This window comes from Cupriavidus phytohabitans, from assembly GCF_000426345.1.
Lineage (GTDB): Bacteria > Pseudomonadota > Gammaproteobacteria > Burkholderiales > Burkholderiaceae > Cupriavidus.
Window position 1 is genome coordinate 112,928 of the sequence record NZ_AUFE01000008.1, and the last position, 57,671, is coordinate 170,598.

Here is a 57,671-nt window from a genome sequence, read left to right on the forward strand (position 1 = left end):
CGTGATCGTCATCACCACCGGTAACGGCAAGGGCAAGTCCAGCTCCGGCTTCGGCATGGTGGTGCGCGCGCTCGGCCACGGCATGCGTGCCGGCGTGGTGCAGTTCATCAAGGGCGCACAGCCGACCGGCGAAGAGATGTTCCTGCGCCGCTTCCCCGACGAATGTGCATTCCACGTGATGGGCGAGGGCTATACCTGGGACACCCAGGACCGCGCGCGCGACGTGGCCAAGGCCGAAGCCGCGTGGGAAGTGGCGCGTGGCATGCTGCGCGACCCGGCCATCGGGCTGGTGCTGCTCGACGAACTCAACATCGCGCTCAAGCTGCACTATCTTGATGTGGACCAGGTCATCGCCGACCTGCGCGCGCGACCGCCGATGCAGCACGTGGTCATCACCGGACGCGGCGCGCCGCCGGCACTGGTCGAGGCGGCCGATACCGTCACCGACATGACGCCGGTCAAGCACGCCTTCCAGCAGGGCATCAAGGCGCAGCGCGGCGTGGAAATGTAGCCCCGGTAGCCCCCGATACAGACTTCCAGAACCACAGCACCATGCAGTTTCCCGAAATCACTCCCCTCGACAACACGCTGCGGCCCGCGCTGCAGGCCGCCATCGACGACAAGACCAAGCCGCTCGGCGCGCTCGGCCGACTCGAATCGCTGGCCCTGCAGCTTGGCCTGATCCTTGGCACGCAGCGGCCGGTGCTGCAGCGGCCGACGGTGATCGTCTTTGCCGCCGATCACGGCGTCGCCGACACGGGCGTCAGCGCCTATCCGGCCGAGGTCACCGCGCAGATGGTCCGGAATTTCCTCGCCGGCGGCGCGGCGATCAATGTGTTCTCGCGCCAGCACGGCATTGCGCTGGAGATCGTCGACGCGGGCGTGCGCGTGCCGCTGCCGGCGGCACCCGGGCTGGTCAACTGCCGCATCGCCGACGGCACCCGCAACTTCGCGCAGGAACCGGCAATGACGCCGGAACAGGCCGCGGCGGCGATGACCGCCGGCATGGCGCGCGTGCTGCGCCATGCCCAGCAAGGCTGCAATGTGATCGGCTTCGGCGAGATGGGCATTGCCAATACCTCCGCCGCCGCTTGCCTGATGCAGCGGCTGACCGGGCTGCCGCTGGCCGACTGCATCGGCCGCGGCACGGGGCTCGACGATGCGGGCCTTGCACGCAAGCGCGAGGTGCTGGAGGGCGCGCTCGCGCTGCACGCCGAGGCGCAGGCACCGCTCGATGTGCTGGCGACGTTCGGCGGCTTCGAGATCGCGATGATGGCAGGCGCCTTCCTCGCCGCCGCGGCCAGCCGCATGGTGATCCTGGTCGACGGCTTTATCGCCTCGGCCGCGCTGCTGGTGGCGCAGCGCATCGACCCCAACGTGCTGCAGTACTGCGTGTTCACGCATTGCTCGCACGAGCGCGGCCACCGCGCGCTGCTGGACCACTTCGGCGCGGAACCGCTGCTGGCGCTGGACCTGCGCCTGGGCGAGGGCACCGGCGCGGCGCTGGCGTGGCCGCTGCTCGCGTCCGCGGTCGCGTTCCTCAACGAGATGGCGACCTTCAGCGGCGCCGGCGTCAGCACGGCCTCGGCATGAGCGTGCCGTCCGACCCCGCGCCCACGCCTGCCGGTCCCGGTGGCATGGGCGGTGAATTGCGCTACTTTTTTACTGCGCTGGGCTATTTCACGCGTGTGCCGCTGCCGGGCCGGCTGGCACGATGGGTCGGATTCGAGCCACATTACCTGCATGCCGCAGCGCGTTATTTCCCGCTGGTAGGCCTGCTGGTCGGCGGCGCCGGGGCGCTGGTCACGTGGGGCGCGCTGCAGTGGTGGCCGATCGGCGTGGCGGTGCTGCTGGGGATGGCAGCCACGCTGCTGCTGACCGGCGCCTTTCATGAGGACGGCCTGGCCGACTGCGTCGATGCCTTCGGCGGCGCATGGCAGCGCGAAGACGTGCTGCGCATCATGCACGACTCGCGCATCGGCGCGTTCGGTGCCATCGCGCTGGCGGTGGCGCTGCTGCTCAAGTGGCAACTGCTGGTGGCGATCGGCACGCAGGGCGGGCCGGCGATATTGCTGGCGGTGCTGGTGGGCGCGCACGCCGCCAGCCGCGCGATGGCGGTCAGCTACCTCGCCACGCTGCAGTACGTGCGTGCGGAAGGCAAGGCCAAGCCGGTGGCGCAGCGGCTCGCCGGCGTGGGGTTGGGGTTCGCGCTGCTGTGCGGAGCGGCGCCACTGTGGCTGGTATCGCCATCCTTCTTCGCGGCGGCCTTGGTGGCACTGCTCGTGTTGCGCGTGCTGCTCGGCCGCTACTTCGTGCGCCGCATCGGCGGCTATACCGGCGATTGCCTCGGCATGGCCCAGCAGTGCGCGGAGATCCTGATCTACCTGGTGGCATCGGCATGGACCTGGTCCTGATCCGCCATGCGCAGCCGGAGGTGGCTGCGGGCACCTGCTACGGCTGCCTCGATCTGCCGCTGGTGTCGCCGCTGACGCCGGTTGCCGCGCAGATCGCGACGGGCCTGCCGGCGCCGGCGCGCATCGTCAGCAGCCCGCTGGCGCGAGCGCTCGGGACAGCGCAGGCGCTGGCACAGACCTTGCCGGCCGGCGTGCCGGCCATCGCCATCGAACCGCTGTTGCGCGAGCTGGACTTCGGCAATTGGGAAGGTGTTGCGTGGGACGCGATCGACCGCGCTGCGCTGGACCAGTGGGCCGCCGACCTGCTGCATGCGCGCCCGCATGGCGGCGAGTCGCCGGCGCAGGCGATGGCGCGCGTTGCCGGCTGGGCCGATGCGCTCGACGTGCGGGACGATCGCTGCCTGTGGGTGGTCGGCCATGCCGGGCCGATGCGCATGCTCGCCGCGCACTGGCTTGGCGTGCCGCTGTCGGTGACGGTCAACTGGACGCTGGGCTTCGGCGCGAGCTGCCGCTTCCGGCTGGGCCCGGATGGAGCGCGGCTCGAATGGTGGAACCGCGGCGGCTGATCAGCGTGCCGGGCGCCGGCTGCGCGCCACGTCGAGGTCCTTGCAGATCTGCTCGATGCCTTGCACCACGCGCGGGCCGGCGCGGTTGACCAGGTCGCCGTCGATCACGAACAGGTTGTTGCGCGCCACCGCGGTGATTTGCTTCCAGCGCTGCCACATCGCATAGTCGGGCAGCGGCTGGTCCGAGCGCGTGGCGCCCATGCCCGCGGTCAGCATGGCTTCCGGATTGCCCGCCACCACCGCCTCGACCGACACCGTCGGCACCAGCGGCGTCTCGGCCCCGAACAGGTTGCGCCCGCCGCACAGCGCCAGCATGTCGCTGACCAGGTGCTGGCCGTTGAGCGTCATCAGCGGCTGCTGCCAGACCTGGTAGAACACAGTCACCGGGGGCCGCGTGGCGTAGGTCTTGCGCAATGTCTCCACCTGCTGGCGGAAATTGTCGGCGGCGCGGCGCGCGGTTGTTGCCGTGCCGAGCAGCGTGCCCAGCTTCTCCAGGTTTTCCGGGATCGATGCCAGCTTGCGCGGCTCGCTGTAGAACAGCGGCAGGCCGAGCGCGCGCAGGCGGTCGGTCTGCTTCTGCGCGTTGCCATGGCGCCAGACCACGATCAGGTCCGGCTTGAGCGCGGCGATGCGCTCAAGGTCCAGCGCCTTGTTGTCGCCGACACGCGGGATGTCGCGCGCCTGCGGCGGGTAGTCGCTGTAGTGGACCGTGCCGACGATGCGGTCGCCGCCGCCGGCGGCAAAGATCATCTCGGTCACGTGCGGTGCCAGCGAGACCACGCGGCGCGCCGGCTGGGCCAGCGTAATGGTCTGGCCGGCATCGTCGACCACCGATACGGCCGCTTGCGCAGAGGGTGCGGCAAGCAGGGCGGTAGCGACCACCGTCATGGCAATGGCGGATTTCAGTGCGTGCATGGTGAGGGTCAGGCGATTACAGCGGCCAGGGCGGCCAGCGCGGCATCGAGCCGTTGCCAGCTTTCGGGCCGGTCAGGCGGCAGGCCCAGGCGCAGGCCTGGCAGGCAACCGCCGGCGGCTTCGAAGTATCGGGTCCAGATGCCATCGCGCGCCAGCGCTTCGTGCAGCGCCAGCGCCTCGGCATGCGGTACCCAGCAAAACAACGGGTGCACCACGGCGCTCAGCCCGTGGCGCGCCAGCAGCGTGCCGAGCCGCGCGCCGGACAGGCGCAGCTGCGCCCGCGTGGCTTCCTGCCACTGGCGGTCCGCCAGCGCATGGCGGGCGACGGCGCGCGCCGGCCCCGAGACGGTCCAGTGGCCCAGCCGCTCATGCAGCGCATCGAGCAACGGCTGGTGCGCCAGCACGAAGCCGCAGCGGATACCGGCAAGACCATAGAACTTGCCGATCGAGCGCAGCACTACCAGTCCTTCGGCGCCGCTGTGCGCGGCGACCGATGCCGCGGGCAGGCAATCGATAAAGGCTTCATCGACCAGCAGCGTGCCGCCGCGACCTGCCAGCGCGGCATGCCAGCGCAGCAACGTCGCCGGCGGCAGCAGCCGCGCGGTCGGGTTGTTGGGATTGACGACTACCAGATGGTCGAGCGCATCCGCAAGGTCCGCGCGGGTGAAGTCCGCTTCGTCCAGCGGCACCACCGTGTGCCCGGGCGCGGCGAAGGCCGGTGCGTACTCGCTGTAGCCGAGCGCGGCAATCCCGACGCGCCCCGGCCGCAGCAGGCCTGGCAGCGTGCGGATCGCGGCCTGCGAGCCGGCTACCGGCAACGCCTGCGGCGCGCCGAAGGCCTGCGCGGCCAGCTCTGCGAGCCCATCCCCGTCCTGCGGCAGCCGCTGCCACGCGGAAGCGGGCAGCGCCGGCACGGGATAGCCGTCGGGATGGATGCCGGTGGACAAGTCGAGCCAGTCGGCTTCGGCGCGGCCGTAGCGGTGCACCGCGGCCAGCAGGTTGCCGCCATGGCGGATCGGGGGGAGGGCAGGGCTCACGTCGATGCGGACATGGCAAGTACGGCCAGCGCGCTGGCGCCCGCAAGCGCCAGCCACAGCCACAAGGTGCGATGGACCAGCCGCAGGCACGCCAGCACGTGCCCCGCCTGGGGTGCGCTGCCCGCGCCCAGCGGCGGGCGTTGTTCCAGCTCGCCGTGATAGCGCGCCGGACCGCCAAGCAGCACGCCGACCGCGCCGGCGCCCGCCGCCATTACCGGGCCGGCATTGGGGCTGGACCATGCCGGCCCCTGCGTGCGCCAGCAGCGCAGCGCCTGCGCGGTGGCGCCCAGCAGCGCGTACGACAGCGCGGTCAGCCGCGCGGGGACGAGGTTGAGCGCATCGTCGATGCGCGCCGCCGCCCAGCCGAAATATTGCAGCCGCGGCGTGCGGTAGCCCCACATCGCATCGAGCGTATTGGCCAGCCGGAACACGATTACCGCCGGTGCGCCGCCGAGCAGGAACCAGAACAGCGCGCCGAAGACGGCATCGTTGCCGTTCTCCAGCGCCGATTCGCAGGCGGCGCGCGCCAGCGCTTCGGCATCGGCATTGGCGGTATCGCGCGAGACGATGCGCGCGGTCAGCGTGCGCGCGGTGGACAAGTCAGCAGCCGCAAGGGCGCCGGCGATCGGGGCGATGTGCTGGTGCAGGCTGCGTGCGCCGAGCGCGGCGTACAGCGCGATGGCATGCAGCACCAGTGCCGCGAGCGGATGCCAGCGCGCCGCCGCATCGACCAGCCACCATGCCAGCGCCGCCGGTACCAGCACCAGTACGCACCAGCAGGCAAGGCCAGCCACGCGCTGCCGCCACGGCGCGCCGCGGCGGCCGGGATCGTTGCCACGTCGTTCGAGGGCCGAAGCGACGCGGCCAAAGCCCACCAGCGGGTGGAAGCGGCGCGGCTCGCCCAGCCACTGGTCAAGCAGAACGCCGGCCAGCGCCGCGGCCACGCACGCGGGCCAGGCCGGCCAGGCCTGCGTCAGCATGCGGGATCGGCGCCCTTTACCGGGACCGGGATGCCCGCCACCAGCAGCCGCACGCGGTCCGCGGCGGCAGCCAGTTTCTGGTTCAGGCGTCCCAGTTCATCGACGTAGAAGCGGGTGATCGCGCCCATCGGCACTACGCCGAAGCCGATCTCGTTGGAGACCAGGATCACGTGGCCGGGCAGCGTGGGCAGCGCGGTCAGCAGCGACTCGATTTCTTCGGTGAAGGCATCGGGTGGTGTGATTACCCCATGATCGGGATAGCTGCGGCCGTCGGGGAAGAGCAGGTTGTTCATCCACAGCGTCATGCAGTCCACCAGGATGCAGCCGTCGTGGCGCGCGTTGGCATAGAGCGCATCGGCCAGCCGCACCGGCTCTTCCACCAGGCGCCAGTCCGCGGGGCGGCGGGCGCGGTGCAGCGCGATGCGGACTTCGAGTTCCTGGTCGGCCAGCGCGGGATCCTGGCGCGCGGTGGCGATATACGTGACCGGCCCGCCGGTGATGCCGGCGTGGTCGCTTGCCAGCTGTTCGGCGTAGTGGCTCTTGCCGGAGCGCGCGCCGCCCAGCACCAGCGTCAGCTGCCGCGCGCCGGACGTGCCGGCCGCAAGCGGCTTCGCCGCGCTGGCGGTGGCGGATTCAGGGGCGATGGCCGGGGTTTCCATCCGCGTATTGTAGCCGCCGCATCCCACCCTCGCATCCCGCCCTCGCATGGAGGCCGGTGAGATAATCCGCCGATGCATACCGATTCCCCGCTTTCCTTGCCGCCGGGTGCCCTGCGCGGCACGCTGATGGTCCAGGGCACCACCTCCGATGCCGGCAAGAGCACCGTGGTCGCGGGGCTGTGCCGCGTGCTGGCGCGCGCCGGCACGCGCGTGGCGCCGTTCAAGCCGCAGAACATGGCGCTGAACAGCGCGGTGACCGCCGACGGCGGCGAGATCGGCCGCGCGCAGGCGCTGCAGGCGCAGGCCGCGCGGCTGGCGCCGCATACCGACATGAATCCGGTGCTGCTCAAGCCCAGCAGCGACACCGGCGCGCAGGTGATCATCCACGGCCGCGCGCGGCTTGACCTCGATGCCCGCGCCTACCACGCCTACAAGCCCGAGGCGATGAAGGCGGTGCTGGCCTCGCATGCGCGGCTGGAGCAGGCCTATGACGTGGTGCTGGTGGAAGGCGCAGGGAGCCCCGCCGAGATCAACCTGCGCGAGCGCGATATCGCCAACATGGGCTTTGCCGAGCGGGTCGACTGCCCGGTGGTGCTGGTCGCCGATATCGATCGCGGCGGCGTGTTCGCGCACCTGGTCGGCACGCTCGATTGCCTGTCGGACAGCGAACGCGCGCGCGTGACCGGCTTCATCATCAACCGCTTTCGCGGCGACATCGGCCTGCTCGAACCGGGGCTGGACTGGCTCACCGCGCGTACCGGCAAGCCGGTGTTCGGCGTGCTGCCATACCTGCACGGCCTGCACCTCGATGCGGAGGACGCCATCGTCGGCACGCAGGCTGCGAAGGCCGGAGCGCAGCGGCTGCGCGTGATCGTGCCGGTGCTGCCGCGCATCGCCAACCATACCGATTTCGACGCGTTGCGCGCCCATCCGCAGGTAGACCTGCGGTTCATTGGCCCCGGCATGCCGGTCCCGCCCGCCGACCTGGTGGTGCTGCCCGGCAGCAAGAGCGTGCGCGCCGACCTGGCCTTCCTGCGCGCCAACGGCTGGGAGGCGGCGCTGCAGCGGCACCTGCGCTACGGCGGCAAGCTGGTCGGCATCTGCGGCGGCATGCAGATGCTGGGCCGGCAGGTGCATGATCCCGACGGCCGCGAAGGCCCTGCCGGCAGCAGCGCGGGCCTGGGATGGCTCGACTACGAGACCACGCTCGCCGCCGAGAAGCAGCTGCGCCAGGTCAGCGGGCGGCTGGCGGATGCAGACGCGCCGGTGCGGGGCTACGAGATCCATCTCGGCGTCACCACGGGCGCCGGGCTGGAACGGCCCGCCGTGTGGCTCGACCGCGGCGACGGCACCATGCGTCCCGACGGCGCCTGCTCGGCCGATGGCCAGGTGCTGGCGACCTACGTCCATGGCCTGTTCGACGACCCGGCCGGCTGCCAGGCGCTGCTGCGCTGGGCAGGACTGGATGGGGCGCAGGCAGTGGACCTCGATGCGCTGCGCGAAGCGTCGATCGAGCGGCTTGCCGATACCCTCGCGGCACATCTCGACCTGGGAGCAATGTTCGCTCCACTGCAACGCTGACCACACGTTGGCGATCCGCCATTGCGTGGATCGTGCCGGCTCCCCGCAACATCTCCCTGTTAGAATTGCGAATCTTTCGCATTTGCATTCTGTTGCGATATGACTTTCGGGTCATATCGCCGCACGCTGCAGCGCTCCACATTCACAAACACAAGCCATGGTCACCGGCCGCCTGCGCGTCGTCTTCGTCAAGCTGCATCTCTATATCGGGCTGACTCTCGGCCTGCTTTTTGTCCTGCTGGGCCTGACGGGCATGGCCATTGCGTGGCGCGATGAGCTCGATGCCTGGCTCAACCCGGATCTGCTGGTCGCCTCGGCGCCCGCTACCGGCCCCGTTACGCCGGCGACCGTCAAGGCGGTGACCGAGCGCCTGGCCGCGCCGCCGTACGGCAGGCCCAACCTGCTGATGCTGCCGACCCACGACGACGGCGTCTTCACCGCCTGGTATCCCGTCAAGGGGCCGGAGGGCGTGGTGCAGGGCCGCTCGCGGCAGGTGATGGTCGATCCGGTGACGCTGGCAGTGAAGGGCGAGCGCGTGTGGGGCGAGCCCGGCGTCTCGCGCCGGCTGCTGCTGCCGACGCTGTTCCACCTGCACCGCTACCTGCTCAGCGGCGAGACCGGCAAGACGATCATCGGGGTGGCGGGCATGCTGCTGCTGCTGACCACGCTGGTGGGCGTGGTGGTGTGGTGGCCCAAGACGAAACTGCGCGCGTGGGCGCAGGCGTTCCGGATCAGCCATGGCGGCTCGTGGTCGCGCTTCAACTTTTCGCTGCACCGGGCCGGCGGCATCCTGGCGGCTCCTGTGCTGGCCATCATTGCCTTTTCGGGCTGGTATCTGAACCTGCCGAAGTGGGTGACGCCGATCGTTGCGGGGGTAATGACAGTGACCCCGCCGGCGAAGCATGTTTCGGCGCCGCCCGCGCCCGACGCGCGCCCGCTCGACGCCGGCCAGATCATGGCGGCGGCGCAGTCCCAGTATCCCGACGCTCGGGTCACCCGCATCAGCTTCCCGCGCAAGCCGGGCGACGCCTTTGAAGTGCGGCTGCGCCAGCCGGACGAGGTGCGCAAGGACAGCGGCGCGACCCGGCTCTGGCTCGACGCCTGGACCGGCACGCGGCTGGGCGCGAAGGACCCGCACGATGCGCCCGCCGGCGACGCGCTGCTGAACTGGCTGTTCCCGCTGCATACCGGCGAGGCGTTCGGCCTGCCGGGACGGATCTTCATCACGCTGTTCGGCCTGGCGCCGCTGGCCTTTGCGCTGACCGGCGTGCTGATCTGGTGGAAGCGGCGGCGCGGGCACCGCCGCCACGTCGTGAAGACGGCGCAGCGCGCGGCCATGCGCCGGGCATGAAAAAAGCAGGCCGGCGGCCTGCTTTTTTTTTTGCGAACCCGCGAACCCCCGCCCGGGCTCAGATTTCCAGGTTGTCGATCAGGCGGGTCGCGCCCAGCTTGGCGGCGGTCAGCACCACCAGCGGCTCGCCGGCGACAAACTCGTCGTGCGTCGGCGCCTGCAGGTTAGCTTGCTTGCGGATCGACACGTAGTCCGGCTTCCAGCCGCGCTTGGCCAGCGCTGCCACGGCATTGGCCTCCACCGCCAGCAGGTCGGCGCCGGCGCGGTCGCTGCCCAGCACGGTGTCGCGCACCTGATGCAGCGTGCGGTACAGCACCGGCGCCTCGGCGCGTTCGTCCGGGCTCAGGTAGCGGTTGCGCGACGACAGCGCCAGGCCGTCTTCATCGCGTATGGTCTCGGCCGGGATGATGTCGATCGGCAGCGCGAACTGCTGCACCATGCGGCGCACGATCATCAGTTGCTGGTAGTCCTTCTTGCCGAACACGGCCACGCGCGGCTGCGCGCACGAGAACAGCTTCATCACCACGGTGCATACGCCCTTGAAGAAGCCGGGGCGGAATTCGCCTTCCAGGATGTCGCCCAGGTCGTGCGGCGGCTCGACGCGGTATTCCTGCGGCACCGGGTACATATCGCGCTCGGAGGGCGCGAACAGCACATAGACGCCTTCCTTCTGCAGCTTCTCGATATCGTCCTGCAGCGTGCGCGGGTACTTGTCGAAATCCTCGTTGGGGCCGAACTGCAGGCGGTTCACGAAGATCGACGCCACTACCGGGTCGCCGTGCTGGCGCGCCAGGCGCATCAGCGACAGGTGGCCTTCGTGCAGGTTGCCCATGGTGGGGACGAAGGCAGCGCGGTTCTGGCCGCGCAGCTGGTCCCGCAGCTCTTGGATGGAGGAAATGACTTTCATCTGGCTAGGTGTGCTGTCGTGAGGGTGTGACCCGTGGCGCCGGTCTCCGGGGGGCGGCGCCGTGACTTGCCGGGCCTCGGGGCGTTCTGCCTTCCGGGCGTATCGTTTCGGCTGTCGGCGGATTGTAGATCAAGTGGGGCGGGGGCGGACCCTGCCCGTCGGGTGGGTCAGGAAGGGCTGTACGCCAATCGCACATAAATTGGCGCGAACGGCTCGGCCTGGGTGATCTCGACCAGCGACTCGCGCGACAGCTCCAGCATGGCGATAAAGTTGACCACCACCACCGGCACGCCCTTGCCCGAGCGGACCGCGTCCTCGAACAGTTCCGAGAACTCCATGAAGCGCGCGTGCTGCAGCCGGCGCAGGATCTGGCTCATGTGTTCGCGCACCGACAGTTCTTCGCGCGAGATTTTGTGGTGCTGGTTCAGCTTGGCGCGCTTGAGCACATCGGCCCAGGCGGCCTGCAGGTCGATGGTCTCGACTTCCGGGAAGCGCGGCGCCAGGCTCTGCTCGATATAGACCTGCGAGCGCAGGAAGTCGCGGCCGAGCTGCGGCACCGTGTCCAGCCGCTGCGCGGCCAGCTTCATCTGCTCGTATTCCAGCAGGCGGCGCACCAGCTCGGCGCGCGGGTCCTCGGCGTCTTCATCGCTATCGGCCTTCTTGACCGGCAGCAGCATGCGCGACTTGATCTCGATCAGCATGGCCGCCATCAGCAGATACTCCGCCGCCAGCTCCAGGTTGGTCTTGCGGATCTGCTCGATGTACGACAGGTACTGCCGCGTGACCTGCGACATCGGGATGTCGAGGACGTTGAAGTTCTGCTTGCGGATCAGGTACAGCAGCAGGTCCAGCGGGCCTTCGAACGCTTCCAGGAAGATTTCGAGCGCATCGGGCGGGATGTACAGGTCCTGCGGCAGCTTGAACAGCGGCTCGCCGTACAGGCGCGCGAAGGCCATCCCGTCGACCATGTCGGCGGGCTCCCCGGGTCCGCCAAGGTTGTCGGCAGCGCCGGCAACCGCGACGGGCAGCGGCAGCTTGTCCTGGTCGGCTGTGCTCATCGCCGGTGACCGGGCGTGCTGGCGGGGATCAGTTGTCCTGCGAGTAGACGTACGGCTTCTGGGCTACGCGCGAGGCCTGGGCGCGGGCGCGCTCTTCCAGGTCGATCGGCGCCTTGTCCCACAGCAGGGCGCGGCCGTCGCGCTGCTCGGCCTCGAGCGTCGGGCGCTCTTGCTTGAGCTGCTTCAGGAACTGGGTGATCTCGGATTCGTACATTGCCATGGTGAAACCGTATGCGCCGCTTGGGGCGCGTAATGGATACAGTGGGGCAGGATTTTACAGTATCGGCCCGTCGCGGGGACGTATTTGGGCCCGCCGGCGGCTTCCTGGGGTAGGAAGATTCCGGCCGCAGGCCTGTGTGTGGTCAAATACCGACTTCGCATGTGTGGACAAAGAGCGATGCCGAAAGACACCGCTATCTCTGCTGACCGTGTGCCCGAGGCGCCCGGCGACAACAACGGATGAGGATCGACCTGGCCAGGACGACAGCCCGCCGGGGCCGCCCAGACATGCCGGATGCGGCGCATCCGGCCCCGATCGCCCCGCTCCCGGTGCGGGCGCGCGCGGCCGCGTATGCGATCGCTGCGATGCTGCTGCTGCCGGCCGCGGCCCATGGCGCCTACAAGGTAGAGGTCGAAGCCCCCAAGCCGATCAAGGAGATGCTCGAAGAGCACCTCGACCTGTCGCGCTACAAGGACCGCGCCGACCTGTCGCAGGACCAGTTCAACTACATGGTCGAGACCGTGGGCGAGCAGGTGCGCCAGTTCACCTCGACCGAAGGCTATTTCGACCCGGCCACCACCACGCGCGTGGAGGGCGAGGGCGACGGGCGCGTGGTCCATGTCGCGGTGGACCCGGGCGCGCGCACGCTGATCCGCAATGTCGATGTCCAGGTGACCGGGCCGGCGGCGACGCGCTCGCCCGAGCAGGTGGCCGAGATGAAGGCCAAGTGGGGCCTGCCGGTGGGCGACCCGTTCCGCCAGGCGGACTGGGACAAGGCCAAGGAAGACGCGCTGGTGACGCTGCAAAGCCACAACTACTACGGCGCGCGGCTGGCCGCGTCGCAGGCGCGGGTGGAGCCGGACGAGCTGCGTGCCGACCTGTCCGCGCACTACGCCAGCGGTCCGTCCTACCTGCTGGGGCCGCTCAAGGTCACCGGCACGCGCCGCTACCCCGAGCAGATCATCTACAACGTCAACCCGCTCAACGAGGGCGAGCCCTACCGCGTGGAACGGCTGCTGGAATTGCAGCGCGCCGTCCAGAACCAGCCGTATTTCTCCAACGTGCAGGTCGACCTGGAACCGCCGCCGGATGCCGACAAGGCGCCGGACGGCGTGGTCACCGCGCCGGTCTCGGTGCGCGTGCGCGAATACCCGGTGCACCGGCTCAACGGCGGCGTCGGCTTTACCACCGACACCGGCGCCCAGGTGGAAGGACGCTATTCCTACTACAACCTGTTCAACCGCGCCTGGACCTTCGACTCGCAGGCGCGGATCGAACAGAAGCGTACCTACATGTTCGCCGAGGCCGCGATGCCGCCGTCCCGCGGCGCCTACCGCAACAGCGTGTACAGCAGCTACGAGCGCACCATCGATATCGAGAACACCGACACCACCAGCCTGCGCGCGGGCCTGAAGCGCTCGCGCTCGCGCGAGAAGATCGATGTCACCACGTCGCTCGATTTCTACTACGACAAGCTGGTGCCCGAGGGCCAGGCCGCCCAGATCAGCAAGGCATTGGTGCCCGCCTTCGCCTGGACCCGGCGCGATGTCGACAACCCGGTCTTCCCGCGCCGCGGCAACGTGATCAATACCCAGATCGGCGTGGCCGCCCGCGGCTTCCTCAGCGATGCCACCTTCCTGCGCCTCTATGGCCGCATCCGCCAGTACATCCCGGTGGGCACGCGTGACCTGGTGGTGGCGCGGCTGGAACTGGGCGCTGACCTGACCGGCGACAGTTCCGGCCAGATCCCCGCAACGCTGCGTTTCCGCGCCGGCGGCACCGATTCGATCCGCGGCTACACCTACCAGTCGATCGGCACGCCCAGCGGCTCCAGCATCCTGCCGGCCAAGTACCTTGGCACCGGCAGCCTGGAGTACCAGTACTGGTTCAAGCCGGACTGGGGCGTGGCGGTGTTCTGGGACCTGGGCACGGCCGCCGACAACCTGCGCGGCGTGACGATCTACAACGGCGTGGGCGTCGGCGTGCGCTGGCGCACGCCGGTGGGGCCGCTGCAGCTGGACGTCGGCTACGGCATCCAGGAACAGCAGTTCCGGCCGCATATCTCGCTGGGGGTCGCGTTCTGATGGCCGCCCTCGCGCCCGGGATGCCGGCATGAGCGCCCACGACCTGCCCGACGTGCCCGGCGAAGGCACGCCCGAGGAGCCGAACCCGCCCGCGCCGCGCAAGCGCCGGCGCGTATGGCGCGCGCTCGCCTGGTTCCTTGGCGTGCTGCTGGTCCTGGTGATCGCACTGATCGGCGCCGGCGTGGCGGCACTGAGCACCGAGGCCGGCACGCGCCACCTGTGGACCCTGGCCACGCGGCTGTCGGCCGGCATGCTCAGCGGCCGGCTCGAAGGCGGCACGGTCGCGCACGGCTTGCGCTTGCGCGACGTGGTCTTTGCCAGCGGCCAGACCCGCGTGACGGTGGACCGCGTCGATGGCAGCTGGGCCATGACCTGGCAACCGCGCCGCCTGCACGTCGACTACCTGCGCATCGGCAAGGCCGAGGTCCGGCTGGGCCCGTCGGCGCCGAGCACCGAGCCGGCGCAGATGCCGAAGTCGCTGGAACTGCCGCTGGCGATCGACGTCGACGCGCTGACGCTGGAGCGGCTGGCGCTGCTGCAGGGCACGGCGCCTGCCGCCCAGCCGATGGTGTTCGCCAATCTGTCCGGCGCGCTGCACAGCGACGGCCAGCACCACCGCGTCAGCGTCGACAAGCTGGAGACGCCGTACGGCAAGCTTGCCACCAACGCCCAGATCGGCGCGCGCGCGCCCTTCCCGCTCAGCGCCGAAGCGCTGCTGGAGGCGAGCTGGCAAAAGGAGTCCTTTGTCGTCAACGCCACCGCCAGGGGCACGCTCGAAGCCTTGCGCGCCGAGCTGCAGGCCAACGGCGACCGCATCCATGCGCGCGCCGGCGCTGACCTGACGCCGTTCGGCAAGGTGCCGTTCACGCAGTTGCTGGTCGATGGCGAGGGCATCAACCCGCGGCTGTTCAGCCCCACCGCGCCGCAGGCCAACCTGACGGTGCATGCCGAGCTGCGGCCGGTGGATGGCGCGGCGGCGGCTGCGGCACCGCCAGCCGCTTCCGCACCCGCGGCATCGGCAGCCGCGGCATCGGCACCTGCAGCATCTGCCCCTGCCGCGGCGCCGCCGCCCGCGCTGCCCGCGCCGCTGGCCGTCGCTGGCGACATCGATATCCGCAACCTCGAAGCCGGCCCGCTCGACAAGGAGCGCCTGCCGGTGCGGTCGGTGCGCGCCCATGTCGAACTGAGCGAAATGGCGCAGGCCGTCAGCGACCTGCGCGTGGCCCTGACCGGCAAGGCCGAGATCACCGGCGGCGGCACGCTGCGCGACGGCCGCGGCGGCTTCGACCTGGACGTGCACCGGCTCGACCCGGCCGCGCTGCATGGCTCGCTGACCAGCGCCAGCCTGTCCGGGCCCGTGGTGCTGCGCATGGAGCCGGGCCGGCAGAGCGTGGCGCTGGACCTGTCCGGCGCGGCGCTCAAGCTGTTCGCCGATGCCAGCATGGACGCCGACACCGTGACGCTGGCCACGCTGCGCGCGACCGTGGGCCCCGGCGTGCTGACCGCCGAAGGCAAGCTGGGCCTGAAGGACAAGCAGCCGTTCAGCTTCAAGGGCAAGCTGGCGTCGTTCGATCCGTCGCGGCTCGCCAAGGTGGCCGCGGGCCGCATCAACGCCGACTTCAGCGCCAGCGGCGAGATTGCCCCGGTGCTTGGCGTGGCGCTCGATTTTGCCGTGCACGAGAGCGAATACGCGGGCCTGCCGATGACCGGTGGCGGCAAGGTGCGGCTCGTCGGCGAGCGGCTGCTGCCGAGCGAGGCCGCGCTCAACATGGCCGGCAACCAGGCCAACCTGCGCGGCAGCTTCGGCGCGCGCGGCGACCAGCTCAGGCTGGCGGTCGACGCGCCGCAACTGGAGCGCCTGAAGTTCGGCGTGGCCGGCAAGCTCAAGCTCGACGCCACCATCACCGGCACGCTGAAGAAGCCCGAGGTGGTGGCCGACTACAACGCGCAGGCGCTGGAGGTCGGACCGCACAAGGTGGCCACTGCCAGCGGCCGCGCCGAAGTGCGCGGCGGGCTGGACGGCCCGCTGTCGGTGCAACTGGCCGCGCGCGACTACCGAGGGCCGCAGGCCAGCCTCAGCACGCTCGATGCCACCCTCAACGGCACCCAGGCCAGCCACGTCTTCGACATCAAGGCGGCCGGCAGCCTGAACCGCCGGCCATTGCAGCTCGCGCTGGCGGGGCAGGGCGCATGGAAGGGGCCGGATGGCTGGAACGGCACCATCCGCACGCTGGAAGAACGCAGCACGGTCAGCCTGCGGCTGGCCGCGCCGACGCAGCTGCTGGTCGCGGACCAGCGCGTGCGCCTGGGCGCCACGCGGCTGCTGCTGGACAACGCCACGCTCGCCATCGACAGCTTCGACTGGGACCATGGCCGCATCCGCAGCCAGGGCACGCTGATTGGCCTGCAGGTCGGCCACGTGCTCGAACTGATGGAAACCATTACCGGCGAAAAGCCGCCGGTGCGCTCCGACCTGGTCATCGACGGCCGCTGGAACCTGGCGCTGGCCGAGACCGCGAGCGGATTTGCCGAAGTGCGGCGGCGCAGCGGCGACCTGTCGGTCAATGCGGGCCGCGGCTTCACCACGATGGGCCTGGGCGAGACCAGCCTGCGCGCCGAGGCGGGCGGCAACCGCATCGCGCTGCGCGGGGGCATGGTGTCGGGGCGCATCGGCAAGGTGGTGGTCGATGCCTCGGCGGGGCTGGTGCAGGAGCAAGGCCTGCAGACGGTGGGGCCGGCGTCGACGCTGGCGGGCACCGTCACGATCGACGTGCCACGACTGAAATCGCTCGAGGCGCTGACCGGGCCGCAGTATGCCTTCGACGGGCGCCTGGCCGCCGCGCTGCGGCTGGGCGGCACGGTCGGCGCGCCGCTGCTGGCCGGCACCGTCGATGGCGACAACCTCGCCGTCACGCTGTACGACCTGGGGCTGCGCCTGACCGATGGCACCGTGCGCGTGGCGCTGGACCAGAACACGGTGGAGCTGAAGCACGTCGAATTCCACGGCGGCGATGGCAAGATCACCGCCACCGGCAACGTCAAGCTCGGCGAAGCCGATCCCAACCTGACCGGCAAGATCGTCGCCGACAAGCTGCAACTGTTTGCCAGCCCGGAACGCACGCTGGTGGTGTCGGGCGACGCCAGCATCGCCAACGAGAACAAGCAGATCGTGATCCGCGGCAAGTTCCGCGTCGACCGCGGCCTGTTCGATCTGCCCAAGGCCGGCGCGCCGGTGCTGGGCGACGACGTGGTGGTAATCCGCCGCAAGGACCAGCGCGCGGTCAAGACCGCCGCGACGCCGGTCGTGCCCGAGACCAAGCCGGCGAGCAAGTTCAGCCCGGTGATCGACCTGACCGTCGACCTGGGCAACGACTTCCGCTTCCGCGGCGCGGGCGCCGACCTGCTGCTGGCCGGCCAGCTCGGGGTCAGGAGCGAACCGCTGGTGCCGCTCAAGGCCGTCGGCACGGTGCGCGTGACGGATGGCACCTACGAGGCGTTCGGCCGCAAGCTGAACATCGAGCGCGGTATCATCAATTTCAACGGGCCCATCGACAACCCGAACATGAACATCCGCGCCATGCGCCGCAACCAGGAAGTGGAGGCGGGCGTCGAGGTCACGGGCACGGTGCGGCTGCCGCGCGTGCGGCTGGTGTCGGAGCCGAACGTTCCCGACGAAGACAAGCTGTCCTGGCTGATGTTCGGCTACGGCGCCGAAAGCGCCGCCGCGGGCCAGCAGCGCCAGCTGGGCGGTGCCGCGATGGGCGGCGCGGCGCTCGGCCTGATCGGCGGCAAGGCGGGCAAGGGCATCGTCTCGCATTTCGGCATCGACGAGTTCTCGATCGGGCCCAGCACCGCGGGCCTGAACGACCAGCAGGTGGTCAGCATGGGCAAGGCCATCACCGACCAGATCGCGGTAGGCTATGAGCAGAGCCTGACCTCGGCCTCCAACGTGGTGAAGCTGACCTGGCAGTTCTCGCGGCGCTGGTCGCTGATTGCCAAGGGCGGCTCCATCAACGGATTGTCGGTCTTGTTCAACCGCCGCTTCGACAGCTGGGCGATCCTGTTCTCGGGCGCCTCGAACCGCAGCGGCACCAGGAGGAGCCAGGATGACGGCCAGACACTCGATCCCGAAAGCGCCGCGCAGGCCGCCTCGTCAGTCATTGCCGAGCCCGTGCGCCGCTGAAGCAAGCCCCGCCCACCTACGCCCCGCCAACCACGCGTCGCCGCGACGCCTTGCCGCCATGGGACTGATTGCCTCTGTGCTTGCGCTGTTCGGCTGCGACCAGCGCAAGGTCGATGAAGCGATGAAGAAGGCGGGCGAAACCGCGCGCAATACCTGGAACGCGATCAAGCCTGACAGCGAGCTGTTCAAGGGCATCGTGCCCGGCCAGTCCACCGAGGAAGACCTGCGGCGCCAGGCCGGCAAGCCGGAGATCGTCTGGGAAGAGGCCGACGGCGGCCGCCGGCTGGAATATCCGCGCGGACCCGAGGGCACGACCACGTGGATGGTCATCATCGGTGCCGACGGCAAGGTCGCGCGCATCGAGCAGGTGCTGACGCCGGAGAACTTCGCGCGCGTGCGCGCCGGCATGAGCAAGGACGATATCCGCCGCCTGCTGGGCAAGCCAACCAAGGTCGAGGCCTTCGCGCTGAAAAAGGAAGAGGTGTGGGGCTACCGCTGGATGGAGACATCGACCGACAAGGCCTTCTTCAACGTGCATTTCAGCACCGATGGCACGGTGACGACGACTTCGCGCAGCGACGATCCGTCGAGGATGCAGGGCGGCTGAGGCCGGCGCGGCGGCCCTGAGCCGTCGCCCGTTGCGATTGCGGCTACCGAACCGTGGCGATCACACCAGCAGGTGGCAGGCCGCCACATGCACCGGCTTGCCATCGCCATGCGGGGCCAGCTGCCGCAGGCGCGGCAGGTCCTTGCCGCATGCCGGCGCCGCGCGCGGGCAGCGCGGATGGAACTTGCAGCCCGGCGGCGGGTTCAGTGCCGAACCGATCTCGCCCAGGATCAGCCCCTCGGCCGGCTGGTGGTCCGGATCCGGCCGCGGCGCAGACCCGAGCAGCGCCTGCGTGTACGGATGGCGCGGCGCGCCGAACACCGCCGGGCTCGGCCCGCTCTCGGCCATGCTGCCCAGGTACATCACGCCCACCGCCGAACTGAAGTGCTCCACCAGCGCCAGGTCGTGCGCGATCATCACATAGGCGATACCGAAACTGCGCTGGATGTCCGCCAGCAGGTTGACGATCTGCGCGCGGATCGACACATCCAGCGCCGAGGTCGGCTCGTCCAGCACGATCAGCCGCGGCTGCAGCGCCAGCGCGCGCGCCACCGCGATGCGCTGGCGCTGCCCGCCGCTGAACTCGTGCGGATACAGGTCGAGCGCGCCGGGCGGCAGGCCGACGATCTCCAGCAGCTCGAGCAGGCGCCGGCGCAGCGCCGCACGGTTGCCGCCGAGGCCGTGCGCGAGGAGCGGCTCGGCCAGCAGCATGCCGACCTTCAGGCGCGGATTGAGCGACGAGGACGGATCCTGGAACACCGCCTGCACCTGGCGCCGGTAGGCCAGCACGCCCTTGCGGCCGAGCGTGAGCACGTCCTGGCCGTCGAAGCGGATGGTGCCGGCGCTGGGGCGCTCGAGCAGCAGCAACTGCCTGGCGATGGTGGTCTTGCCGCAGCCGGACTCGCCCACCAGCGCGTAGGTCTGGCCGGCATCGACGGCAAAGCTGACGCCGTCGACGGCGCGCACCGTGCCGCCGCCGTGTACGGGAAAGTGCTTCTTCAGGTCTTGGACTTCGAGCAGCATGGGGCCTCCTGAGCGCGTGGGGCTTAACCGGCCGAAGCCAGCCAGCAACTGACCTTGTGGCCGGATTCCAGCTCGATCTCGGGCGGATAGGCGTCGTCGCACAGCGGCTTGCGGTGCGGGCAGCGCGCGGCGAAGCGGCAGCCGTGCGGCGGATCGATCAGGCTGGGCGGGCTGCCGGGGATTGCATACAGCCGCTCGCGCTTTTCGCCGAAGTGCGGGATGGACTTGAGCAGCGCCTGCGTATAGGGATGGGCGGGCCGCTTGTACAGCGTGCGCACGTCGCCGGTCTCGACGATGCGCCCCGCGTACATCACCGCCACGCGATGGCAGATGCTGGCGGCCACACCGAGGTCATGCGTGATCAGGATGATGCCGACGCCGGTCTGAGCCTGGATCTTGCGGAACAGCGCCATGATCTGCACCTGGATGGTCACGTCCAGCGCGGAGGTGGGCTCGTCGGCCACCAGCAGCCGCGGCGCGCTGGCGATCGCCATGCCGGTCACCACGCGCTGGCGCATGCCGCCGCTGAACTGGTGCGGGTAGTCGTCGAGCCGCGTCTGTGGGGAGGGGATGCGCACGCTTTCCAGCACCTGCACCACCTGGCGGCGGCGCGCCTCGCGGCTGTCCGCGCGGCCGTGGTAGTGCAAAGGCGCGCCAACCTGGTCGCCGACGGTGAAGACCGGGTTCAGCGAGGTCAGCGGGTCCTGCGAGATCATCGCGATCTTGCGGCCGCGGTACTCGCGGCTCATGGCATTCTCGGGGAGCTGCAGCAGGTCGGTGCCGTCGAGCAGGACCTTGCCGCCCAGTTGCGCGCCGCGCGGCAGCAGGCGCAGGATCGACAGGATCGTCATCGACTTGCCCGAGCCGGACTCGCCCACCACGCCCAGCGTCTCGCCCTCGTGCACGTGCAGGTCCACGCCGTCCACCGCGCGCACCAGTCCGCGGCGCAGGTCGAGATGCGTGGTCAGGCCCTGCACCGACAGCATCGGCGCGGCGACGTCGCGGACACCCGGCGCGACGGGGACAGCTTGTTGTTGCGTCATGTCCTGGCTGGTGCCGTTCATAGCTGTCTCCTTTTCGGGTCGAAGTGGTCGCGCAGCCAGTCGCCCAGCAGGTTGGACGCCAGGCAGGTCGCCATGATGGCCAGCCCCGGCATGGTGATGGCCCACCATGCATTGGTGATGTAGTTGCGCGCGTCGGCCAGCATCAGGCCCCAGGACACGTCGGGTTGCTGGATGCCCAGGCCGAGGAAGCTCAGCGAGGCCTCGAAGATGATCACCTGGCCGACCTGCAGCGTGGCCAGTACCAGCAGCGTATTGAGCAGGTTGGGCAGCAGGTGGCGGCGGAAGATGGTGACAGTGCCGCAGCCGGCCACGCGCGCCAGCGCCACGTAGTCGCGCTGCTTCAGCGACATCACCTCGCCGCGCACGATGCGCGCGTACCAGGTCCAGTAGGTGATCACGATGACCAGCACCACGGTCTCGAAGCCCGGGCCCAGCACCGCGGCCAGCACCAGTGCCAGCGCCAGCGCCGGGATCGACATCTGGATATCGACCAGCCGCATGATCAGCGCGTCGAGGCGCCCGCCGAAGTAGCCGGCCAGCATGCCTGCCACGGTGCCGATGCCGCCCGAGATCAGGATGGCGTACAGCGCCACCACCAGCGAAATGCGCGTGCCGGCCATGATGCGGCTGAGCAGGTCGCGGCCCATGTTGTCTGTGCCGAGCGGATAAGCCCAGCTGCCGCCTTGCAGCCATGCCGGCGGCTGGAATGCGAGGCCGAGGTCGAGGCCGTTGGGGTCGTGCGGCAGCAGCGCTTCGCCGCCGATGGCGCAGGCCAGCAGCAGCGGGAACACGGCCAGCGCGAACCAGGGCAGGGTGCCCAGCTCGCGCCGGCGCCGCTTGCGGGCCAGCGGCGCCGCCGTGGATGCGGGAGGGATGGCGATCTCAGGCATGGCGGATCCTCGGGTCGATCAGTCCGTAGCTCAGGTCGACCAGCAGGTTGGACAGCACGAACAGCACGGAGGTGAGCATCACGCCCGCCTGCACCACGGGGAAATCGCGCGCGAACACCGCTTCGACCACGGTGCGGCCGACGCCCGGCCAGGCGAAGATGACTTCCACCACGAAAGCGCCGCCCAGCATCGCCGCGAAATACACGCCGAGGATGGTGACCAGCGGGATCGCCGCATTGCGCAGCGCGTACTTCCACACCAGCACGCCTTCCGGCAGGCCCATGGCGCGGCCCATGCGGATGTAGTCGCTGTCGAGCACGTCGAGCATGGCCGAGCGCACCACCCGCGTCTGCGCCGCCACCGGATACCAGCCCAGCGCGATCGCTGGCAGCACCAGGCTGTTCCACGAATCGCGCCCGAATGCCGGCAGCCAGTTCAACTGCACCGCGAAGAACAGGATCAGCAGCAGCCCGACCCAGAAGTTGGGCATGGCCTGCCCGAGCATGGCGAAGACCTTGGCGAAGCGGTCGAACCATGAGCCGCGGTACACCGCCGACAGCACGCCGAACGGCACCGCCATCGCGATCGAGAAGCCCAGCGCGGCCAGCGCCAGTTCCACCGTGGCCGGCAGACGTTCCAGGATCAGGCCAAGTGCCGGCTCCTGCCAGCGGTAGGAGTTGCCGAAGTCGCCGGTGACGGCATGGCTGAGGAAGACCAGGTACTGCGCCACCAGCGGCTGGTCCAGGCCGAGGTGCTGCCGGGTCTGCTCGATCACCTGGGGCGGCGCATCGGCCGGCAACAGCAGGGCAAGCGGGTCGCCGGACAGGCGCGAGATCAGGAAGATGATCACGCTCGCGCCCAGTATGCTGATCAGTCCGTGCAGCAGGCGTTTCGCGATGGGCATGACAGGCTCCGTGGGGATGGCGTCAGCGGGGATGCCGCGTCCGGCGCGCACGCGGCGCGTGGCGGACGCGGCGGCGGGTCAGCGCTGCTTCCAGCTCACTTCCTGGAACGAGCGCCAGTAGTCGCGGATGGGCCAGGGCACGTAATCGATCTTGTTGTCGCGCCAGGCAAAGGTCACCAGCGGCCGGTACGTCGGCAGCCCACCCAGCACGCGCTCCTGCTTGAGCCGCGCGATCTGCTTCAGCAACGCGGTGCGCGCGGCGGGATCCATGGTGTGGCGCTGTTTCTCGACCAGGGCATCGACCTCGGGGTCGTTGGTGTAGGAGTAAGTGCCCCAGCCGCCGCCGCCCTGGTAGCTGTGCAGGTGGCCGGACCACGCCAGGCCGGGGTCGCCGGGCAGGCCCTGCGACCACATCCAGCTCAGCACGCCATCCATTTCGGGCGGGCCGGAGCGGCCGCGCTTGCCAAGGCTGATCCACGCTCCGTATTCCAGGTTGCGCACCTGGCAGCGGATGCCGACCGAGCTCAGGTAGGCGTACATGGCTTCGCCGACTTCCTTCACGCCCGGCTCGCGCGGCGTGGTGAGGTTGTAGCAGGGCGTGTCGAAACCGTTGGGATAGCCCGCCTGCTTCAGCAGCTCGCGCGCACGCTTCTGGTCGAACGGGTAGGGCTTGAGCGCGGGATCGTAGCCGTTCGATTCCCTGCCCACCTGCGCGTAGCGCTCGCCCTGGCCGAACAGCACGCGCTTGATGATGGCGTCGACGTCGATCGCATGCGCCGCCGCCTGCCGCACGCGCACGTCGTTGAACGGCGACTTCGGCATCTGCGTGTTGAAGTTGAGGAAGAGGTTGTTGCCGCTCACCAGCGTGACGGTTTTCACGCCCGGCATCTTCTTGAACTCATCGACCATCGAGGGCGGCACATTGTCGATGAAATCGACCTTGCCGGTCTTGAACGCCGCCACCCGGGTCAGATCCTCGGGGATCACCTTGATGGTCAGTTCCTTGACGCCCGGGCGCTTTTCCTTGTTCCAGTAGCCGTCGAAGGCTTCCAGCTTGAGCTCGTCCTTGACGGTGCGCGAGACGAACTTCCACGGGCCGGTGCCGACGGGCTTGCGCGCGAATTCTTCCTCGCCGACCTTCTGGATGTACTTCTTGGGCATCGCCCACAGCTGCATGTTGCCGACGATGAACTGCGCATCGGGCTCCTTGAAATGCAGCTTGAAGTGGTGTGGGTCGACGATCTCGAAGCGTTCGATCGACGAGACGTAGTGCGAGAAGAAGCTGCCCTTCGGGTCGCGCTGGCGCTGCCAGGAAAACTCGAAGTCTTCGGCCGTGAGCGGGTCGCCGTTGTGGAAACGCACGCCTTTGCGCAGTTGCACGTCCAGCACCGGCTTGCCATCCTTGCCGGTCTCCAGCTTCCAGCTTTCAGCCAGCCAGTTCTCGTCCTTGAGCGCGGCATTGCGGCGCACCAGCATCTCGAAGATCTGGCCAACAAAATAGTGGTCGACGCCGGCAGAGATCTTGACCGGATCGAGCGTGGTGGATTCCGCGCCGAAAGCGACGGTGAGGCTGCCGGGGTGGCCGCCGAGGGAGGCGCTGCATTCGCAGCGCCCGTCACCGGCACGGTGGCTGCGGCCAGCATGCCGGCCAGCAGGCGGCGCCGGGCGGCGTCGGTCAATTTCGGTTGCATGGTGTCTCCTCCTGTGGCGCCGTCGGATGCGGCGTGGTTGGTATGAAGAACGGGCCCGCTCAACGCGGGAAACTGTTCTCGAGCTGACGCACCACGTCCAGCAGGCGCGGGCGCACCTCGTCGAGCAGGAACGACGGGGACAGGCGGAACGCCGGCCCGCCCACGTTGATCGCCATCGGCGCCATGCCATGGCCCGGCGCGAAGCCGCGCGCAATGCCGTGGACGTCTTTCTGCCAGTCGCCCATCGAGCAGGCCACGCCAAGCGCGCGGTGGTCGGCGAGCGCCTGCTCGATGCCCCGAAGCAGCCGCGGCCACGCCACGTCGTCGATCTCTCGCACCTGCTCCAGGAAGTCCTGCCGCTGCTCCGGCGGCACCACCGCCAGCCAGGCCCGGCCGATGGCCGACGTGGCCACCGGGATGCGCGAGCCGGTATCGAGCGTGAGTGCGATGGCCTCGGCGCTGCGGCAATGCTCCACATAGATCATCGAGAAGCGGTCGCGCGTGCCCAGCGAGACCGTGCCGCCGGAGAAATCCGCCAGTTCCTGCATCAGCGGACGGGCCACCTTGCGGATATCCAGCCGCGACAGCATGGCGCTGCCCAGCCGCAGGCAGGCCGTGCCCAGGCTGTACTTGCTGCTGCCGTGTTCGTGCGCCAGGTAGCCCAGCCGCGTCAGCGTCGAGGTCAGGCGCGACACCGTGGACTTGGGCAGCCGGCAGCGCTCGGCGATCTCCTGGTTGCCCAGCGCGCGGTCGCTGGTGCGGAAGCAGGCCAGCACTTCCAGCCCGCGCGCCAGCGCGGTGACGAAGTGGCGGTCCGCCTTGGCGGCGCCGCCCGGTGTGGATCGGTCATGCATGGCCGTTGGCTCCTCGGTTTGCCGTTGACCGCCAGCCGCCTGCGTGGCGCGCCCCGTCGGGGCACGCCAGCGCGGCGCGGATTGCCGCGCGGTCAGCGGCTGGCTTCCGCGTCCAGCAATGCCTGCAGCTCGACCTTGCGCACCTTGCCGGTGGCGGTCAGCGGCAACTCGGGCAGGATGCGGATCTCGGGCACCTTGTAGACCGCCATCTGCTCGCGGCACCAGGCGTGCAGCGTGTCCGCGGAGGTGCCGTCGGCATGTTCCGGGCGCAGGCGGATAAAGGCCACCGGCACCTGGCCCTTGTCCGCGTCGGCGCGGCCCACCACGGCCGAGCCCAGCACCGCCGGGTGGCGCGACAGCAGCACTTCCAGCTCGGAGGGGAACACGCTCATGCCGCGCACCTTCAGCATCTCCTTGCGCCGGCCGAGGAAGTGCAGGTAGCCGGCCTCGTCATAGGCGCCGATATCGCCGGTGCGGAACCAGCCGTCGCGGAACACTTCGGCGTCGACGTCCGGGCGCCCCCAATAGCCCTTGAGCAGCGACGGGGTGCTCACCACGATTTCGCCTTCCGCGCCGATGGGCAACACCGCGCCGGTGTCGAAGTCGCAGATCTTGATGCGCGTGCCCGGCACGGGCAGGCCGACGAAGACCGGGCGGCCGCGCAGGTCCATGTCGTCGGCCTGCATGCCGGTGGTGAAGGTGTCGCTGGTATGGGTCTCGGTCATGCCCCACGCGCCCTCGGCAATGATGCTGCCGGTGAGCGCGTGCCAGCGCTGGCGTATGTCGGGCGTGATCTTGCGGATGAACGAGGCGGCGCGCGTGTGCTGCAGCGAACTCAGGTCGTAGCCGCCGGCGTCGGGGTGGTTCATCAGCTCGACGGCGTTGTCCACCACCAGGAAGGTGCGGTTGACGCGATAGCGCGCGATCGCGGCCATCACCGCCACCGGATCCCAGCGCGCCAGCAGCACGAGGGTGGCACCGCTGAAGACCGGGCTGATCAGCCCGAGGTTCTCGCCGGCGATCCAGAACATCGGCAGGAAGTTGAGCATCACCTCGTCGGAGCCTTCTGCCAGGCTGCCGGCGTCGGCGCTGCCGGACATCGCGTACGAGGCCGCCGCGGTGTAGACCATGTCGCGCTGCGTGTGCATGCAGCCCTTGGGCAGGCCGGTGGTGCCGCCGGTGTAGTTGAGCGCGGCCAGCGCGTCCAGGTCCACCGGCGGCAGCGCGCCGGCCGGCCCGGTCTGGCGCAGCGCGTGCAGCAGGTCGGTGGCACCCTTCACCTCCAGCGGCGGCGCATCCAGGCCGGCGGGCAGCGGCAGCGTGGGCTGGTCCGGCAGCATCGCGCCCGCACTGGTGGTGTAGATGGTGCGCAACCGTGTCTGCGCGCGCACCGACATCAGCAGCGGCGCCAATTGGTCCTGCACGATGATGGTGGTGGCGCCGGCATCGTTCAGCTCGTAGACCAGTTCGTGTTCCTTGAAGAGCGGGTTGACCGGCACATAGACCGCGCCCAGTTTCAGGATGCCGTAGAAGGCCACGTGGAACTGCGGGCAATTGCCCATCATCACCGCGACCCGGTCGCCTGCGCCGATGCCGTCGGCCCTGAGCCGCGCGGCGCAGCGCTCGGACAGGTCGTCGAGTTCGGCATAGGTGACGGTGGCGCCGTACCACTCCAGCGCGGGATGGCGGGGCCGCTTGCGCGCCCACGCGCGCAGGTAGTCGCCCAGCGGCGCTTCGCCGTGCGGATAGGCCGGGGCGGTGGGCAGGCCGGCGGGCCAGATCTTGCGATGCCGGGCTTCCAGGTCTTCGAAGAACGCTTGTTCGTTCATTCCTGCTGTCTCCTGTCGCTATTGTCCTGACTGTCCGTGCCGTGCCGTGCCGGCCGTTGCCGCTACCAGGCGTCGACGTAGCTTCGCACCGGCCGGTCCGGATTCGCCGCGCCGGCGTCCAGGCCGCTGACCAGCCACTGGCGCGTGGCCGCGGGGTCGATCACGGCGTCGATCTCCAGCGCCGCCGCCGCGTTGATGGCGTGGCCGCGTTCGTACATCTGAGCTACCAGCTGCTGGTACAGCGCGTCGCGCTGCGGGCCCGCCGGCAGCGCTTCCAGCTCCTTGCGGAAGCCCAGCCGCACCGCGCCTTCCAGGCCCATGCCGCCGAACTCGCCGGTCGGCCACGACACCGTGAACGACGGCGCGCGGAAGCCGCCCGCCGCCATCGCCATCGCGCCCAGGCCATAGCCCTTGCGCAGCACCACCGCCAGGAACGGCACGCGCAGCTTGGCGCCGATCACGAACATGCGCGACACGTGCCGCACCTGCGCGCGCGCCTCGACCTCCGGGCCGACCATGAAGCCCGGTGTGTCGATCAGCGAGACGATGGGCAGCCCGTGCGCGTTGCACAGCTGCATGAAGCGCGCGGCCTTGTCCGCGGCGTCGGCGTCGATGGCGCCGCCGAGGTGGCGCGGATTGCTGGCGAGGATGCCCACCGGCCGCCCCTCGATGCGCGCCAGCGCGGTGTGGATGCCGGTGCCGAAGCCGGCGCGCAGTTCCAGCACACTGCCGGCGTCGGCCAGGCCGGCGATGGCGGCACGGGTGTCGTACACGCGCAGGCGGTTCTCCGGCACCACTTGGCGCAACGCCATCGGATCCGGCGCCTGCCAGTCGGCGACGCGGCCCTGGAACATCGACAGGTAGTGCCTCGCCGCGGCCACGGCGGCAGCTTCGTCGTCGACCAGCAGGTCGGCCACGCCGTTGTGGTACTGCACCGCGGCCGGGCCGATATCCTCGGGGCGGAACACCCCCAGGCCGCCGCCTTCGATCATGGCGGGACCGGCCATGCCGATATTGGCGTTGCGTGTCGTGATGATCAGGTCGCAGCAGCCCAGCAGCGCGGCGTTGCCGGCGAAGCAGCGCCCGGAGGCGATGCCCACCACCGGCACTTCGCCGCTCAGTTCGGCGAATGCGGCGAACGACGGCTGGTACAGGCCGGCCACCGTGGGAAAATCGACATCACCCGGACGCCCGCCGCCGCCCTCGGCGAAGATCACCGTCGGCAGCCGGTCCCGCAGCGCGACCGCCAGGATGCGGTCGGTCTTCATGTGGTTGCGCTTGCCCTGGGTGCCGGCCAGCACGGTGGCGTCGTAGGCCAGCACCGCGCAGCGCGCGCGCTCCGGCGCGAACACGCTGCCGTTGACCGCGCCAGTGCCGGTGATCAGGCCGTCGGCTGGCGTGTTGGCAATCAGGTCGGCCTCGCTGCGCCGGCTGGCCTGCGCGGCCACCGCGAGGCCGCCGTATTCGCGGAAGCTGCCGGCATCGCACAGGTCGTCGATGTTCTCGCGCGCGGTGCGCTGCCCGCGCGCGCGGCGCCGGGCCACCGCATCGGGGCGGGCGGCGTCGTAGAGGAAGGCATGGCGGTCGAGCACCCGCTGCAGGTCGGCGCGGATCGCCGACGGGTCGGTGCGCTCGGCCTCGGTGCCGGCCTCGGCGCCGGCATCGGCCGGTTCCAGCACCAGCATGACCTGGCCTTCGCCAACCTGCGCGCCGGCTTCGGTGCGCAGGTCGATCACGCGCCCGGCGCGTTCGGCCACGATGGCGTGCTCCATCTTCATGGCATCGAGCACGGCGACGGTCTGGCCAGCCTTGACCAGCGCGTTGTCGGCCGCCAGCTCGATCACGCGGCCGCCCATGGGCGCGCGCACCGCGCACAGGCCTTCGCCCAATTGCTCGTCGAAGCTCGCCGTGCTGGCCGCAGCGGCCACGCTGGCCGGGCTGCCTGTCGCAAGCGCCTGCCGTGCCTCGCACTGTGCGCCGATCTGCGCGGCACGCTCCAGCAGCTGGGGCAGCGCGGCCTCCATATAGCGCGTGTGCACCTGCTGGCTGGCAAAGTCGTCGCGCTCGGCCAGCGCGCGCAGCAGGTCGAGATTGGTGTCGATGCCGCCGATATTGAATTCGGCCAGCGCGCGCTGCAGGCGCCGCACCGCGTCCGCGAACTGCCCGCTGGCCGAGGTGACGATCAGCTTGGCGAGCAGCGTGTCGTAGTGCGCCGACAGTGCGTAGCCGGTATAGCCGTGGGTGTCGACGCGCACGTCCGGGCCGCTGGGCGGGTCGAAGCGTTCCAGCCGGCCCTGCGCCGGCCGCGCCAGCCCTTGCGCGTCGGTGGACTCGGCATTGACTCGCACCTGGATGGCATAGCCGCGCGCGCGCGGCGGCTGCTGCGGGTCCAGGCCGAGCTCGGCGAGGCGCCGGCCCTGTGCCAGCCCCAGCTGCACCGCCACCAGGTCGATCCCGGTCACCTGTTCGGTGACCGTGTGCTCCACCTGCAGGCGCGGATTGGCTTCGATAAAGACAAAGGGCAGGGCGGCGCCGTCGCGCCGCGCGCCGGGCTCGGGCTCCTCGACCAGGAACTCGAAGGTGCCCAGGCTGCGGTAGCGCGCTTCGCGTGCCAGCGTGCAGGCGGCATCGACGATGCGCCGGCGCAGCGCCGGATCCAGTGCCGGGCTGGGCGCGATCTCGACCACCTTCTGGAAGCGGCGCTGCAGCGTGCAGTCGCGCTCGCCCAGCGCGATCACGCTGTGACCGTCGCCGGCGATCTGCACTTCGATATGGCGCGCACGCGCGACCAGCCGCTCGGCATAAACGGCGTCGACACCGAAGGCCGAGCGCGCCTCCGAGCGGCAGCGCGCGTAGGCTTCGGGCAGCGCCTCGCGCTCGCGCACCACGCGCATGCCGCGCCCGCCGCCGCCGCCGACCGCCTTGAGCACGATGCCGGCACCGTCCTGTTCGTTGAAGAAGGCCGTGACCGCCTCCAGCGTGGCGGCGCCGGCGGTGGCCGGCATCACCGGCACGCCGCAGCGCGCCGCCAGCGCCAGCGCGTGGCCCTTGTCGCCGAACAGGCTCAGCTGCTCAGGCTCGGGCCCGACGAAGACGAGCTCGGCAGCGGCGCAGGCGCTGGCAAAGTCCGCGCGCTCGCTAAGGAAGCCGTAGCCAGGGTGGACAGCGTCGCAGCCGGTGGCGCGCGCCGCGTCGATGATGGCGGGAATGTCGAGGTAGGCAGCGGCGCCCTGGCCCTGCAGGGCGACGGCTTCGTCAGCCAGGAGCCGGTGCCGGCTGGCGTGGTCGTCAGTGGCATAGACGGCCACGGTGGCGATGCCAAGGTCTCGCGCGGCGCGCTGCACGCGCAACGCGATCTCGCCGCGGTTGGCGATCAAGAGCTTCTTCACAAGTGTCCCCTTCCGTGCGAAGCGGCTTCACGCAGCCAGTGGGTGCGCGGCACGCTTCTGTCTGTTGGTTTGTGATTCTGCGCAGTGGAATCTACGCGGCAGCTCAACCGAACGCCAAGCGCGATGCGCGGGAACCATGTATGGCATGCCGCGCGTGCATGACCACGCCGCGCACGGAGGCCGCGCGCGGCTTATCTTGTTCTGCTATGCGGAATTCTTGACGCGCAGGCTGCGCGCAAACTGGAGGGGAGCGAAGCGGAGGGGGAGCGAAATGCCGGAGAGCGCGGCACACGCCGCCGGCTTGCGCCGCTCCCCGAGTGCGGAGGCGCGGCGCGGTCCTGCAATCAGCGGATGCGCATCCCCGGCACGGCGCCGCTGTGCGGCTCCAGGATGTACAGGCCCGGCGCGGCCTTCTCGTCAGCCGCGGAGGCCGCCAGGACCATGCCCTCGGACATGCCGAACTTCATCTTGCGCGGTGCCAGGTTGGCCACCACCACGGTCAGCTTGCCGACCAGCTGCTCCGGCGTGTAGGCCGACTGGATGCCCGAGAAAACATTGCGGGTCTTGCCCTCGCCCAGGTCCAGCGTCAGCTGCAGCAGCTTGTTGGAGCCTTCGACCTTCTGGCACTCGACGATCCTGGCCACGCGCAGGTCCACCTTGGCGAAATCGTCGATGGTGATGGTCTCGGCCACCGGCTCGATCGACGGTGCGGCGGCGGGCGCCGCCGCGGCCTGCAGCGAATCGCGGTTGGCGGCCAGCAGTGCATCGACCTGCTTGGCATCGACGCGCGTCATCAGGTGCTGGTACGCCTGCACCGGCCTGGCGGCGGACAGCTGCTTGTCGATCGCGCGCCAGTCGAGCGGTTCGACGTTCAGGAAGCGCTCGACGCCGGCGGCCACGTTCGGCACCACCGGCTTCAGGTACACCGTCAGCAGGCGGAAGGCTTCCAGCGATACCGAGCAGGCGGCGTGCAGCGCGGCACGCTTGCTTTCGTCCTTGGCCAGTTCCCACGGCTTCTCGGTGTCGACGAAGGCGTTGACCGCGTCGGTCAGCTCCATCACCTGGCGCAGCGCCTTGCTGTACTCGCGCGCTTCATACAGCTGCGCGATCTGCGGCGCGGCCTGGCGCAGCTGCTCCAGCAGCGGATGCGCCAGCGCGGCCTCGTCGACCTTGCCTTCGAAGCGCTTGACCAGGAAGCCCGCCGCGCGGCTGGCGATATTGACATACTTGCCGATCAGGTCGCTGTTGACGCGGGCGATGAAGTCGTCCAGGTTCAGGTCCAGGTCTTCCATGCTCGCATTGAGCTTGGCGGCGAAGTAGTAGCGCAGCCATTCGGGGTTCATGCCGGTGTCGATGTAGCTCTGCGCGGTGATGAAGGTGCCGCGCGACTTGCTCATCTTGGCGCCGTCCACGGTCAGGAAGCCGTGCGCGAACACGTTGGTCGGGGTGCGGTAGCCCGAGAAGCGCAGCATCGCCGGCCAGAACAGCGTATGGAAGTACAGGATGTCCTTGCCGATGAAGTGGTATTGCTCGGCGGTCGAGTGCGGGCCGACCCAGGCGTCGAAGTCGATGCCGCGCTGCTGCGCCAGGTTCCTGAAGCTGGCGTAGTAGCCGATCGGGGCGTCCAGCCACACGTAGAAATACTTGCCGGGCGCGCCGGGGATCTCGAAGCCGAAGTAGGGTGCGTCGCGCGAGATGTCCCAGTCGGACAGCGTCGAGGCCTCGCCCTCGGCGCCCAGCCACTCCTGCATCTTGTTGGCGGCCTCGGGCTGCGCCAGGTCGGCCACCCATTCGCGCAGGAAGGTCTCGCAGCGCTGGTCGGACAGCTTGAAGAAGAAATGCGTCGACGACTTGCGCACCGGCGTGGCGCCGGACACCACCGAGTACGGGTTCTTCAGGTCGGTCGGCACGTAAGTCGTGCCGCAGACTTCACACGAGTCGCCGTACTGGTCCTTGGCGCCGCACTTCGGGCATTCGCCCTTGATGAAGCGGTCCGGCAGGAACATGTTCTTGACCGGGTCGAAGAACTGCTCGACATCGCGCTCGGCGATCAGGTCCTCGGCCTTGAGGGCGAGGTAGATCTTCTCGCAAAGCTCGCGGTTCTCTTCGGCGTCGGTGCTGTAGTAGTTGTCGAATGACACCAGGAAGCTGTCGAAGTCGCGCTTGTGCTCGGTCCAGACGCGGTCGATCAGCTGTTTCGGGGTGATGCCTTCCTTCTCGGCGCGCAGCATCACCGGGGTGCCGTGCGTGTCGTCGGCGCCGACGTAGTAGACCTCGTTGCCCATCATGCGCTGGAAACGCACCCAGATATCGGTCTGGATGTATTCCACCAGGTGGCCGATATGGATCTGGCCATTGGCATAAGGCAGGGCGGATGTGACGAGGATGCGACGTGCGGTCATAGACGGAGGGCCGGTCAGGAGCGGGGAATATCAGTGGCGACGGCGCTGCGCGCTGCGCAGGCGCGTGCCGGGGAGGGGTATTTTAGCAACGTCGTGCCGCAGGTGCGCCGGTTCCGCATCGCGGAATCTTCCGAAGCGGCGCGGGCAATTTGCCGCAAGCGGCCAAAAAAAAGCGCCGGTCAGAGCCGGCGCAGCTTTCCACAACGGAAAAGGAGGAGAAATCAGGTACCGCCCGGGAGGTCAGCCACCCATCGCGAGCCAGCAACGGTGGCAAGCGGTACCTGTTTCTATGACTAGGTCATCCCTGAATTGGTTTCAAAAAAATTTCGACGCGGCGATTTTGTTGCCGGCCGGCCTCGGTGGCGTTGTCTGCAACGGGCTGGGCCTGGCCCCGGCCCTCGGCCGTCAGGCGGTTCCGTGCGACGCCGCGGTCACCCAGGTAGCTCGCCACGCTCTGCGCCCGGCGCTGCGACAGCTGCATGTTGTAGCTGGGATTGCCGGTGCTGTCGGTATGGCCCACGACATTGGCGCTGACTTCCTGGTGCTGGCCCAGCGTCTGGGCGACCTGGTCGAGCACGGAGCGGAACGACGGCTTGATGCTGGCGCTGTCGGTATCGAAGGTCACCTGGCTGGGGATATTCACCTTCAGCGAGCCGTCCGGCTGCTCGGTGATCTGGGTGCCAGTGCCGGCGGTGTCCTTGTTCAGCTTGCCGCGGATGGCATTCCAGTTGTAGCCGGTCGCACCGCCAACGGCACCGCCCACGGCCGCGCCGACCAGCGTGCCGGTGGTATTGCCGCCGATCAGGTTGCCAAGCCCGGCGCCCACGGCGGCGCCTACGCCGGTACCGACCGCAGTATGGGTCTGCTGTTCGGTGGCGCAACCCGCGGCCAGCAGGGTGGCGGCGGCGAGCGAGACAGTGACGAGCTTGATCTTCATGCTTTCTCCTTCTGATGTTCCCGTAAATGTTCCTGGTACCGCATGCGGATGGTAACTCCAAGGCGATACCGCAGATAACCCTTTGTACGCGTTGGCGGCGGCGCGGCCGGCGCGGTGGCCAATGCCGAGTGCCTGTCCGCCCAACCGCACTACAATATGGATATGGCGGCGCGCGCACAAGTGCAAGGTTGTGAGATTTGTAAATGTCTGTAATTCCACACCTGGCGCAGGGGTTTCCACGCGCTTCTCCGGCTATCCATGGCCGGTGCTTCATACTTTGATACATTGGGTGCTAGTCCAGCCGGTGGCGCCGACCGTACGGGCCATCCCCCACATCCAGAAAAACCAAGCGGAGTTTGTCTTGAGCGTCAGCACTGAGCAGGTCACCGAAGCCCTGCGCACCGTCATCGATCCCAACACGGGCAAGGACCTGGTGTCCACGCGCTCGGCCCGGAACATCCGGGTCGACGGCGGCGAGGTTTCGCTGGAAATCGAACTCGGCTATCCCGCCAGGAGCCAGCTGGATCCGATCCGCAAGCTGGTGGTTGCCGCGGTGCGGGAAGTGCCGGGCGTCACCAACGTCAGCGTGGCCGTGACCATGAAGATCGTCGCGCACGCGGTGCAGCGGGGCGTCAAGTTGCTGCCGGGCGTGAAGAACGTGATTGCCGTCGCCTCGGGCAAGGGCGGGGTGGGCAAGTCGACCACCGCCGTCAACCTGGCGCTGGCGCTGGCCGCCGAGGGCGCGCGCGTGGGCATGCTCGATGCCGATATCTACGGCCCCAGCCTGCCGATGATGCTCGGCATCGACGGCCGCCCGGAATCCGCCGACGGCCAGACCATGGAGCCGCTGGAGGGCCATGGCGTGCAGGCCAACTCGATCGGCTTCCTGATCGAGCAGGACAACCCGATGGTGTGGCGCGGGCCGATGGTCACCTCGGCGCTGGAGCAGCTGCTGCGCCAGACCAACTGGCACGACCTCGACTACCTGATCGTCGACATGCCGCCGGGTACCGGCGATATCCAGCTGACGCTGTCGCAGAAGGTGCCGGTCACCGGCGCGGTGATCGTGACCACGCCGCAGGACATCGCGCTGCTCGATGCCAAGAAAGGCCTGAAGATGTTCGAGAAGGTCGGCATCCCCATCCTCGGCATCGTCGAGAACATGGCGGTGTACTGCTGCCCGAACTGCGGCCACGTCGAGCATATCTTCGGCCAGGGCGGCGGCGAGAAGATGTGCGCCGACTATGGCGTGGAGCTGCTGGGCAGCCTGCCGCTGAACCTGCAGATCCGCGAGCAGGCCGATTCGGGACGCCCCACCGTGGTGGCCGAGCCCGACAGTCCCGTGGCCGAGCTGTACCGCGGCATCGCGCGCAAGGTGGCGATCAAGGTTGCCGACAAGGCGCGCGACATGACCAGCAAGTTCCCAAGCATCGTCGTGCAGAACACCTGAGCGCGCGGCTTGCCGCGCCAGAGAGCCATGGAAGCCGAAACCACGTCCGTGCCACAGCCGCCGCCACCCGGCGCCCGTCCCGCCGTCACCATGGCGGTGGTGATGCGCAAGGTTGCGCTGGCCAGCCGCTGGCAGCCCTGGAAGTGGCAACTGGATGCGGTGCTGCCGGACCTGGGCGAGTTCGGCACGCAGGCGGTCTGCCTGAAGCACGACGACCACGGCGCGCGCTGGCTGTATCCCGGCTACGAGGTCGAGCTGTTCCGCGACCAGGGCGAGGGCTACTACCTGAACCTGACCTCGACCACGCCATGCTGGTTCGTGCTGTGGCGCATGCCCGAGGACGAGGACGGCGGCGGCACCGGTGAAGACGCCCACCCGGTGCCGATGACGGTCACGCTGTCATACAACGAAGCCGGCCGCTGGCTCGACGCCGGCGAGATCGTCGAGAACGTGCCGCTGGCGCCGGAGCAGCGCGACTGGCTGCAGGCCTACGTCAGCGAGCATTACCGGCCCGAGCCCAAGCAGCGGCGCCGGCCCGAATCCTTCAAGGCGCCGCAGGACCGCGCGCGCTACTGACCCTACTGTTCGAACAGGCCGATGAGCGATTCGTCCTTCCTGTCACGCTGGTCGCGCCGCAAGGCCGCGGTGCGGGAGGGCGTGGCCGTGCCGGCGGAGCCGGCGCAGCCTGCCGAGGCGTCATCGTTGCCCGTGCCACCGGAAGGTGCGGCCGCGGTGCCGGAGGCCGAGCCAGAAGTTCCGCCGCCGACGCTGGCGGACGTGGCCGCGCTGCGCCCTGGCGACAACATCGCCCGCTTCGTCGCGCGCGGCGTCGATGAATCGGTCAAGCGCGCCGCGCTCAAGACGTTGTTTGCCGATCCGCACTTCAATGTGATGGATGGCCTCGATACCTACATCGACGACTACAGCAAGCCCGACCCGATCCCGCCCGAGATCCTGCGCCAGCTGCGCCAGGCCGAGTCGCTGGCGCTGTTCGAGCCGACCGACGAGGAGCGCGCGGCAGCCCAGGCGGCCGCCGCCGCACAGCCGGACGCACCGGCGGATGCACAAGTGGATGCACAAGTGGACGCTAAACCGGACGCCCAAGCGTACGATGTACCGCCGGCGGCGCCTGCCTTGGTAAGCGACCCGGCCGGTGCTACGGACATACCCTCATCCTCCGAAACGCCGCCGCCGGTGGCCAGTCAAAGCGCAAAACAGGGCCCGCAAGACCCGCAAGATCTGGATAAGTGCGCGTAGCCCGACCGGGCAGCGCAGCCTACAATAGGCATCCCACAATCCGCCGGGCCGCAGATCCTCGCAAGAAGGACGTCCGGACCGCTCAGCCGCATTCGCCATGCCGACGCTGATCTGCAATTGCAACGACACCATGCCGCTTGACGGGGCGGCGCTGTCGGAAGCCTGTCAGGGCCCGCAACAAGGCCCGCAACACGGTCCGCAACACGGTCCGCTTAAGGTCCACCATCTGCTGTGCCGGCGCGAAATTGGCGCCTTCACCGCGGCGCTGGACGGCACCGACGATGTCATCGTGGCCTGCACGCAGGAGCGCGCGCTGTTTACCGAAGTCGCCGCGCAGACCGCGCAAGGCCAGGATGGGCGGCCGGTGGTGACCGCGCCCGTCCGCTTCGTCAATATCCGAGAAACCGGCGGCTGGTCGCAGGGCGCGCGGCGCGATCCGCGGACGGCCAATGCCAAGATTGCCGCGCTGCTGGCGGTGGCCGCGTTGCCCGAGCCGGAGCCGGTGCCCGTGGTCGACTACCGCTCCGACGGTACGGTGCTGGTGCTGGGCCCCGCGCAGCGCGCGCTGCCCTGGGCCGAGCGTCTCGCTGCCATGCAGTTCGAGGTCACGGTGCTGCTGACGGGCAGCGCACCGGGCGAGGGCGCTGCCGCGCAGCCGGCCGCGCGCGCCTGGCCGGTCCACAGCGGCCGGCTGGCAGTGCTCAGCGGCTGGCTCGGCGCCTTCGAGGCCAGCTGGGAAACCGGCGCGGGACGCAGCAACCCGATCGACCTCGACCTGTGCACCCGCTGCAACGCCTGCATCGACGCCTGCCCCGAAAATGCGATCGATTTCAGCTATCAGATCGACCTGTCGCGCTGCCGCTCGCATCGCGACTGCGTGCGCGCCTGCGGCGCGGCCGCGGCCATCGACTTCGACCGGCCGCAGGGCACCATGCAAGGCCGCTTCGACCTGGTCTTCGACCTGTGCGACCAGCCTGCCTTCACCATGCACCAGCCGCCGCAAGGCTACCTGCACGCCGGCGCGGATCCGGCGCGACAGCAAGCACTGGCATTGACGCTGGTGGGCCTGGTAGGCGAGTTCGAGAAGCCAAAGTTCTTCCGCTACAAGGACAGCCTGTGCGCGCATGGCCGCAACCAGACCACCGGCTGCACGGCTTGTATCGACATTTGCTCGACCCGGGCGATCCAGTCGCGCTGGCATGACGGCAAGGGCCGCATCGAAGTCACGCCCAACCTGTGCATGGGCTGCGGGGCCTGCACCACGGTGTGCCCCAGCGGCGCCATCAGCTACGGCTATCCCGGTCCCGAGACCACTGGCGCGCGGCTGCGCACGCTGCTGGCGGCCTACCGGCAGGCCGGCGCGCGCGACCCGATCGTGCTGCTGCACGGCGAGGAATATGGCACGCCCGCCTTGCTGGCGCTGGGCCGCGCCGCGCGCGCGGGCCGTGCCGCAGGCGTGCCCGCCAATGTGATGCCGCTGTCGCTGTTCCACCCGGCCGCGGCCGGGCTGGAGCTGTGGCTGGCCGCGCTGTGCTGGGGCGCCAGCGGCGTGGCGGTGCTGCTGACCGGCGACGAGGCGCCGCAATACCGCACCGCGCTGCGCGAGCAGATGGAAGTCGGCCGCGCATTGCTGGCGGGGCTGGGTTATGACGCCGAAGTGCTGTCGCTGGTCGATGCGACCGGCACGCCGTCACTGGATGCCGGCCTGTCTGCGTTGCGTCCGGGCCGCAATGCGTTGCCGCCGGCGCCGTTCGGCGCCGTTGCGGCCAAGCGCGAGATGCTGGACTTCGTGCTTGAGCATCTGGTGCGCCACGCGCCGGTGCCCGCCGACATCGTGCCGCTGCCGGCGGCCGCGCCGATCGGCGCGATTGCCGTCGATACCGGCAAGTGCACCTTGTGCATGGCGTGCGTCGGCGCCTGCCCGTCGCAGGCCCTGCGCGACAACCCCGAGCGCCCCGTGCTCAGCCTGATCGAACGAAACTGCGTGCAGTGCGGCCTGTGCGAGAAAACCTGCCCGGAAGATGCGATTACACTGGTGCCGCGCCTGCTGGCCGGTGATGCCGCGCGCCGTCCGGTCACGCTCAACGAGACCCAGCCGTTCCATTGCGTGCGCTGCGCCAAGCCGTTCGGCACGGCACAGATGGTGGAGTCAATGCTGGTCCGGCTTGCTGGCCACCCGGCGTTTGCCGGCGCAGCCGCCGAACGGCTGAAGATGTGTCCGGATTGCCGCGTGATCGACATGATGGAGCACGATACTGGCACCGGCAGCGGCATTGTGGGCGGCGCCACGCTGCGCTGAGGCGCCATCAACACAATTCATCACGACATGACAGATTTCCAGCCGATCCAGCTCACTGCCGCGTCGCCCGCCGAAGATGCCGAGGACACCGCCCGCGCCGACTTGTACGGCCTGCTGGCCACGCTGTTCTATCGCGCCCCCGATGCCGCGCTGCTGCACCACATCGCGGCCAACCGCGCTGTCGGCGAAGACGCCGATACGGTACTGGGCAAGGCCTGGAATGCGTTGTGCGACGCAGCATCGGAGACCACTGCGGCGGAGTCTGAAGAGGAATACCGGCAACTATTCGTCGGCGTGGGCAAGCAGGACGTGTTCCTGTATGGCTCGTTCTACCTGACCGGCTTCCTCAACGAGCGCCCGCTGGTGGCGCTGCGCGAAGACCTGGCCCGCTATGGCCTGGAGCGCCATGAGGAAGTGAGCGAGACCGAAGACCACATCGCCACATTGTGCGAGGTGATGCGCTTCCTGGTGGCAGGCGAGGACCTGTCGGTGTCCAACCTCGGCGAGCAGCAGCGCTTCTACGCGAAGCACATGCAGCCGTGGGTCGGGAAATTGTGCGATGCAGTGATCGCGCACCCGCAGGCGCGCTTCTATCGCAGTGTCGCCGGATTGCTTGCCGCCTTTGCCAATGTCGAGGCGCTGGCGCTGGAGATGAGCTGAGGCCGCTAAGTCAGGAAAAACCCTTGCAAATCATGGTCTTTCCTGCGAGATGCTCCTAGAATATGCATAACAACGCATAACGGCGAAACCATCGGGCTTTGACAGCCGAGGAGCCCCCCACATGAGAGAGAAGCCAACCCGGGTCGCGCGCCGCTCGTTTCTCGCGGGCGCTGGAGTTGTGGCTGCCGCAACGGGTGCGGCAGCGCTGACAGCGCGTGGACCATCGCTACCGGACCAGGCCGCCGCTCTGCCGGATCCCGCCGACACCCCGTCGGACAGCAAGGGCTACCGGGTCTCGGAACACATTCGCAAGTACTACCGGACCACACTGGTGTAAATGCCAGGGCGGCGTGGTTCGCCGCGCCGCCAGCAAACGGACGGCTCTCGTCCGCATCTGAGGTGAGACATGATCTTGACCCGCAAACGCGCGGCGCAGGGCGCATCCGCCCGCCTCGCTGACGGCCTCGCCAACCGGCACGAACCTGCCGGCGCGCAAGCCGGAACCGGACGCCTCTCACAGCGGCTCGCCGCAGGCCTGGCCGGCGCCATGCCGACCATGGACCGGCGCGGCTTCCTCAAACGCTCGGGCATCGGCGTCGGTGCCGGCCTGGCGGCGTCGCAGCTGACGCTGCTGCGCAAGGCCGATGCCGCCGACGACAAGAAAGGCGCCGCCGAGGGCAAGAGCGGCATCGTCGTGCGACGCACCGTATGCGGCCACTGCTCGGTCGGCTGCGCGGTCGACGCGGTGGTGCAGAACGGCGTGTGGATCCGCCAGGAACCGGTGTTCGATTCGCCCCTTAACCTGGGCGCGCACTGCGCCAAGGGCGCCGCGCTGCGCGAACACGGCCATGGCGAATACCGGTTGAAGTACCCGATGAAGCTGGTCAACGGCAAGTACCAGCGCATCGGCTGGGACCAGGCGCTCGACGAGATCACCGCGAAGATGAAGGAGATCCGCCAGCAGACCGGCCCGGACTCGCTGTTCTTCATCGGCTCGTCCAAGCACAGCAACGAGCAGTCCTACCTGCTGCGCAAGTGGGTTTCGTTCTTCGGCACCAACAATACCGACCACCAGGCGCGCATCTGCCACTCGACCACCGTCGCGGGCGTGGCCAATACCTGGGGCTACGGTGCGATGACGAACTCGTACAACGATATGCAGAACTCGAAGGCTGCGTTGTACATCGGTTCGAACGCGGCCGAGGCGCACCCGGTATCGATGCTGCACATGCTGCATGCCAAGGAAAATGGCTGCAAGATGATCGTGGTCGATCCGCGCTTCACCCGCACCGCGGCCAAGGCGCATCACTATGTGCGCATCCGCTCAGGCACCGACATCGCCTTCCTGTTCGGCATGCTGTACCACATCTTCAAGAACGGCTGGGAAGACCAGAAGTATCTGAGCGACCGCGTCTATGGCATGGACAAGGTCAAGGAAGAGGTGCTGGCCAAGTGGACGCCCGACAAGGTCGAGGAAGTGACCGGCGTGCCCGAGGCACAGGTCTACCTCGTTGCCGAGACCATGGCCAAGAACCGCCCCAGCACGCTGGTGTGGTGCATGGGCCAGACCCAGCACACCATCGGCAACGCGATCGTGCGCGCGTCGTGCATCGTGCAACTGGCGCTGGGCAATATCGGCGTGAGCGGCGGCGGTGCCAATATCTTCCGTGGTCATGACAACGTGCAGGGTGCCACCGACGTCGGCCCCAACCCCGACTCGCTGCCCGGCTACTACGGCCTGGCCACCGGCGCGTGGAAGCACTACGCGGCGGTGTGGGGCGTGGACTACGAATGGATCAAGAAGCAGTTCGCCTCGCAGACGATGATGGAGAAGTCCGGCACCACGGTGTCGCGCTGGATCGATATCGTCACCGAGAAGAACGAGTTGATCGACCAGGACAACAACGTGCGCGGCGTGTTTTTCTGGGGCCATGCGCCCAACTCGCAGACGCGCGGGCTGGAGATGAAGAAGGCGCTGGACAAGCTCGATCTGCTGGTGGTGATCGATCCGTATCCGTCAGCGACCGCGGCCATGGCCAACATGCCGCCGGCGGAGGGCGACAAGGTCAATCCGAACCGCGCCGTGTACCTGCTGCCGGCGTGCACGCAGTTCGAGACCTCGGGTACGTGCACGGCATCGAACCGCTCGCTGCAATGGCGCGAGAAGGTCATCGAGCCGCTGTTCGAGTCGATGCCCGACCATACGCTGATGCAGGCGTTCGCTGACAAGCTAGGCTTCGGCAAGGAACTGTCGAAGAACTACAAGATGATCGAGGTCAAGCGCGCCGGCCGCACCTGGATGGAGCCGGAGCCGGAGTCGATCCTGCGCGAGATCAACGCCAGCAACTGGACCATCGGCTACACCGGCCAGTCGCCGGAGCGTCTGAAGTCGCATATGCGCAATATGCAGATGTTCGACGTCAAGACGCTGCGCTGCAAGCAAGGCAAGGACCCCGTCACGGGCTACGACCTGACCGGCGACTACTTCGGCCTGCCGTGGCCGTGCTACGGCACGCCGGAGCTGAAGCACCCGGGCTCGCCCAACCTTTATGACACCAGCAAGCACGTGATGGATGGCGGCGGCAACTTCCGCGCCAACTTCGGTGTGGAGCGCGACGGCGTCAACCTGCTGGCCGAGGACGGCTCATATTCATTGGGCGCGGAGATCACCACCGGCTATCCGGAATTCGACCACGTGCTGCTGAAGAAGCTGGGCTGGTGGGACGACCTGACCGACGCCGAGAAGGCCAAGGCCGAAGGCAAGAACTGGAAGACCGACCTTTCCGGAGGCATCCAGCGCGTGGTGCTGAAGAACCATGGTTGCCATCCGTTCGGCAACGCCAAGGCGCGCGCGGTGGTGTGGAACTTCCCCGACCCGATCCCGCAGCACCGCGAGCCGCTGTACTCCACGCGGGCCGACATGGTCGCCAAGTACCCGACCCACGACGACAAGATGGCGTTCTGGCGGCTGCCGACGCTGTACAAGTCGGTGCAGCAGCGCAATATCGAGAACAAGGTCTACGAGAAGTTCCCGATCATCCTGACCTCCGGGCGGCTGGTCGAGTACGAGGGCGGTGGCGAGGAAACCCGTTCCAACCCGTGGCTGGCCGAGCTGCAGCAGGAGAACTTCGTCGAGATCAACCCGCGCGCGGCCTCCGATCGCGGCATCCGCAATGGCGACTTCTGCTGGGTCAGGACGCCGACCGGCGCCGCGCTGAAAGTGCGCGCGCTGGTGACCGAGCGGGTCGGGCCGGATACCGCCTTCATCCCGTTCCACTTCTCGGGCTGGTGGCAGGGCAAGGACCTGAAGGACTACTACCCCGAAGGCGCGATGCCGGTGGTGCGGGGCGAAGCCGTCAACACCGCCACCACGTATGGCTATGACTCGGTGACGATGATGCAGGAGACCAAGACCACCGTTTGCCAGATCGAGCGGTTTGCATAAGTCACAGGACAGGGCAGAGGAACATCATGGCACGCATGAAATTCATCTGTGACGCCGAGCGCTGCATCGAGTGCAACAGCTGCGTCACGGCCTGCAAGAACGAGCACGAGGTGCCGTGGGGTGTGAACCGGCGCCGCGTGGTCACCGTCAACGATGGCATGGTTGGCGCCGAGAAATCGATCTCGGTGGCCTGCATGCACTGCTCCGACGCACCGTGCATGGCGGTGTGCCCGGTCGACTGCTTCTACCGCACCGACGACGGCGTGGTGCTGCACGACAAGGACGTCTGCATCGGCTGCGGCTACTGCTCGTACGCCTGCCCGTTCGGCGCGCCGCAGTTCCCGTCAACCGGCACCTTCGGCGTGCGCGGCAAGATGGACAAGTGCACGTTCTGCGCCGGCGGTCCGGAGAAGAACGGCAGCGAGGCCGAGTTCGAGAAGTACGGGCGCAACCGGCTGGCCGAAGGCAAGCTGCCCCTGTGCGCGGAGATGTGCTCGACCAAGGCGCTGCTGGGCGGCGACGGCGATGTGATCGCAGACATCCTGCGCAACCGCGTGATCAAGCGCGGCACCGGCGGCGACGTGTTCGGCTGGGGCACGGCCTATGGCGTGCCCAAGGCCGCGCCAGGGGCGCCGGCAGCGCCGGCTGGCCCCGCCGGGCCGGACGCGCCCGGGGCCCGCACCACACCAGCCGCGCCAACCCCGGCTGCCGCGCCGGCTGCACCGACTACCCCAGCCGCAACCGGCGCTCCGGGAGGCCAGTCATCATGAACCGCACCAGCGCCATCCTCCTGTTGACACTGTGCGGCGCGCTGCTGGCCGCGTGCGGCGAAAAGCCGCAGACCATCAACCAGTCGCACCGCAAGGCCGACGCCCAGGCCTACCAGGGCGCGCCCGACGACCCCTTCGTCGCCAAGGGCTGGACCGCGGGCGACAAGACCAGCTGGCATAACCAGATCCGCCAGCGCAACCAGTACCAGAACGAGTACAACCGCGTGCAATGAATGCGCCGCAGTGGGGAGACGGTGCCATCCGCGCGCCTGCTCCCGATAACCTGAAGGAGGGCGTATGACGCCGTCGCACAATGCATGCCGCAGCGGGCAGGGCGCCGGATGGCGCCGCTGGCTGGCGGCCGGCGCGCTGGCACTGATGGCCGTGGCCGGCAGCGCCGCGGCCCAGGCTCCCGCACCGGGGCCGTCGACCGGCCCCGCCACCGCGTCGGGCAGCGCCGATGCCAACAACCCGGCCACGCATCCGGCCCAGCCGCTGGCCGACATCGCATCGCAAAACATCTTCGACGTGCCGCCCCGTGACATCGCCGCCGAGGCCCGCTCGCAGCAGGAGCGCACTGTCACGCAGCCCGGCAACAACGCGCCGGTATGGCGCGAGGTCAATTCCGACCAGCGCCACTACAGCAGCCTGCCCGACAAGGAAGCCGGCGTGCTGATCCAGCGCGCCGGACAGCAATGGCGCCTGTTCCGCAACGGCGTGATCACCGTCTGGGGCGGCTGGCTGCTGCTGGTGGTGCCGCTGGCCATCCTCGGCTTCTACCTGTGGCGCGGCACCATCCCGCTGCGCGAGCCGCGCACCGGCCGCATGATCGAACGCTTCACGCCGTTGGAGCGCATTATCCACTGGACCATGGCGATCTCGTTCGTGGTGCTGGCGGTATCGGGCATCGTCATGCTGCTCGGCAAGCATTTCCTGCTGCCGCTGATGGGGCACATGCTGTTCGGCTGGCTCAGCTACATTCTGAAGAACCTGCACAACGTGGTCGGGCCGATCTTCACGCTGTCGGTGATCGTCGCCTTCGTGGTGTTCGTGCGCGATAACCTGCCCAGCCGCGACGACGTGCGCTGGGTCACCCGCCTTGGCGGGCTGACGTCCGGCAAGCACGTGCCGAGCGGGCGCTTCAACGCCGGCGAGAAGATGTGGTTCTGGGTCGGCGTGTTTATCTTCGGCATTGTGCTGTCGGCCTCGGGCTGGGTGCTCGACATGATCGTGCCGGGCATGGACTACTACCGCGCGACCATGCAGATCGCCAACGTGATCCATGGCATTTCCGCCGTGCTGATGATCGCGATGGCGTGCGGCCATATCTACATGGGCACGGTCGGCATGGAAGGCGCCTACCGCGCCATGCGCGACGGCTGGGTCGACGAGGCGTGGGCAAAGGAGCATCACGAGCTCTGGTACGACGACATCCAGTCCGGCAAGATCCCGGCGCAGCGTTCGCCCGGTCCGGCCAGTCCGGATGCGGCGTCCGGCCGGGCCGCACGGCAAACCCCGGGCGAAGCTTGATCAGGCAGGACACCCAACACTTCGGGAAGCATCGACCATGACACGCACCCTGACGTTGATCGCCCTGGCCGCCGGCGCCACGTTGAGCGCCGGCGCGCTGGCCAAGCTGCCGCCACCCAGCGAAGCCCAGCAGGCCAAGGCTGCCGAGACGAAGGCCCGCGCCGCCTGGTCGGACAAGGTCGCTGCCTTCCAGTTGTGCCGTGCGCAGGACAGGATCGCGACACGCTACTATGCCGAACGCCAGGCGCAGGGCAAGGACGCGCGCGCGGCGGTGCAGACGGCGGCGTGTGCCGATCCGGGACCATTTGTCGCGCCCGTTTCCGCGACACCCCCGGCGGCGCCCCCGACAGCGCCGGTGCCCGCGGTCGCGAGCACCGGTCCCGACGCCAAACCGGTTGCGCCCGGCGCGGTACAATCCCCCGTAAAGGCACCGTAAACGCAGCCCCGATGCTCGCCTGGACGGCACGGGGCACCTTCCAGCAGCCCTGAGCCTTCCTGTCATGATCCTGCGTCCCGAGCTTACCCAGGCAGCCGTTCCGCTGATCGAAGAGGTCGAAGTCGTCGACGAGCAAGGCCGCGTGCGCGCGGCCTACCTGCCGGGCGAGCGCCCGCTGACGGTCTACCTGGACAAGCGCGAGCTGGTCACGCTGATGACGCTGGGCGGCGCGCCCGAGCACCTTGTGCTGGGCTACCTGCGCAACCAGCGGCTGGTCGAATCGATCGAGGACATTGCCGCGGTACAGGTCGACTGGGAAACCGAATCCGCCGCCGTCACCACCCGCACCGGCGTCGACCGCATCGAGGAACGCACCGCGCGCCGCGTGGTGACCACCGGCTGCGGGCAGGGCACGGTGTTCGGCTCGCTGCTGGACGAGGTCGACAATATCCGCCTGCCGGTGGACACCACGCTCGACCAGGACACGCTGTACGGCATTATCGACACCATCCGGCTGCAGCAGTCGGTCTACAAGCAGGCCGGCTCGGTCCATGGCTGCGCGCTGTTCAAGGGGACCGAGCTGTTGATGTTCGTCGAGGATGTTGGCCGCCATAATGCGGTCGACGCCATTGCCGGGCGCATGTGGCTGGAGGGCATGACCGGCGCCGACAAGATCTTCTACACCACCGGCCGCCTGACCTCCGAAATGGTCATCAAGGGCGCGCAGATGGGCATCCCGTTCCTGCTGTCGCGCTCCGGCGTGACGCAGATGGGCTACCAGATGGCCAAACGGGTCAACCTGACATTGTTCGCGCGCTGCACCGGCAAGCATTTCCTCCTCTACACGGGGCGCGAACGGTTCCGTCATCGGATTCCCGAAGACGCAGTCGCTTGAGTGCGTCTCAAACGCCACTTCATGGCCCGGCGACGGATGCGGCGTTGTCTCAACGGAACGCGGGCGGAATGGTTGTACAATGCGGCGCACTCCGAGCCAGTGTGTCTACCTCCCAACTATGAGCATCAAATCCGACAAATGGATCCGCCGCATGGCGGAGCAGCACGGCATGATCGAGCCGTTCGAGCCAGGCCAGGTCCGGGAGGCCGACGGGCGCAAGATCGTGTCGTACGGCACTTCGAGCTACGGCTACGACATCCGCTGTGCCGACGAATTCAAGATCTTCACCAATATCAACAGCACCATCGTCGACCCGAAGAATTTCGACGAGAAGTCGTTCGTGGACTTCAAGGGTGATGTCTGCATCATTCCGCCGAATTCCTTCGCGCTGGCGCGGACGATGGAGTATTTCCGCATCCCGCGCAGCGTGCTGACCATCTGCCTGGGCAAGAGCACCTATGCCCGCTGCGGCATCATCGTCAACGTGACCCCGTTCGAGCCGGAATGGGAAGGTTATGTGACGCTGGAGTTCTCCAACACCACGCCGCTGCCCGCCAAGATCTATGCCGGCGAAGGCTGTGCCCAGGTGCTGTTCTTCGAGAGCGACGAAGTCTGCGAGACCTCGTATGCCGACCGGGGCGGCAAGTACCAGGGCCAGCACGGTGTCACACTGCCGAAGACCTGAGCGCATTACAATGCCGGCGTTTGCCGGAATGGCCGCTACGCGATGACCGCGCGGGGGCGCCAAGACCTGACGTGAGAGCCACATGTCGCCGTCGCAGGGGAACCCCTGCCGGCCATGTGGCTCAAGTCCTTTATGTCCTGCTTTCCATCAAGGATGCCCGATGAAATTCCGCTTCCCCGTCATCATCATTGACGAAGACTTCCGCTCCGAGAACATCTCAGGCTCGGGCATCCGCGCGCTGGCCGAGGCGATCGAGAAAGAGGGCATGGAGGTCATGGGGCTGACCAGCTACGGCGACCTGACGTCGTTCGCGCAGCAGGCCAGCCGCGCCTCGACCTTTATCGTGTCGATCGACGACGATGAGTTCGTGCGCGACGACGACCAGCCCGAAGCCGCTGCGATCGAGAAGCTGCGCGCCTTTGTTGCCGAAGTGCGCCGCCGCAACTCTGACCTGCCGATCTTCCTGTACGGCGAGACCCGCACCTCGCGCCATATCCCCAACGATATCCTGCGCGAGCTGCACGGCTTCATCCACATGTTCGAGGACACGCCGGAGTTCGTCGCGCGCCACATCATCCGCGAGGCCAAGGTCTATCTCGACACGCTGGCGCCGCCGTTCTTCAAGGCGCTGATCGACTACGCGCAGGACAGCTCGTATTCGTGGCACTGCCCCGGCCACTCGGGCGGCGTGGCGTTCCTGAAAAGCCCGGTGGGCCAGGTCTTCCACCAGTTCTTCGGCGAGAACATGCTGCGCGCCGACGTCTGCAACGCGGTGGACGAACTCGGCCAACTGCTCGACCACACCGGCCCGGTGGCCGCGTCCGAGCGCAACGCCGCGCGCATCTTCAATTCGGACCACATGTTCTTCGTCACCAACGGCACCTCGACGTCGAACAAGATGGTGTGGCACGCCAACGTGGCGCCGGGCGATATCGTGGTGGTGGACCGCAACTGCCACAAGTCGATCCTGCACGCGATCATGATGACCGGCGCGATCCCCGTGTTCCTGATGCCCACGCGCAACCACTACGGCATCATCGGCCCGATCCCGAAGAGCGAGTTCGATCCCGAGACCATCCGCCGCAAGATCGCCAACCACCCGTTCGCCAGCAAGGCCAAGAACCAGAAGCCGCGCATCCTGACCATCACGCAGGGCACCTACGACGGCGTGCTGTACAACGCCGAGCAGATCAAGGAAATGCTGGCCGCCGAGATCGACACCCTGCATTTCGATGAAGCGTGGCTGCCGCACGCAGCGTTCCACGACTTCTATCACAACATGCACGCGATCGGTAAGGGCCGCCCGCGCAGCAAGGACGCGCTGGTGTTCGCCACGCAGTCCACGCACAAGCTGCTGGCCGGCCTGTCGCAGGCCTCGCAGATCCTCGTGCAAGACTCCGAGACACGCAAGCTGGACCGCTACCGCTTCAACGAGGCGTACCTGATGCACACCTCGACCAGCCCGCAGTATTCGATCATTGCCTCGTGCGATGTGGCGGCGGCGATGATGGAAGCGCCTGGCGGCACCGCGCTGGTGGAAGAAAGCATCCAGGAGGCCATGGACTTCCGCCGCGCCATGCGCAAGGTGGAGGGCGAGTACGACGCCGGCCATAACGGCGACTGGTGGTTCAAGGTGTGGGGTCCGGACGCGCTGATCGAAGACGGCATCGGCGATCGCGAAGAGTGGATGCTGAAGGCCAACGAGCGCTGGCACGGCTTCGGCGACCTCGCCGACGGCTTCAACCTGCTCGACCCGATCAAGGCCACGATCATCACCCCGGGTCTGGACGTGGATGGCGAGTTCAGCGAGCGCGGTATCCCGGCGGCGATTGTCACCAAGTACCTGGCCGAGCACGGCATCATCATCGAGAAGACGGGCCTGTACTCGTTCTTCATCATGTTCACCATCGGCATCACCAAGGGCCGCTGGAACTCGCTGGTGACCGAGCTGCAGCAGTTCAAGGACGACTACGACCAGAACCAGCCGCTGTGGCGCGTGCTGCCGGAGTTCGTCGGCAAGTATCCGCAGTACGAGCGCATGGGCCTGCGTGACCTGTGCGATGCGATCCACAGCGTGTACAAGGCCAACGATGTGGCGCGCGTAACCACCGAGATGTACCTGTCGGACATGGAGCCGGCGATGAAGCCGTCGGATGCGTGGGCAATGATGGCGCACCGCGAGATCGAGCGCGTGCCGGTCGACGACCTCGAAGGCCGCGTCACCGCGATCTTGCTGACGCCGTACCCGCCGGGCATCCCGCTGCTGATCCCGGGCGAGCGCTTCAACCGCACCATCGTGCAGTACCTGAAGTTCGCACGCGAGTTCAACAAGCTGTTCCCGGGATTCGAGACCGATATCCACGGGCTGGTGGAGGACGAGGTGGACGGCAAGAAGGCTTACTTCGTGGACTGCGTGAAGCAGGTAGCCTGAGCGGCCAACCGGAGTCCCGGCACCTGAGAAGCCCCGCAGCCCCGCGCATGCGGGGCTTTTTCGTTGTAGCCGAACGGATGCAACAACTCCCCTCCCGTCCCGCTGAACCCCGCCATTTCGCATGACCCGGTGCGGCAAGCCCCGCCGTTCAGGGCGGGTAAGGATAGCGCGGACGGCGTACCCGTCCTTGGATTTCAGTGAGGCGTCTGTTGCTGTTCGATGTATTAGCGCACGATGGGGATCGGAGCGCCGCCGCAGGATGAGGCGATAAGACGGCGACCACAGGATGCCCTTCCAGTAGCGGTTTTGGATGTCGGGCCGTTCCCTTGTGCAGCAGGTGGCTGGACATGACTTTGAGGTATTGTTGAGCCATGCAACGACTTCAAGCCTTCAAGTACGAGTTGATGCCGACCAGCGAGCAGCATCGCAGCATGCGCCGCTTCGCCGGATCGTGCCGGTTTGTATTCAATAAGGCGCTGGCGTTGCAGAAGGAACGCCATGAGCAAGGTGAGAAGAAGCTCGACTACGCCGGCCTATGCAAGCTGCTTACCGCGTGGCGCAACAGCACAGACACCGCCTGGTTGGCCGATGCACCCGTTCATCCACTGCAACAGACGCTCAAGGATTTGGAGCGGGCCTACGCCAACTTCTTCGCCAGGCGGGCCGACTTCCCGCACTTCAAGAAGAAGGGCCAAAGCGACAGCTTCCGCTATCCTGATCCGAAGCAGATCAAGCAGGACCAGGCCAACAGCCGCCTGTTCCTGCCGAAGCTCGGCTGGCTGCGCTACCGCAATTGCCGTGAGACGCTCGGCACGGTGAAAAACGTCACAGTCAGCCTGTCGGGCGGCAGGTGGTTTGTGTCGATCCAGACCGAGCGAGAGGTCGAGCAGCCCGTCCCCAACGGCGGCGCGGTTGGCATCGACATGGGCGTGGCGCGGTTCGCTACGCTCTCGGACGGCACGTGCTACGCGCCGCTCAACAGCTTCAAGCGGCATGAAACCGCGCTGCGCAAGGCCCAGCAGGCGATGAGCCGCAAAAACAAGTTCAGCAAGAACTGGACCAAGGCGAAAGCTCGCGTTCAGCACATTCATTCCCGGATCGGCAATGCCCGCCGCGACTACCTGCACAAGACCACGACCGCGATCAGCCAAAACCACGCGATGGTGTGTATCGAGGACTTGCAGGTGCGGAATATGTCCAAGTCGGCGGCAGGCACGGCGGAGGCGCCGGGAAGAAACGTGCGGGCCAAGTCTGGCCTGAACAAGGCCATCCTCGATCAGGGCTGGTCCGAGTTCCGCCGCCAGCTGGACTACAAGCTTGCGTGGAGGGGCGGCTATCTCATTGCCGTGTCGCCGCAGAACACAAGCCGCACCTGCCCGTGTTGTGGTCATGTATCGGCGCACAACAGGCAGTCCCAAGCCCGGTTCGAGTGTGTGGAATGCGGCTTCGAGCAAAACGCCGATGTGGTCGGCGCGATCAATGTTCTAAGGGCGGGACACGCCCGGCTAGCCTGTGAAGTGAGCGATGCAGTCGGGTCGCCAGCAGCAGGAACCCACCGAAGCGACTCAGGGGCGGTTTAATGCCGCGCCTGAGCGCCGTAAGGATCGCCGGCCTGCAGACCGGCGAGGATGTCAAATTGGTGTCAATCAAATAGATGCGGCGCCTCGCCAAGATCCAGATTGCGCTGGAAACCCATTATGCGGTGAGGCAATGGTGTCCAGGGGCATGGCTTCCTGGCAGATTTGGAGAGCAGTCTGCGCCGTGCCCGCGTGCTGGCAGATAAGCCGATTCGCAACGCGAAAGAAAAAAAGCCCCGCAGCGCTTGCGGGGCTTTTCGACCTTGCGGGTCCGGACGATGCCGGCTCTAGTTCTTCTTTTTCTCGAACTCGAACTGGGGCGCCGACGGCTCGCTCTCCGCGGCTGGCTGGGCCGGCAACTCCAGACCTTCGCCGCCGCCCGCTTGCCCGGCCGGCGCCGGCACCGACAGGCTCGGCGCCGATGGCTTGGGGCCGGCGCTATCCAGGTCGATGCTCAGGTCACGCGTGATGCTGCGGTCCTGGGCCTTGTGGCCGCCGGTCGCAACCAGGCCCGGGAAGACGATGATCAACGCCACCATGATCAGCTGGATGGCCACGAACGGCACCGCACCCCAGTAGATGTCCGACGTCTTCACCTCGCGCGGCGCCACCGAGCGCAGGTAGAACAGCGAAAAGCCGAACGGCGGGTGCATGAACGAAGTCTGCATGTTCACCGCCAGCAGTACGCCGAACCAGATCAGGTCGATGCCGAGCTTGTCCGCCACCGGCCCCACCAGCGGCACCAGGATAAAGGCAAGCTCGAAGAAGTCCAGGAAGAACGCCAGCAGGAAGAACAGCACGTTGACTGCGACCAGGAAGCCGGTCTGGCCGCCCGGCAGGGCGGTCAGCAGGTGCTCCACCCAGATATGGCCGTCCACGCCGTAGAAGGTCAGCGAGAACACCCGTGCGCCGATCAGAATGAAGATCACGAAGGCCGACAGCTTGAGCGTCGCCTCCATTGCCTGCCGGGTCAGCCCCAGATCCAGGCGGCGCTTCAGCAGGGCCAGCACCAGCGCGCCCAGCGCGCCCATGCCGCCGCCTTCGGTCGGCGTGGCCACGCCGACGAAGATGGTGCCGAGCACCAGGAAGATCAGCGCCAGCGGCGGGATCAGCACGAAGGTGACCTTTTCGGCCATGTGCGACAGCAGGTTCAGCTTCAGCGCCTTGTTGATCACCGCCAGCACGAAGGCGAACAGGATCGCCGCGCCCACCGAGATCACCAGGCGCTCGTCCAGCGGCGCCTCCGGCTTGTACATCTTGTCCACCGCCACGCCTACCGCGACCGACAGCGCGGTCAGCACCAGTACCGACGCCGCGCCACTCTTGCCGCTGGGCTCGCGGAAGGTGCGTGCCTCGATCGGCAGCGCCGGCGCCGCGCTCGGCTTGATCAGCGTGACCAGCAGCACGTAGCCCATGTACATGCCCGTCAGCACCAGGCCCGGCACGAACGCGCCCTTATACATGTCGCCCACCGAGCGGCCAAGCTGGTCGGCCAGCACGATCAGCACCAGCGACGGCGGGATGATCTGTGCCAGCGTGCCCGAGGCGGCGATCACGCCCGATGCCAGCCGCTTGTCGTACTTGTACTTCAGCATCAGCGGCAGCGAGATCAGGCCCATCGAGATCACCGAGGCCGCCACCACGCCGGTGGTCGCCGCCAGCAGCGCGCCGACGAAGATCACCGCATAGGCCAAGCCGCCCCGGATCGGGCCGAACAGCTGGCCGATGGTGTCGAGCAGGTCTTCGGCCATCCCGGATCGCTCGAGGATCAGGCCCATGAAGGTGAAGAACGGGATCGCCAGCAGCGTGTCGTTCTCCATGATGCCGAACAGCCGGCTGGGGAGGGCCTGCAGCAGCTCGGGCGGCAGCATGCCCAACTCGATACCGATAAAGGCGAACAGCAGGCCGTTGGCGGCCAGCGCGAAAGCGATCGGAAAGCCCGACAGCAGGAATACGACCAGCGAAGCGAACATGATCGGGGCCATGTTCGCGATCAGGAATTGCGTCATCGTGCGCGCTCCTTATTGTTTTTCGGACGGACCGGGCTGGTTGGCCTGCGCGATCGCGGCGATCTCCAGCGCCGGGTCGACGGCGTGCTTGCGGAATGCCGAGAATGGCAGCTCGCCCTTCAGGTACGCAAAGCGCTTGATCAGTTCGGACAGGCCCTGCAGGATCAGCAGCAGGAAGCCCGCGGCGATCAGGAATTTGGCGGGCCAGCGGATCAGGCCTCCGGCATTGCCGGACATCTCATGGCCGACATAAGACAGCCAGAAGTAGGGGATCGCCAGCCAGAGGATGATGGCCGAGATCGGCAGCAGGAAAAACAGGATGCCGAAGATATCGATCCAGACCTGGGTGCGCTCGGAGAAGCGGCCGGCGATGACGTCGATGCGCACATGTTCGTCACGCATCAGCGTGTAGGGGGCGCCGAGCAGGAACACGCCGGCGAACATATACCATTGCAGTTCGAGCCATGCGTTGGAACTGATGCTGAAGGTGTAGCGAATGATGGCGTTACCTGCGCAGACCAGTACGGCCAGCAGGATCAGCCATTTCGCCCATTGCCCGATGAATTCATTCACGGCGTCGATAAGCCGCGAGATCCTCATAAGGAGAGACATGTGATCGTCCTAGGGATTGGGGATACAGGGGTGGCGCGTTAGTTTACGGCGTCACTTGTCCTACATCTTTAGGGTGAATCCCCAGTGCATCACATTTGCGGCCGCGCTTGCAGCGAACAGGCACTAATGCACGCGGAATTGCGGCGAATTCCGTATTTTCTGGGCAGCATTGCCCCGAGGTGGGATAACCGCTTCGTGGAAATAACAACAGTGTCGGTGCGAAGGCGCACAGAAAAGACAAAACGGGAGCGCGCGCTCCCGTTTGTCATGACCGGCGTGGGGGTGGGCGCAGGGCGCCGCCCTCCTGGCCGTCAGGCGTTCAGTGCCTTACGTGCGTCGGCAATGGCAGCGCGCACCTGGTCCGGCGCGGTGCCGCCAATATGGTTGCGCGCGGCGACCGAGCCTTCCAGCGTCAGCACGGTGTGCACGTCGTCGCCGATCAGCGCGGCCTTGTCGCCCAGGCCGGACACGTCGCGCAGCTCGGCCACGGTCAGGTCGGCCAGGTCGCACTGGCGGCTGTCGCAGGCACGGACAGCGTGGGCGACGGCCTCGTGCGCGTCGCGGAAGGGCAGGCCCTTCTTGACCAGGTAGTCGGCCAGGTCGGTGGCGGTGGCGTAGCCCTGCAGCGCGGCGGCGCGCATCGCTTCCGGCTTGACGGTGATGCCCGGCACCATGTCGGCGAAGATGCGCAGCGTGTCCACGATGGTGTCGACGGTGTCGAACAGCGGCTCCTTGTCTTCCTGGTTGTCCTTGTTGTACGCCAGCGGCTGGCCCTTCATCAGGGTCAGCAGGCCGATCAGGTGGCCGTTGACGCGGCCGGTCTTGCCGCGCGCCAGCTCGGGCACGTCGGGGTTCTTCTTCTGCGGCATGATCGAGCTGCCGGTGCAGAAGCGGTCGGCGATGTCGATAAAGCCGACGCGCGGGCTCATCCACAGCACCAGCTCTTCCGAGAATCGCGACACGTGGGTCATCACCAGCGCGGCGGCGGCGCAGAATTCGATGGCGAAGTCGCGGTCCGACACGGCATCCAGCGAATTGCGGCAGACGCCGTCGAAGCCCAGCTGCTGCGCCACGAACTCGCGGTCGATCGGGTAGCTGGTGCCGGCCAGCGCGGCGGCGCCCAGGGGCAGGCGGTTGACGCGCTTGCGGCAGTCGGCCATGCGCTCGGCATCGCGGGTGAACATTTCCACGTAGGCCAGCAGGTGGTGGCCGAAGGTAACCGGCTGCGCCACCTGCAGGTGGGTGAATCCGGGCAGGATGGTGTCGGCGTTCTGGTCGGCCAGGTCGAGCAGCGAGGTGCGCAGCGCGCCGAGCAGGGAGATGATGTTGTCGATCTCGCTGCGCAGCCACAGGCGGATATCGGTCGCGACCTGGTCATTGCGCGAGCGGCCGGTGTGCAGGCGCTTGCCGGCATCGCCCACCAGCGCGGTCAGGCGCGCCTCGATATTCAGGTGGACGTCTTCCAGGTCCAGCTTCCATTCGAAGCTGCCGGCCTCGATCTCGCCCTTGATCTGGGCCATGCCGCGTTCGATCTCGGCGCGGTCGGCCTCGGCGATGATGCCCTGTTTCGCCAGCATGGCCGCGTGGGCCAGCGAACCCTGGATGTCGAACAGGGCCAGGCGCTTGTCGAAGAACACCGAGGCGGTGTAGCGCTTCACCAGGTCGGACATCGGTTCGGAGAAGCGGGCGGACCAGGCTTCGCCTTTCTTGGCAAGTTGGGAGGTGGACATGGACGTCGGCTGCAGTGGTTCGCCGCGGTCGGCCGGCGCGTTGAGCGTCGGCGGGCGCAAGCGAATTGGAGAATTTGGGAAAAGGGCGATTATATCGTCCGCCGGGAGCATGGCGGCGCCGGCCGGGCCTCGGTTACAGCGGGTTGTGGAGCACAGGCCCCTTGAACACCACCGGGCCGCTCGGCCCGTCGGCACTGGGCGAGCCGCCGGTCGGCTCGATACTGACCGCCAGCGCCGGCACCGCGGCAGGGGGCTCCGCCAGCGCGAGGCGGGCCTGCGGCGCCCGGCCGATCACGCCGAGCGAGCGCGGCTTGCCATCGGCCGGCAGGGCCCACAGCTGCAGCACCTGCCGCTCGCTCAGTTCCAGGTGATCCAGGCGTCGCACGATCAGGCTGCGTGCGCTTGCGTCCCACGACACCAGCATGGCGGGCTGGGCGTGGTCGTCGTTGAGCACGGCGATGATCGCGGCCGGCGCGGCCTCGCGCTGCTGTCCCACCTGCATGCCGATCCCGATCGACAGCACCGCCACCACGGCCATTGCCGCCGCCGCGCCGCGCCAGAAAAGCGGGGTCGACCACAGCCGCTGCCACCACCCGGCCGCCGGTTCGGCCATCGGCGGCCCCGGCGCCAGACTCTCAACGGGCGCCTTCCAGCCCAGCCGTGTTTCGATGCCGCACCAGACCTTGTCGACCGGTTCCGCCGTCGCCTGCAGCTCGGACACGCCGGCCAGCCGGTCCTGCCAGCGCAGGATGGCGGCGTGCACCGCCGGTTCTTCGCGCGCGAGGTGTTCCATGCGCCGGCGCGCGCCACCGCGCAGCACGCCCAGCGCGTACTGGGCGGCAAGGCGGTCGAGCAGCTCGGGATGGGCGGCCAGCTTCATGTCGCCGCCTCCATGCAGTGGCGCAGCCGTTCCAGGCCGCGGCGCACCCAGGACTTGACCGTGCCCAGCGGCACGCGCAGCCGCGCCGCCAGTTCGGCATGGCTCAGGTCGTGCAGGTACGCCAGCACGATGGCCTGGCGCTGCGCCTGCTCCAGCCGTTGCAGGCAGCGGTTCAGCGCGCGCGCCTGCTGGCTGGCATCGGCGAGCTCGGCGGGTCCGGCGGCGTCGTCGGCCAGCCACTCGCCCAGGTCTTCTTCCAGCTCGACGGTCTGCGCAATGCGCGCGGCGGCGGCGCGGCGCAGGCAGTCGAGCGCCCGGTTGCGCACGATCGCGGTCATCCAGGTCATCGGCGCGGCCAGGTGCGGCCGGTAGTCGCCGGCGTGGTGCCAGATGCTGACAAAGCTTTCCTGCACGACGTCCTCCGCCCAATCGCGCCTGCCAGTGATACGCAGCGCGAGGCCAAACAGTTTCGTTGCGGTGAGGTCATAGAGGCCGCGCAGTGCCTGGCGGTCGCCCACGGCCACGGCCTGCAGCAGTGCCTCCAGCCGATCGGGACTGGCAGGCGCGGCATAGGACGGCTGGGGGGCGGACGGCACCGGGACGGGTCCTCGCAAGGGAGCTTTGCCGGATTATAGGTAGCGCCGCATCCAAAAGCGCGGCGCGTGCGTAGAAGTGACAGGCGCAAGCCCGGCACCCCGGCCAACGGGGCGCCACGTTGTCATCCCTCACAGGAGAACACCATGGACCGCATGTCACAGACACCCGCGCACGAGGCGGGAACCATCGTCACGCTGCCGGATGCCCGCCGGCGGGGCTTGCTCAAGGCGCCCGGCCTGTTCGCGCTCGGCTCGCTGGCCGTCATCACGCTCGGGGAGTCGATGCCGGCATGGGCGCAGACGCAGTCGGGCAGCACCAAGGACGACATCAATATCCTGAATACCGCGCTGGGGCTGGAGTACCAGGCGATCGCCGCCTACCAGGTTGGCGCAGAAAGCGGCCTCTTGCAGAAGCCGGTGCTGGCCACCGCGGTCAAGTTCCAGGACCACCACAAGGCCCATGCGCAGGTGCTGGCCGGGACGGTGTCGAAGCTGGGTGGGACGCCGGTGGTGGCGAAGAAAGCCTTGGAATACAAATTCCCGACCGAGAGCCTGAAGAACCAGGCCGATGTGCTGCGCTTTGCCGCGGGGCTGGAGAAGGGTGCGACCGCCGCCTACCTGGGCGTGCTGCCGAACTTCCACAACCGCGAGCTGACCCGGGCCGCCGGCAGCATCCTCGGGGACGAGGCAATGCACTGGGCCGTCCTGCTGCATGCGCTGGGTGAGGACCCGGTGCCGGGTGCGTTTGTGGGCTGAGGTCGGCAACGCTTGCCGATTGTTTGCTCCCCTCCCGCTAGCGGGAGAGGGGCAGGGGGTGAGGGCGGGCGTTGGCAGGACTGCAGGGGGTCGATTTGCCGGCAGATC

At 68.2% G+C, this 57,671-nt stretch carries 47 protein-coding genes and 1 pseudogene (1 of these 48 cut by a window edge); 25 read left to right on the top strand and 23 right to left on the bottom strand.

The genetic code is table 11. From position 1 onward, the window contains the following. The 4 genes in view from cobO to K309_RS0108660 are tightly spaced (at most 41 nt apart) and all read left to right on the top strand, a layout consistent with a single transcriptional unit that may run on beyond the window. Positions 1 to 511: the 3' portion of a cob(I)yrinic acid a,c-diamide adenosyltransferase gene (cobO, locus tag K309_RS0108645; protein ID WP_029046053.1), read on the top strand. The gene continues 122 nt to the left of window position 1, outside the view; 511 of the gene's 633 nt are visible here — the last part of the coding sequence; the start codon falls outside the window, past its left edge; it ends in the stop codon at positions 509 to 511. A 41-nt stretch (positions 512 to 552) separates the two neighbouring features. Next, positions 553 to 1,593 carry a nicotinate-nucleotide--dimethylbenzimidazole phosphoribosyltransferase gene (gene cobT / locus K309_RS0108650; RefSeq protein WP_029046054.1) on the top strand — a complete coding sequence of 347 codons (1,041 nt, stop codon included), beginning with the start codon at positions 553 to 555 and terminating at the stop codon, positions 1,591 to 1,593. After that, complete coding sequence (locus K309_RS0108655) at positions 1,590 to 2,414, top strand: adenosylcobinamide-GDP ribazoletransferase (RefSeq protein WP_232232337.1); 825 nt, start codon at positions 1,590 to 1,592, stop codon at positions 2,412 to 2,414. Before cobT ends, K309_RS0108655 begins: the two co-directional genes overlap by 4 nt. Next, the gene (locus K309_RS0108660; protein ID WP_029046056.1) at positions 2,399 to 2,980 is read left to right on the top strand and encodes a histidine phosphatase family protein; all 582 of its coding nucleotides are present in this window, start codon (positions 2,399 to 2,401) and stop codon (positions 2,978 to 2,980) included. Before K309_RS0108655 ends, K309_RS0108660 begins: the two co-directional genes overlap by 16 nt. Here K309_RS0108660 and K309_RS0108665 read toward each other — a convergent pair whose 3' ends face one another. Genes K309_RS0108665 through cobU form a run of 4 tightly spaced genes read right to left on the bottom strand, consistent with a single transcriptional unit; the run spans position 2,981 to position 6,571 of the window. Then, complete coding sequence (locus K309_RS0108665) at positions 2,981 to 3,868, bottom strand: cobalamin-binding protein (RefSeq protein WP_035877077.1); 888 nt, start codon at positions 3,866 to 3,868, stop codon at positions 2,981 to 2,983. A gap of 35 nt (positions 3,869 to 3,903) precedes the next feature. Beyond that, entirely contained in the window at positions 3,904 to 4,932 is a 1,029-nt protein-coding gene (cobD, locus tag K309_RS0108670; RefSeq protein WP_029046058.1) for a threonine-phosphate decarboxylase CobD, read from the bottom strand. Beyond that, positions 4,929 to 5,912, bottom strand: a complete 984-nt coding sequence (cbiB, locus tag K309_RS0108675) for an adenosylcobinamide-phosphate synthase CbiB (protein WP_029046059.1) — start codon at positions 5,910 to 5,912, stop codon at positions 4,929 to 4,931. The genes cobD and cbiB overlap by 4 nt, the downstream gene beginning before the upstream one ends. Continuing rightward, complete coding sequence (cobU, locus tag K309_RS0108680) at positions 5,906 to 6,571, bottom strand: bifunctional adenosylcobinamide kinase/adenosylcobinamide-phosphate guanylyltransferase (RefSeq protein WP_029046060.1); 666 nt, start codon at positions 6,569 to 6,571, stop codon at positions 5,906 to 5,908. Before cobU ends, cbiB begins: the two co-directional genes overlap by 7 nt. 72 nt (positions 6,572 to 6,643) lie before the next feature. Here cobU and K309_RS0108685 point away from each other — a divergent pair, with 72 nt between their 5' ends. Both K309_RS0108685 and K309_RS0108690 read left to right on the top strand, forming a co-directional pair. Further along, positions 6,644 to 8,152, top strand: coding sequence for a cobyric acid synthase (locus tag K309_RS0108685; RefSeq protein WP_029046061.1), 1,509 nt, complete (start codon positions 6,644 to 6,646; stop codon positions 8,150 to 8,152). A 157-nt stretch (positions 8,153 to 8,309) separates the two neighbouring features. Then, a complete protein-coding gene (locus tag K309_RS0108690; RefSeq protein WP_029046062.1) occupies positions 8,310 to 9,503 on the top strand; it encodes a PepSY-associated TM helix domain-containing protein in 1,194 nt (397 codons plus the stop codon). 58 nt (positions 9,504 to 9,561) lie between these two features. Here the strand turns inward: K309_RS0108690 and panC are convergent, their stop codons facing one another. The 3 genes from panC to K309_RS0108705 all read right to left on the bottom strand — a co-directional run bounded on the left by panC (position 9,562) and on the right by K309_RS0108705 (position 11,688). After that, positions 9,562 to 10,410 (bottom strand): pantoate--beta-alanine ligase, encoded by an 849-nt coding sequence (gene panC / locus K309_RS0108695; RefSeq protein WP_029046063.1) that lies wholly within the window; start codon positions 10,408 to 10,410, stop codon positions 9,562 to 9,564. Positions 10,411 to 10,577: 167 nt separating this feature from the next. Further along, positions 10,578 to 11,468: a segregation and condensation protein A gene (locus tag K309_RS0108700; protein WP_029046064.1), complete on the bottom strand. Its 891-nt coding sequence runs from the start codon at positions 11,466 to 11,468 to the stop codon at positions 10,578 to 10,580. 28 nt (positions 11,469 to 11,496) lie between these two features. Next, on the bottom strand, positions 11,497 to 11,688 hold the full coding sequence (locus K309_RS0108705) for a DUF3460 family protein (RefSeq protein WP_029046065.1): 192 nt from the start codon (positions 11,686 to 11,688) through the stop codon (positions 11,497 to 11,499). A gap of 239 nt (positions 11,689 to 11,927) precedes the next feature. On the opposite strand from K309_RS0108705, the gene K309_RS0108710 reads away from it, so the two are divergent. From K309_RS0108710 to bamE, 3 genes are read left to right on the top strand one after another with little or no spacing between them, the layout of a single operon-like run. After that, positions 11,928 to 13,772 (top strand): autotransporter assembly complex protein TamA, encoded by a 1,845-nt coding sequence (locus K309_RS0108710; protein WP_369796401.1) that lies wholly within the window; start codon positions 11,928 to 11,930, stop codon positions 13,770 to 13,772. A gap of 28 nt (positions 13,773 to 13,800) precedes the next feature. Further along, entirely contained in the window at positions 13,801 to 17,955 is a 4,155-nt protein-coding gene (locus K309_RS0108715) for a translocation/assembly module TamB domain-containing protein (protein ID WP_029046067.1), read from the top strand. Positions 17,956 to 18,013: 58 nt separating this feature from the next. Beyond that, entirely contained in the window at positions 18,014 to 18,562 is a 549-nt protein-coding gene (gene bamE / locus K309_RS0108720; RefSeq protein WP_029046068.1) for an outer membrane protein assembly factor BamE domain-containing protein, read from the top strand. Between the two features lie 60 nt (positions 18,563 to 18,622). On the opposite strand, the gene K309_RS0108725 is transcribed toward bamE, so the two are convergent. From K309_RS0108725 to K309_RS0108770, 10 genes are all read right to left on the bottom strand, one after another. Continuing rightward, entirely contained in the window at positions 18,623 to 19,585 is a 963-nt protein-coding gene (locus K309_RS0108725) for an ABC transporter ATP-binding protein (RefSeq protein ID WP_029046069.1), read from the bottom strand. A gap of 23 nt (positions 19,586 to 19,608) precedes the next feature. Next, on the bottom strand, positions 19,609 to 20,628 hold the full coding sequence (locus K309_RS0108730; RefSeq protein WP_051320391.1) for an ABC transporter ATP-binding protein: 1,020 nt from the start codon (positions 20,626 to 20,628) through the stop codon (positions 19,609 to 19,611). A 17-nt stretch (positions 20,629 to 20,645) separates the two neighbouring features. Beyond that, positions 20,646 to 21,539: an ABC transporter permease gene (locus K309_RS0108735; RefSeq protein ID WP_029046071.1), complete on the bottom strand. Its 894-nt coding sequence runs from the start codon at positions 21,537 to 21,539 to the stop codon at positions 20,646 to 20,648. After that, positions 21,532 to 22,443, bottom strand: coding sequence for an ABC transporter permease (locus K309_RS0108740; protein WP_029046072.1), 912 nt, complete (start codon positions 22,441 to 22,443; stop codon positions 21,532 to 21,534). Before K309_RS0108740 ends, K309_RS0108735 begins: the two co-directional genes overlap by 8 nt. Positions 22,444 to 22,521: 78 nt before the next feature. Then, entirely contained in the window at positions 22,522 to 23,913 is a 1,392-nt protein-coding gene (locus K309_RS36190; protein ID WP_232232338.1) for an ABC transporter substrate-binding protein, read from the bottom strand. Positions 23,914 to 24,193: 280 nt separating this feature from the next. Then, positions 24,194 to 24,988, bottom strand: a complete 795-nt coding sequence (locus K309_RS0108750; protein ID WP_029046073.1) for an IclR family transcriptional regulator — start codon at positions 24,986 to 24,988, stop codon at positions 24,194 to 24,196. A 92-nt stretch (positions 24,989 to 25,080) separates the two neighbouring features. Beyond that, positions 25,081 to 26,817, bottom strand: coding sequence for an AMP-binding protein (locus tag K309_RS0108755; RefSeq protein ID WP_029046074.1), 1,737 nt, complete (start codon positions 26,815 to 26,817; stop codon positions 25,081 to 25,083). A gap of 62 nt (positions 26,818 to 26,879) precedes the next feature. Then, a complete protein-coding gene (locus K309_RS0108760) occupies positions 26,880 to 30,206 on the bottom strand; it encodes an acetyl-CoA carboxylase family protein (RefSeq protein ID WP_029046075.1) in 3,327 nt (1,108 codons plus the stop codon). Between the two features lie 344 nt (positions 30,207 to 30,550). Next, complete coding sequence (gene metG / locus K309_RS0108765; RefSeq protein ID WP_029046076.1) at positions 30,551 to 32,608, bottom strand: methionine--tRNA ligase; 2,058 nt, start codon at positions 32,606 to 32,608, stop codon at positions 30,551 to 30,553. A 298-nt stretch (positions 32,609 to 32,906) separates the two neighbouring features. Then, a complete protein-coding gene (locus K309_RS0108770) occupies positions 32,907 to 33,545 on the bottom strand; it encodes a YiaD family glycine zipper/OmpA-like lipoprotein (RefSeq protein WP_029046077.1) in 639 nt (212 codons plus the stop codon). A 361-nt stretch (positions 33,546 to 33,906) separates the two neighbouring features. Between K309_RS0108770 and apbC the strand changes: the two genes are divergently transcribed. From apbC to K309_RS0108835, 14 genes are all read left to right on the top strand, one after another. Beyond that, positions 33,907 to 34,995, top strand: coding sequence for an iron-sulfur cluster carrier protein ApbC (gene apbC / locus K309_RS0108775; RefSeq protein ID WP_029046078.1), 1,089 nt, complete (start codon positions 33,907 to 33,909; stop codon positions 34,993 to 34,995). A 27-nt stretch (positions 34,996 to 35,022) separates the two neighbouring features. After that, entirely contained in the window at positions 35,023 to 35,571 is a 549-nt protein-coding gene (locus K309_RS0108780) for a DUF3305 domain-containing protein (RefSeq protein WP_029046079.1), read from the top strand. 21 nt (positions 35,572 to 35,592) lie between these two features. Beyond that, positions 35,593 to 36,252: a DUF3306 domain-containing protein gene (locus K309_RS0108785; RefSeq protein WP_029046080.1), complete on the top strand. Its 660-nt coding sequence runs from the start codon at positions 35,593 to 35,595 to the stop codon at positions 36,250 to 36,252. Positions 36,253 to 36,349: 97 nt separating this feature from the next. Further along, on the top strand, positions 36,350 to 38,551 hold the full coding sequence (locus tag K309_RS0108790; RefSeq protein ID WP_029046081.1) for a 4Fe-4S binding protein: 2,202 nt from the start codon (positions 36,350 to 36,352) through the stop codon (positions 38,549 to 38,551). Between the two features lie 27 nt (positions 38,552 to 38,578). Then, positions 38,579 to 39,211, top strand: coding sequence for a TorD/DmsD family molecular chaperone (locus K309_RS0108795; RefSeq protein WP_029046082.1), 633 nt, complete (start codon positions 38,579 to 38,581; stop codon positions 39,209 to 39,211). A gap of 121 nt (positions 39,212 to 39,332) precedes the next feature. After that, positions 39,333 to 39,548, top strand: coding sequence for a formate dehydrogenase (locus tag K309_RS39820; protein ID WP_084402381.1), 216 nt, complete (start codon positions 39,333 to 39,335; stop codon positions 39,546 to 39,548). A 69-nt stretch (positions 39,549 to 39,617) separates the two neighbouring features. Continuing rightward, positions 39,618 to 42,656: a molybdopterin-dependent oxidoreductase gene (locus K309_RS0108800; protein ID WP_029046083.1), complete on the top strand. Its 3,039-nt coding sequence runs from the start codon at positions 39,618 to 39,620 to the stop codon at positions 42,654 to 42,656. Positions 42,657 to 42,682: 26 nt separating this feature from the next. Then, positions 42,683 to 43,426, top strand: a complete 744-nt coding sequence (gene fdh3B, locus K309_RS0108805) for a formate dehydrogenase FDH3 subunit beta (protein ID WP_029046084.1) — start codon at positions 42,683 to 42,685, stop codon at positions 43,424 to 43,426. Next, entirely contained in the window at positions 43,423 to 43,659 is a 237-nt protein-coding gene (locus K309_RS0108810; protein ID WP_029046085.1) for a hypothetical protein, read from the top strand. Before fdh3B ends, K309_RS0108810 begins: the two co-directional genes overlap by 4 nt. Positions 43,660 to 43,723: 64 nt before the next feature. Further along, complete coding sequence (locus K309_RS0108815) at positions 43,724 to 44,956, top strand: formate dehydrogenase subunit gamma (protein WP_029046086.1); 1,233 nt, start codon at positions 43,724 to 43,726, stop codon at positions 44,954 to 44,956. 37 nt (positions 44,957 to 44,993) lie between these two features. After that, positions 44,994 to 45,392, top strand: a complete 399-nt coding sequence (locus tag K309_RS0108820) for a hypothetical protein (protein WP_035877083.1) — start codon at positions 44,994 to 44,996, stop codon at positions 45,390 to 45,392. Positions 45,393 to 45,456: 64 nt separating this feature from the next. Further along, positions 45,457 to 46,287 carry a formate dehydrogenase accessory sulfurtransferase FdhD gene (locus K309_RS0108825; protein ID WP_029046088.1) on the top strand — a complete coding sequence of 277 codons (831 nt, stop codon included), beginning with the start codon at positions 45,457 to 45,459 and terminating at the stop codon, positions 46,285 to 46,287. A gap of 118 nt (positions 46,288 to 46,405) precedes the next feature. Beyond that, positions 46,406 to 46,972, top strand: coding sequence for a dCTP deaminase (gene dcd / locus K309_RS0108830; RefSeq protein WP_029046089.1), 567 nt, complete (start codon positions 46,406 to 46,408; stop codon positions 46,970 to 46,972). Between the two features lie 160 nt (positions 46,973 to 47,132). Then, positions 47,133 to 49,403 (top strand): arginine/lysine/ornithine decarboxylase, encoded by a 2,271-nt coding sequence (locus K309_RS0108835; protein ID WP_029046090.1) that lies wholly within the window; start codon positions 47,133 to 47,135, stop codon positions 49,401 to 49,403. A gap of 224 nt (positions 49,404 to 49,627) precedes the next feature. Here the strand turns inward: K309_RS0108835 and K309_RS39825 are convergent. Beyond that, positions 49,628 to 49,730, bottom strand: a pseudogene (locus K309_RS39825) (transposase); the annotation flags it as partial. Positions 49,731 to 49,774: 44 nt separating this feature from the next. On the opposite strand from K309_RS39825, the gene K309_RS0108840 reads away from it, so the two are divergent. Next, positions 49,775 to 50,983, top strand: coding sequence for an RNA-guided endonuclease InsQ/TnpB family protein (locus tag K309_RS0108840; RefSeq protein WP_029046091.1), 1,209 nt, complete (start codon positions 49,775 to 49,777; stop codon positions 50,981 to 50,983). A gap of 284 nt (positions 50,984 to 51,267) precedes the next feature. Here the strand turns inward: K309_RS0108840 and K309_RS0108845 are convergent, their stop codons facing one another. From K309_RS0108845 to K309_RS0108865, 5 genes are all read right to left on the bottom strand, one after another. Next, complete coding sequence (locus K309_RS0108845) at positions 51,268 to 52,989, bottom strand: TRAP transporter large permease (protein WP_029046092.1); 1,722 nt, start codon at positions 52,987 to 52,989, stop codon at positions 51,268 to 51,270. 12 nt (positions 52,990 to 53,001) lie between these two features. Continuing rightward, positions 53,002 to 53,601 (bottom strand): TRAP transporter small permease subunit, encoded by a 600-nt coding sequence (locus K309_RS0108850; protein ID WP_029046093.1) that lies wholly within the window; start codon positions 53,599 to 53,601, stop codon positions 53,002 to 53,004. Positions 53,602 to 53,912: 311 nt separating this feature from the next. After that, a complete protein-coding gene (gene argH / locus K309_RS0108855; protein ID WP_029046094.1) occupies positions 53,913 to 55,331 on the bottom strand; it encodes an argininosuccinate lyase in 1,419 nt (472 codons plus the stop codon). A 133-nt stretch (positions 55,332 to 55,464) separates the two neighbouring features. Further along, positions 55,465 to 56,211, bottom strand: a complete 747-nt coding sequence (locus K309_RS0108860) for an anti-sigma factor (protein WP_029046095.1) — start codon at positions 56,209 to 56,211, stop codon at positions 55,465 to 55,467. After that, positions 56,208 to 56,807, bottom strand: coding sequence for an RNA polymerase sigma factor (locus K309_RS0108865; RefSeq protein WP_029046096.1), 600 nt, complete (start codon positions 56,805 to 56,807; stop codon positions 56,208 to 56,210). Before K309_RS0108865 ends, K309_RS0108860 begins: the two co-directional genes overlap by 4 nt. 144 nt (positions 56,808 to 56,951) lie before the next feature. On the opposite strand from K309_RS0108865, the gene K309_RS0108870 reads away from it, so the two are divergent. After that, complete coding sequence (locus K309_RS0108870) at positions 56,952 to 57,563, top strand: ferritin-like domain-containing protein (protein ID WP_029046097.1); 612 nt, start codon at positions 56,952 to 56,954, stop codon at positions 57,561 to 57,563. Positions 57,564 to 57,671: the final 108 nt, after the last annotated feature.

Excerpts from the sequence above, each read along its gene's own strand:
- cobT (WP_029046054.1), top strand. The coding sequence starts at position 553 with ATGCAGTTTCCCGAAATCACTCCCCTCGACAACACGCTGCGGCCCGCG.
- K309_RS0108655 (WP_232232337.1), top strand. The coding sequence starts at position 1,590 with ATGAGCGTGCCGTCCGACCCCGCGCCCACGCCTGCCGGTCCCGGTGGC.
- K309_RS0108660 (WP_029046056.1), top strand. The coding sequence starts at position 2,399 with ATGGACCTGGTCCTGATCCGCCATGCGCAGCCGGAGGTGGCTGCGGGC.
- K309_RS0108665 (WP_035877077.1), bottom strand. The coding sequence starts at position 3,868 with ATGACGGTGGTCGCTACCGCCCTGCTTGCCGCACCCTCTGCGCAAGCG.
- cbiB (WP_029046059.1), bottom strand. The coding sequence starts at position 5,912 with ATGCTGACGCAGGCCTGGCCGGCCTGGCCCGCGTGCGTGGCCGCGGCG.
- cobU (WP_029046060.1), bottom strand. The coding sequence starts at position 6,571 with ATGGAAACCCCGGCCATCGCCCCTGAATCCGCCACCGCCAGCGCGGCG.
- K309_RS0108685 (WP_029046061.1), top strand. The coding sequence starts at position 6,644 with ATGCATACCGATTCCCCGCTTTCCTTGCCGCCGGGTGCCCTGCGCGGC.
- K309_RS0108690 (WP_029046062.1), top strand. The coding sequence starts at position 8,310 with ATGGTCACCGGCCGCCTGCGCGTCGTCTTCGTCAAGCTGCATCTCTAT.
- panC (WP_029046063.1), bottom strand. The coding sequence starts at position 10,410 with ATGAAAGTCATTTCCTCCATCCAAGAGCTGCGGGACCAGCTGCGCGGC.
- K309_RS0108700 (WP_029046064.1), bottom strand. The coding sequence starts at position 11,468 with ATGAGCACAGCCGACCAGGACAAGCTGCCGCTGCCCGTCGCGGTTGCC.
- K309_RS0108705 (WP_029046065.1), bottom strand. The coding sequence starts at position 11,688 with ATGGCAATGTACGAATCCGAGATCACCCAGTTCCTGAAGCAGCTCAAG.
- K309_RS0108710 (WP_369796401.1), top strand. The coding sequence starts at position 11,928 with ATGAGGATCGACCTGGCCAGGACGACAGCCCGCCGGGGCCGCCCAGAC.
- K309_RS0108715 (WP_029046067.1), top strand. The coding sequence starts at position 13,801 with ATGAGCGCCCACGACCTGCCCGACGTGCCCGGCGAAGGCACGCCCGAG.
- bamE (WP_029046068.1), top strand. The coding sequence starts at position 18,014 with ATGGGACTGATTGCCTCTGTGCTTGCGCTGTTCGGCTGCGACCAGCGC.
- K309_RS0108725 (WP_029046069.1), bottom strand. The coding sequence starts at position 19,585 with ATGCTGCTCGAAGTCCAAGACCTGAAGAAGCACTTTCCCGTACACGGC.
- K309_RS0108730 (WP_051320391.1), bottom strand. The coding sequence starts at position 20,628 with ATGACGCAACAACAAGCTGTCCCCGTCGCGCCGGGTGTCCGCGACGTC.
- K309_RS0108735 (WP_029046071.1), bottom strand. The coding sequence starts at position 21,539 with ATGCCTGAGATCGCCATCCCTCCCGCATCCACGGCGGCGCCGCTGGCC.
- K309_RS0108740 (WP_029046072.1), bottom strand. The coding sequence starts at position 22,443 with ATGCCCATCGCGAAACGCCTGCTGCACGGACTGATCAGCATACTGGGC.
- K309_RS0108750 (WP_029046073.1), bottom strand. The coding sequence starts at position 24,988 with ATGCATGACCGATCCACACCGGGCGGCGCCGCCAAGGCGGACCGCCAC.
- K309_RS0108755 (WP_029046074.1), bottom strand. The coding sequence starts at position 26,817 with ATGAACGAACAAGCGTTCTTCGAAGACCTGGAAGCCCGGCATCGCAAG.
- metG (WP_029046076.1), bottom strand. The coding sequence starts at position 32,608 with ATGACCGCACGTCGCATCCTCGTCACATCCGCCCTGCCTTATGCCAAT.
- K309_RS0108770 (WP_029046077.1), bottom strand. The coding sequence starts at position 33,545 with ATGAAGATCAAGCTCGTCACTGTCTCGCTCGCCGCCGCCACCCTGCTG.
- K309_RS0108780 (WP_029046079.1), top strand. The coding sequence starts at position 35,023 with ATGGAAGCCGAAACCACGTCCGTGCCACAGCCGCCGCCACCCGGCGCC.
- K309_RS0108785 (WP_029046080.1), top strand. The coding sequence starts at position 35,593 with ATGAGCGATTCGTCCTTCCTGTCACGCTGGTCGCGCCGCAAGGCCGCG.
- K309_RS0108790 (WP_029046081.1), top strand. The coding sequence starts at position 36,350 with ATGCCGACGCTGATCTGCAATTGCAACGACACCATGCCGCTTGACGGG.
- K309_RS0108795 (WP_029046082.1), top strand. The coding sequence starts at position 38,579 with ATGACAGATTTCCAGCCGATCCAGCTCACTGCCGCGTCGCCCGCCGAA.
- K309_RS39820 (WP_084402381.1), top strand. The coding sequence starts at position 39,333 with ATGAGAGAGAAGCCAACCCGGGTCGCGCGCCGCTCGTTTCTCGCGGGC.
- K309_RS0108800 (WP_029046083.1), top strand. The coding sequence starts at position 39,618 with ATGATCTTGACCCGCAAACGCGCGGCGCAGGGCGCATCCGCCCGCCTC.
- fdh3B (WP_029046084.1), top strand. The coding sequence starts at position 42,683 with ATGGCACGCATGAAATTCATCTGTGACGCCGAGCGCTGCATCGAGTGC.
- K309_RS0108810 (WP_029046085.1), top strand. The coding sequence starts at position 43,423 with ATGAACCGCACCAGCGCCATCCTCCTGTTGACACTGTGCGGCGCGCTG.
- K309_RS0108815 (WP_029046086.1), top strand. The coding sequence starts at position 43,724 with ATGACGCCGTCGCACAATGCATGCCGCAGCGGGCAGGGCGCCGGATGG.
- K309_RS0108820 (WP_035877083.1), top strand. The coding sequence starts at position 44,994 with ATGACACGCACCCTGACGTTGATCGCCCTGGCCGCCGGCGCCACGTTG.
- K309_RS0108825 (WP_029046088.1), top strand. The coding sequence starts at position 45,457 with ATGATCCTGCGTCCCGAGCTTACCCAGGCAGCCGTTCCGCTGATCGAA.
- dcd (WP_029046089.1), top strand. The coding sequence starts at position 46,406 with ATGAGCATCAAATCCGACAAATGGATCCGCCGCATGGCGGAGCAGCAC.
- K309_RS0108835 (WP_029046090.1), top strand. The coding sequence starts at position 47,133 with ATGAAATTCCGCTTCCCCGTCATCATCATTGACGAAGACTTCCGCTCC.
- K309_RS0108840 (WP_029046091.1), top strand. The coding sequence starts at position 49,775 with ATGCAACGACTTCAAGCCTTCAAGTACGAGTTGATGCCGACCAGCGAG.
- K309_RS0108845 (WP_029046092.1), bottom strand. The coding sequence starts at position 52,989 with ATGACGCAATTCCTGATCGCGAACATGGCCCCGATCATGTTCGCTTCG.
- K309_RS0108850 (WP_029046093.1), bottom strand. The coding sequence starts at position 53,601 with ATGTCTCTCCTTATGAGGATCTCGCGGCTTATCGACGCCGTGAATGAA.
- argH (WP_029046094.1), bottom strand. The coding sequence starts at position 55,331 with ATGTCCACCTCCCAACTTGCCAAGAAAGGCGAAGCCTGGTCCGCCCGC.
- K309_RS0108860 (WP_029046095.1), bottom strand. The coding sequence starts at position 56,211 with ATGAAGCTGGCCGCCCATCCCGAGCTGCTCGACCGCCTTGCCGCCCAG.
- K309_RS0108870 (WP_029046097.1), top strand. The coding sequence starts at position 56,952 with ATGGACCGCATGTCACAGACACCCGCGCACGAGGCGGGAACCATCGTC.